The 49,739-nt window shown below is 64.4% G+C and carries 53 protein-coding genes and 1 pseudogene; 21 read left to right on the top strand and 33 right to left on the bottom strand.

Annotated elements, in window-relative coordinates; translation table 11 throughout:
• Positions 1–174 precede the first annotated feature (174 nt).
• On the bottom strand, positions 175–2,034 hold the full coding sequence (locus AOQ71_RS38060; RefSeq protein WP_057758284.1) for a flavin-containing monooxygenase: 1,860 nt from the start codon (positions 2,032–2,034) through the stop codon (positions 175–177).
• A gap of 225 nt (positions 2,035–2,259) precedes the next feature.
• On the opposite strand from AOQ71_RS38060, the gene AOQ71_RS38065 reads away from it, so the two are divergent.
• On the top strand, positions 2,260–3,369 hold the full coding sequence (locus tag AOQ71_RS38065) for a glycoside hydrolase family 172 protein (RefSeq protein WP_057758287.1): 1,110 nt from the start codon (positions 2,260–2,262) through the stop codon (positions 3,367–3,369).
• A 29-nt stretch (positions 3,370–3,398) separates the two neighbouring features.
• On the opposite strand, the gene AOQ71_RS38070 is transcribed toward AOQ71_RS38065, so the two are convergent.
• From AOQ71_RS38070 to AOQ71_RS38085, 4 genes are all read right to left on the bottom strand, one after another.
• Positions 3,399–4,265, bottom strand: a complete 867-nt coding sequence (locus tag AOQ71_RS38070; protein WP_057758289.1) for an efflux RND transporter periplasmic adaptor subunit — start codon at positions 4,263–4,265, stop codon at positions 3,399–3,401.
• On the bottom strand, positions 4,262–4,468 hold the full coding sequence (locus AOQ71_RS38075) for a DUF1656 domain-containing protein (RefSeq protein ID WP_057758291.1): 207 nt from the start codon (positions 4,466–4,468) through the stop codon (positions 4,262–4,264). Before AOQ71_RS38075 ends, AOQ71_RS38070 begins: the two co-directional genes overlap by 4 nt.
• Positions 4,465–6,516 carry an FUSC family protein gene (locus tag AOQ71_RS38080; RefSeq protein WP_057758293.1) on the bottom strand — a complete coding sequence of 684 codons (2,052 nt, stop codon included), beginning with the start codon at positions 6,514–6,516 and terminating at the stop codon, positions 4,465–4,467. Before AOQ71_RS38080 ends, AOQ71_RS38075 begins: the two co-directional genes overlap by 4 nt.
• A 190-nt stretch (positions 6,517–6,706) precedes the next feature.
• Positions 6,707–7,615 carry an amino acid ABC transporter substrate-binding protein gene (locus AOQ71_RS38085; protein ID WP_057759050.1) on the bottom strand — a complete coding sequence of 303 codons (909 nt, stop codon included), beginning with the start codon at positions 7,613–7,615 and terminating at the stop codon, positions 6,707–6,709.
• A gap of 189 nt (positions 7,616–7,804) precedes the next feature.
• Here AOQ71_RS38085 and AOQ71_RS38090 point away from each other — a divergent pair, with 189 nt between their 5' ends.
• From AOQ71_RS38090 to AOQ71_RS38100, 3 genes are all read left to right on the top strand, one after another.
• Complete coding sequence (locus AOQ71_RS38090; protein ID WP_057758296.1) at positions 7,805–9,046, top strand: amidohydrolase family protein; 1,242 nt, start codon at positions 7,805–7,807, stop codon at positions 9,044–9,046.
• A gap of 36 nt (positions 9,047–9,082) precedes the next feature.
• The gene (locus AOQ71_RS38095) at positions 9,083–10,288 is read left to right on the top strand and encodes an amidohydrolase family protein (RefSeq protein WP_057758298.1); all 1,206 of its coding nucleotides are present in this window, start codon (positions 9,083–9,085) and stop codon (positions 10,286–10,288) included.
• Positions 10,289–10,438: 150 nt separating this feature from the next.
• On the top strand, positions 10,439–10,786 hold the full coding sequence (locus AOQ71_RS38100) for a hypothetical protein (RefSeq protein ID WP_057758300.1): 348 nt from the start codon (positions 10,439–10,441) through the stop codon (positions 10,784–10,786).
• Here AOQ71_RS38100 and AOQ71_RS38105 read toward each other — a convergent pair.
• From AOQ71_RS38105 to AOQ71_RS38130, 6 genes are all read right to left on the bottom strand, one after another.
• Positions 10,776–11,690 carry a DUF1932 domain-containing protein gene (locus AOQ71_RS38105; protein WP_057758302.1) on the bottom strand — a complete coding sequence of 305 codons (915 nt, stop codon included), beginning with the start codon at positions 11,688–11,690 and terminating at the stop codon, positions 10,776–10,778. The genes AOQ71_RS38100 and AOQ71_RS38105 overlap by 11 nt on opposite strands.
• Positions 11,690–12,559 carry a substrate-binding domain-containing protein gene (locus AOQ71_RS38110; RefSeq protein ID WP_057758304.1) on the bottom strand — a complete coding sequence of 290 codons (870 nt, stop codon included), beginning with the start codon at positions 12,557–12,559 and terminating at the stop codon, positions 11,690–11,692. Before AOQ71_RS38110 ends, AOQ71_RS38105 begins: the two co-directional genes overlap by 1 nt.
• Positions 12,560–12,604: 45 nt before the next feature.
• Positions 12,605–13,318, bottom strand: coding sequence for a PIG-L deacetylase family protein (locus AOQ71_RS38115; RefSeq protein ID WP_057758306.1), 714 nt, complete (start codon positions 13,316–13,318; stop codon positions 12,605–12,607).
• A 50-nt stretch (positions 13,319–13,368) separates the two neighbouring features.
• Complete coding sequence (locus AOQ71_RS38120; RefSeq protein WP_057758308.1) at positions 13,369–14,253, bottom strand: amidohydrolase family protein; 885 nt, start codon at positions 14,251–14,253, stop codon at positions 13,369–13,371.
• 29 nt (positions 14,254–14,282) lie between these two features.
• Positions 14,283–14,993, bottom strand: coding sequence for a TetR/AcrR family transcriptional regulator (locus AOQ71_RS38125; protein ID WP_057758310.1), 711 nt, complete (start codon positions 14,991–14,993; stop codon positions 14,283–14,285).
• A 106-nt stretch (positions 14,994–15,099) separates the two neighbouring features.
• The gene (locus tag AOQ71_RS38130; RefSeq protein ID WP_057758313.1) at positions 15,100–16,245 is read right to left on the bottom strand and encodes a mechanosensitive ion channel family protein; all 1,146 of its coding nucleotides are present in this window, start codon (positions 16,243–16,245) and stop codon (positions 15,100–15,102) included.
• 121 nt (positions 16,246–16,366) lie between these two features.
• Between AOQ71_RS38130 and AOQ71_RS38135 the strand changes: the two genes are divergently transcribed.
• Positions 16,367–17,620 (top strand): DUF763 domain-containing protein, encoded by a 1,254-nt coding sequence (locus AOQ71_RS38135; protein ID WP_057759052.1) that lies wholly within the window; start codon positions 16,367–16,369, stop codon positions 17,618–17,620.
• 34 nt (positions 17,621–17,654) lie between these two features.
• On the opposite strand, the gene AOQ71_RS38140 is transcribed toward AOQ71_RS38135, so the two are convergent.
• The 8 genes from AOQ71_RS38140 to AOQ71_RS38175 all read right to left on the bottom strand — a co-directional run bounded on the left by AOQ71_RS38140 (position 17,655) and on the right by AOQ71_RS38175 (position 21,531).
• Positions 17,655–17,897 (bottom strand): hypothetical protein, encoded by a 243-nt coding sequence (locus AOQ71_RS38140; protein WP_057758315.1) that lies wholly within the window; start codon positions 17,895–17,897, stop codon positions 17,655–17,657.
• Between the two features lie 33 nt (positions 17,898–17,930).
• Complete coding sequence (locus tag AOQ71_RS38145) at positions 17,931–18,194, bottom strand: hypothetical protein (protein WP_057758317.1); 264 nt, start codon at positions 18,192–18,194, stop codon at positions 17,931–17,933.
• 15 nt (positions 18,195–18,209) lie between these two features.
• Positions 18,210–18,437 carry a hypothetical protein gene (locus tag AOQ71_RS38150; RefSeq protein WP_057758318.1) on the bottom strand — a complete coding sequence of 76 codons (228 nt, stop codon included), beginning with the start codon at positions 18,435–18,437 and terminating at the stop codon, positions 18,210–18,212.
• On the bottom strand, positions 18,434–18,637 hold the full coding sequence (locus tag AOQ71_RS38155; protein WP_057758321.1) for a hypothetical protein: 204 nt from the start codon (positions 18,635–18,637) through the stop codon (positions 18,434–18,436). The genes AOQ71_RS38150 and AOQ71_RS38155 overlap by 4 nt, the downstream gene beginning before the upstream one ends.
• Positions 18,638–18,649: 12 nt before the next feature.
• Positions 18,650–18,835, bottom strand: coding sequence for a hypothetical protein (locus AOQ71_RS38160; RefSeq protein WP_057759054.1), 186 nt, complete (start codon positions 18,833–18,835; stop codon positions 18,650–18,652).
• Positions 18,836–18,982: 147 nt separating this feature from the next.
• Positions 18,983–20,254, bottom strand: coding sequence for a cytochrome P450 (locus tag AOQ71_RS38165; protein ID WP_057758323.1), 1,272 nt, complete (start codon positions 20,252–20,254; stop codon positions 18,983–18,985).
• A gap of 70 nt (positions 20,255–20,324) precedes the next feature.
• Positions 20,325–20,651 carry a hypothetical protein gene (locus AOQ71_RS38170; protein WP_057758324.1) on the bottom strand — a complete coding sequence of 109 codons (327 nt, stop codon included), beginning with the start codon at positions 20,649–20,651 and terminating at the stop codon, positions 20,325–20,327.
• 106 nt (positions 20,652–20,757) lie between these two features.
• Complete coding sequence (locus AOQ71_RS38175) at positions 20,758–21,531, bottom strand: ferredoxin--NADP reductase (RefSeq protein WP_057758326.1); 774 nt, start codon at positions 21,529–21,531, stop codon at positions 20,758–20,760.
• Positions 21,532–21,689: 158 nt separating this feature from the next.
• On the opposite strand from AOQ71_RS38175, the gene AOQ71_RS38180 reads away from it, so the two are divergent.
• Positions 21,690–22,886 (top strand): amidohydrolase family protein, encoded by a 1,197-nt coding sequence (locus AOQ71_RS38180; protein ID WP_057758329.1) that lies wholly within the window; start codon positions 21,690–21,692, stop codon positions 22,884–22,886.
• A gap of 113 nt (positions 22,887–22,999) precedes the next feature.
• Here the strand turns inward: AOQ71_RS38180 and AOQ71_RS38185 are convergent, their stop codons facing one another.
• The 8 genes from AOQ71_RS38185 to AOQ71_RS38220 all read right to left on the bottom strand — a co-directional run bounded on the left by AOQ71_RS38185 (position 23,000) and on the right by AOQ71_RS38220 (position 31,233).
• On the bottom strand, positions 23,000–23,455 hold the full coding sequence (locus AOQ71_RS38185) for a MarR family winged helix-turn-helix transcriptional regulator (RefSeq protein ID WP_057758331.1): 456 nt from the start codon (positions 23,453–23,455) through the stop codon (positions 23,000–23,002).
• A gap of 8 nt (positions 23,456–23,463) precedes the next feature.
• Entirely contained in the window at positions 23,464–24,168 is a 705-nt protein-coding gene (locus AOQ71_RS38190) for an ABC transporter ATP-binding protein (RefSeq protein ID WP_057758333.1), read from the bottom strand.
• Positions 24,165–24,956, bottom strand: a complete 792-nt coding sequence (locus AOQ71_RS38195; protein ID WP_057758335.1) for an ABC transporter ATP-binding protein — start codon at positions 24,954–24,956, stop codon at positions 24,165–24,167. The genes AOQ71_RS38190 and AOQ71_RS38195 overlap by 4 nt, the downstream gene beginning before the upstream one ends.
• Positions 24,953–26,842 carry an ABC transporter permease gene (locus tag AOQ71_RS38200; RefSeq protein WP_057758337.1) on the bottom strand — a complete coding sequence of 630 codons (1,890 nt, stop codon included), beginning with the start codon at positions 26,840–26,842 and terminating at the stop codon, positions 24,953–24,955. The genes AOQ71_RS38195 and AOQ71_RS38200 overlap by 4 nt, the downstream gene beginning before the upstream one ends.
• Positions 26,843–27,029: 187 nt before the next feature.
• Positions 27,030–28,232: an ABC transporter substrate-binding protein gene (locus tag AOQ71_RS38205; protein WP_057758340.1), complete on the bottom strand. Its 1,203-nt coding sequence runs from the start codon at positions 28,230–28,232 to the stop codon at positions 27,030–27,032.
• 50 nt (positions 28,233–28,282) lie between these two features.
• Positions 28,283–28,867, bottom strand: coding sequence for an amino acid synthesis family protein (locus tag AOQ71_RS38210; RefSeq protein ID WP_057758342.1), 585 nt, complete (start codon positions 28,865–28,867; stop codon positions 28,283–28,285).
• A gap of 15 nt (positions 28,868–28,882) precedes the next feature.
• The gene (locus tag AOQ71_RS38215; RefSeq protein ID WP_057758344.1) at positions 28,883–29,779 is read right to left on the bottom strand and encodes a UPF0280 family protein; all 897 of its coding nucleotides are present in this window, start codon (positions 29,777–29,779) and stop codon (positions 28,883–28,885) included.
• Positions 29,776–31,233, bottom strand: a complete 1,458-nt coding sequence (locus tag AOQ71_RS38220; protein WP_057758346.1) for a hypothetical protein — start codon at positions 31,231–31,233, stop codon at positions 29,776–29,778. Before AOQ71_RS38220 ends, AOQ71_RS38215 begins: the two co-directional genes overlap by 4 nt.
• A gap of 260 nt (positions 31,234–31,493) precedes the next feature.
• Between AOQ71_RS38220 and AOQ71_RS38225 the strand changes: the two genes are divergently transcribed.
• The 3 genes and pseudogenes from AOQ71_RS38225 to AOQ71_RS49290 all read left to right on the top strand — a co-directional run.
• Positions 31,494–31,976 carry a (2Fe-2S)-binding protein gene (locus tag AOQ71_RS38225; protein WP_057758349.1) on the top strand — a complete coding sequence of 161 codons (483 nt, stop codon included), beginning with the start codon at positions 31,494–31,496 and terminating at the stop codon, positions 31,974–31,976.
• Positions 31,976–34,089 (top strand): xanthine dehydrogenase family protein molybdopterin-binding subunit (locus AOQ71_RS49285; RefSeq protein WP_245317364.1); only part of this gene is annotated, 2,114 nt, incomplete at its 3' end. The genes AOQ71_RS38225 and AOQ71_RS49285, both read left to right, overlap by 1 nt.
• Position 34,090: 1 nt before the next feature.
• Positions 34,091–35,451: pseudogene (locus AOQ71_RS49290) on the top strand (c-type cytochrome); the annotation flags it as partial.
• Positions 35,452–35,501: 50 nt separating this feature from the next.
• Here AOQ71_RS49290 and AOQ71_RS38235 read toward each other — a convergent pair.
• Positions 35,502–36,470, bottom strand: coding sequence for a catechol 2,3-dioxygenase (locus AOQ71_RS38235; protein ID WP_057758353.1), 969 nt, complete (start codon positions 36,468–36,470; stop codon positions 35,502–35,504).
• A gap of 364 nt (positions 36,471–36,834) precedes the next feature.
• Between AOQ71_RS38235 and AOQ71_RS38240 the strand changes: the two genes are divergently transcribed.
• The 4 genes from AOQ71_RS38240 (at position 36,835) to AOQ71_RS38255 (ending at position 40,663) form a co-directional block, all read left to right on the top strand.
• Positions 36,835–38,574: an ATP-binding protein gene (locus tag AOQ71_RS38240; RefSeq protein WP_083514787.1), complete on the top strand. Its 1,740-nt coding sequence runs from the start codon at positions 36,835–36,837 to the stop codon at positions 38,572–38,574.
• 241 nt (positions 38,575–38,815) lie between these two features.
• Positions 38,816–39,406: a peroxidase-related enzyme gene (locus AOQ71_RS38245; RefSeq protein WP_057758357.1), complete on the top strand. Its 591-nt coding sequence runs from the start codon at positions 38,816–38,818 to the stop codon at positions 39,404–39,406.
• A gap of 10 nt (positions 39,407–39,416) precedes the next feature.
• Positions 39,417–39,896 carry an MgtC/SapB family protein gene (locus tag AOQ71_RS38250; RefSeq protein ID WP_057758359.1) on the top strand — a complete coding sequence of 160 codons (480 nt, stop codon included), beginning with the start codon at positions 39,417–39,419 and terminating at the stop codon, positions 39,894–39,896.
• Positions 39,897–40,000: 104 nt separating this feature from the next.
• Positions 40,001–40,663, top strand: coding sequence for a flavin reductase family protein (locus AOQ71_RS38255; protein WP_057759056.1), 663 nt, complete (start codon positions 40,001–40,003; stop codon positions 40,661–40,663).
• Positions 40,664–40,819: 156 nt separating this feature from the next.
• On the opposite strand, the gene AOQ71_RS49295 is transcribed toward AOQ71_RS38255, so the two are convergent.
• From AOQ71_RS49295 to AOQ71_RS38280, 4 genes are all read right to left on the bottom strand, one after another.
• Positions 40,820–40,972: a hypothetical protein gene (locus AOQ71_RS49295; protein WP_245317365.1), complete on the bottom strand. Its 153-nt coding sequence runs from the start codon at positions 40,970–40,972 to the stop codon at positions 40,820–40,822.
• A gap of 175 nt (positions 40,973–41,147) precedes the next feature.
• Positions 41,148–41,381 (bottom strand): DUF6894 family protein, encoded by a 234-nt coding sequence (locus AOQ71_RS38265; RefSeq protein WP_057758362.1) that lies wholly within the window; start codon positions 41,379–41,381, stop codon positions 41,148–41,150.
• 483 nt (positions 41,382–41,864) lie between these two features.
• Positions 41,865–42,068 (bottom strand): hypothetical protein, encoded by a 204-nt coding sequence (locus tag AOQ71_RS38275; protein WP_057758366.1) that lies wholly within the window; start codon positions 42,066–42,068, stop codon positions 41,865–41,867.
• 153 nt (positions 42,069–42,221) lie between these two features.
• Positions 42,222–42,953 carry a Crp/Fnr family transcriptional regulator gene (locus tag AOQ71_RS38280; RefSeq protein ID WP_057758368.1) on the bottom strand — a complete coding sequence of 244 codons (732 nt, stop codon included), beginning with the start codon at positions 42,951–42,953 and terminating at the stop codon, positions 42,222–42,224.
• A 150-nt stretch (positions 42,954–43,103) separates the two neighbouring features.
• Between AOQ71_RS38280 and AOQ71_RS38285 the strand changes: the two genes are divergently transcribed.
• On the top strand, positions 43,104–43,304 hold the full coding sequence (locus AOQ71_RS38285; protein ID WP_063958347.1) for a hypothetical protein: 201 nt from the start codon (positions 43,104–43,106) through the stop codon (positions 43,302–43,304).
• Positions 43,305–43,743: 439 nt separating this feature from the next.
• On the top strand, positions 43,744–43,899 hold the full coding sequence (locus tag AOQ71_RS46525) for a hypothetical protein (RefSeq protein ID WP_167354019.1): 156 nt from the start codon (positions 43,744–43,746) through the stop codon (positions 43,897–43,899).
• A 17-nt stretch (positions 43,900–43,916) separates the two neighbouring features.
• Here AOQ71_RS46525 and AOQ71_RS38290 read toward each other — a convergent pair whose 3' ends face one another.
• On the bottom strand, positions 43,917–44,543 hold the full coding sequence (locus tag AOQ71_RS38290; protein ID WP_057758369.1) for a ParB-like protein: 627 nt from the start codon (positions 44,541–44,543) through the stop codon (positions 43,917–43,919).
• A 291-nt stretch (positions 44,544–44,834) separates the two neighbouring features.
• Here AOQ71_RS38290 and AOQ71_RS38295 point away from each other — a divergent pair, with 291 nt between their 5' ends.
• The 6 genes from AOQ71_RS38295 to AOQ71_RS38320 all read left to right on the top strand — a co-directional run bounded on the left by AOQ71_RS38295 (position 44,835) and on the right by AOQ71_RS38320 (position 49,653).
• Positions 44,835–45,179 (top strand): hypothetical protein, encoded by a 345-nt coding sequence (locus AOQ71_RS38295; RefSeq protein WP_057758371.1) that lies wholly within the window; start codon positions 44,835–44,837, stop codon positions 45,177–45,179.
• A 261-nt stretch (positions 45,180–45,440) separates the two neighbouring features.
• Positions 45,441–45,728, top strand: a complete 288-nt coding sequence (locus AOQ71_RS38300; protein WP_007592476.1) for an acyl carrier protein — start codon at positions 45,441–45,443, stop codon at positions 45,726–45,728.
• 10 nt (positions 45,729–45,738) lie between these two features.
• The gene (locus tag AOQ71_RS38305) at positions 45,739–46,209 is read left to right on the top strand and encodes a 3-hydroxyacyl-ACP dehydratase FabZ family protein (protein ID WP_057758373.1); all 471 of its coding nucleotides are present in this window, start codon (positions 45,739–45,741) and stop codon (positions 46,207–46,209) included.
• Positions 46,206–47,411: a beta-ketoacyl-ACP synthase gene (locus AOQ71_RS38310; RefSeq protein ID WP_057758375.1), complete on the top strand. Its 1,206-nt coding sequence runs from the start codon at positions 46,206–46,208 to the stop codon at positions 47,409–47,411. Before AOQ71_RS38305 ends, AOQ71_RS38310 begins: the two co-directional genes overlap by 4 nt.
• 21 nt (positions 47,412–47,432) lie before the next feature.
• Entirely contained in the window at positions 47,433–48,710 is a 1,278-nt protein-coding gene (locus AOQ71_RS38315) for a beta-ketoacyl-ACP synthase (protein WP_057758377.1), read from the top strand.
• A gap of 10 nt (positions 48,711–48,720) precedes the next feature.
• Positions 48,721–49,653: a lipid A biosynthesis lauroyl acyltransferase gene (locus tag AOQ71_RS38320; RefSeq protein ID WP_057758379.1), complete on the top strand. Its 933-nt coding sequence runs from the start codon at positions 48,721–48,723 to the stop codon at positions 49,651–49,653.
• The last annotated feature ends 86 nt before the right edge of the window (positions 49,654–49,739 follow it).

Genomic DNA, 49,739 nt, shown 5'->3' on the forward strand with positions numbered 1-49,739 from the left:
CAGCCGTATCAGCTCAAGCCCCGACCGGTGCAATCAATGCAAGCAATGCGCTTGACATGAATCAAAGGCTGCCGTCGGTCCCGAGCAGGAAATCCACCATGAGGCCCTGGTGCTGCCGGTACATGTCTGTTCCGGTCGCGGTGACGCAGCCGTAGGGGGCCGGGATCATGCCGTTCATGCGGAGATCGGAGCGCCGTCGCTGTTCGCGTCGGCACCATAGGTGAATTCCAGTCCGTCCAGATTGCCCTCCTTGCGCCAGATGGCGAGCAGCCTGAGAAACGCCATCGGTCCGCGCCAATACTGGCTGTTGCGCGCCGCGATCGGATCGAACACGCCTTCATTGTTGTAGTAGCCCGGCGTGCATTCGGCGAGATAGGTCTGGCGGCCCACCGCGGCCTTGACGACCTCATCGACCCAGGCGTTCTCGGCTGCGAGCGTCGGCTCCAGCGTTCGCGCGCCCCGCTTGCGCGCCTCTGATATGACATAGGCGATGTGCTGCGATTGCTCGTCGATGATGTGCGGGAAGTTGGCGCTCTGGCCGGCCTGCACCGTCACGATCAGGAAGCAGTTCGGGAAGCCGCGGCTGTAGAAGCCGTGCATCGTCTTGACGCCATCGCGCCAGCGCGCGGACAGGCTCATGCCATCGCGGCCGTAGACTTCAAACCCCATGCGGCGCGCATAGTCGGTGCCGACCTCGAAACCGCTGGCATAGATCAGGCAGTCGAGCTCATAGGCCTTGCCGCCGGCGACGACCGCATTCTCCGTGATGGCTTCGACGCCCCTGCCTTTGGTGTCGACGAGATGCACATTGGGACGGTTGAACGTGTCGAGATATTCGTCGTGAAAGCACGGCCGCTTGCAGAACGCCTTGTACCAGGGCTTGAGCGCCGCTGCTGCCGCCTCATCCTTCACGATCGCATCGACGCGGGCGCGGATCTCCTCCATCTTGCGATAGTCGGCCTGCTCGATCACCTTCAGCGCCTCTTCCATCGAGGCGACCTTGTGCTTCTGGCGGCGCGGCGCCAACAGGATCTCGCCGAGCAGGCCGGTCCAGCCGTCCTGCACCAGATCCTGCTCGAACGGCTCGCCTGAAATCACCGCAGTGAAATTGTCCATGCGCTCGCGCTGCCAGCCGGGCTTCAGGCTTTCCACCCAGGCGGCATCCGTCGGGCGGTCGGCGCGCACACCGATCGCGGACGGCGTGCGCTGGAACACGTAGAACTCTTTGGCCGAGCGGCCGAGATGCGGCACGCATTGCACCGATGTGGCGCCGGTGCCGATGATGCCGACGCGCTTGTCGGCAAGACCGGTAAGACCGCCCTCCGCACTGCCGCCGGTGTAAGCATAATCCCACCGGCTGGTATGGAAGCTGTGCCCCCTGAAGCTCTCGATGCCGGGGATACCGGGCAGCTTCGGCCGGCTCAGCGGGCCTCCCGCGAGAATGACGAAGCGCGCGCGAATGCGATCGCCCCGATCGGTCTCGACCAGCCAGCGCCCCTCCTGCTCCTGCCATGTCATGCGCGAGATGACGGTCTGAAACAGCGCACGCGCGTACAGATCGAAATGGCGGCCGATGCGGCGCGAGTGTTCGTAGATCTCCGGCGCGCGCGCATATTTGCGCACCGGCATGTAGCCGGTCTCTTCCAGCAGCGGCAGGTAGATGTAGCTCTCGGTATCGCAGGCAGCGCCCGGATAACGATTCCAGTACCAGGTGCCGCCGAAATCAGCGGCCTTTTCCACAATACGGAAATCGTCGATACCGGCCGCGCGCAGACGCGCGCCACACAACAGGCCGCCGAAGCCACCGCCGACAACAAGCACTTCGGTTTCTTCGCTTAAGGCTTTGCGCGCAAAACCAGCATCGGCCCAGGGATCGTCGAGATAGCGGGCAAAGTCGCCTGTTACCTCGACATATTGCGCCTTGCCCTCGGAGCGCAGACGCAGGTCACGCTCGTCGCGATAACGCGCACGCAAGGCCTGGATGTCGATCGTAGGTACGCCGGCTGTTTCGGTCTTGTGTCTTTCCGCTGACATCGATCTCCTCCACCGCGGGCCGCTGCTTCGCCGGCAGCTCGTGCCACTTAGCCCCGAAAAAGAGACGCATGCAATCGCGTCCATCGGAGATGGCAGGAACGCCCTCTTGCTCTCGTCGTCCGCAACAACGGTGCGTCCGCTCTTTCGCTACGCCGTCATCTTCATCTTTTGGTAGATTCGGCAGCGATATATCCCTGATATCGCTAACTCCTGATCGAGGACATCATGGCGTTTTCCGGATTGGGCCTGCATCTCGGCAATTTGTCGCGCCTGTCGGACGCGCAGACGCGGTCGATCAGCCCCGAGAATTTCACCGGTGAAAAGGGCAAGGGCGGCATGTCCGTCGATGGTCCGGCAGCGCGTCAGGCCCGCGACCTCGGCCGAGGCTGGAAGGTGTCTCCCTATGTCGTGATCGAGCCCGGCGCGACGTTCACGCTCGCGGACATCGAGGGCCAGGGCGCGATCCAGCAGATCTGGATGACGCTGGCGCGCGGACGGCTTCGCCATTCCATTCTGCGCGTGTACTGGGACGACCAGGCGCAGCCGAGCGTGGAATGCCCGGCCGGCGATTTCTTTGCCTGTGGCTGGGAGGAATTTGCGCAGGTCTCGTCGCTCGCGGTCTGCGTCAATCCGGGACGCGCCTTCAACTGTTATTGGGAGATGCCGTTCCGCAAGCGCGCGCGCTTCACCCTGGAAAACCGTAGCGAAGAGGCACTGACCGTCTACTACCAGATCAACTACACCCTGACCGAGGTGCCGGAAGACTGCGCCTATTTCCATGCGCAGTTCCGCCGCACCAATCCGCTGCCCTACAAGGAGGTCTACACCATCCTCGACGGCATCAATGGCCGCGGCCATTACGTCGGCACCTACATGGCCTGGGGCGTCAACAACAACGGGTGGTGGGGCGAAGGCGAGATCAAGTTCTTCATCGACGGCGACGGCGAATTCCCGACCATCTGCGGTACCGGCACCGAGGACTATTTCTGCGGCGCCTATAATTTCGATCCCCATGTCGCGCATGCCGGCCAAGGGCAATCCCGCTATGTGGAGTTCACCACGCCCTATGCCGGCCTGCCGCAGGTGATCCGGCCCGACGGCGTCTACAAATCGCAGCAACGGTTCGGCCTGTACCGCTGGCACATCCCCGATCCGATCCGCTTCCAGAGCGACCTGCGCGTGACCATCCAGGCGCTCGGCTGGCTGCCCGGCGTCAGGGAATCGAAATATCTCCCACTACAGGACGACATCGCCTCGGTCGCGTTCTGGTATCAGGCGCTGCCGACGGCAGTATTCCCGGAGTTGCCCGGGCCGGACTATCTGGAAATCGGTTAGGGCTATCAAGAAATGCGTACAACGCGCATTCAATTCAACACCTCCACCGTCGCCGAGCGCCCCGCGACCAGCGAGATTGCCTCGGGAACGGAATCCAGCGCGATGCGCACGGGCACACGCTGGGCGAGACGCACCCAGCTGAACGTCGGATTGACGTTGGCAAGCAGATTCGCACCTTCAGCGCGGTCGCGGTCCTCGATGCCGGCGGCAATGCTCTCGACATGGCCCGTGAGGGTCGCCTTCTCGCCCATCAGACGGACCTGAACCTTGTCGCCGACGCGGATGCGCGCAAGCTTGGTCTCTTCGAAGTAGCCCTCGACATGCAGCGTGTCGGTGTCGACCAGCGCCATCACGCCCCTGCCCGCGGAGACATAAGCGCCGGGCCGCAAATCCATGTTGGTGATCACGCCGTTCACGGACGCCCGGACCTCGCTGCGATCGAAATTGAGCTGGGCGACCGCGCGGTCGGCGACCGCGGCATCGAAGGCGGCCTTGGCCTGAAGCTGGGTCGCGAGTACCTGCTCCTGCTTCTGCTGCGACACCGCGTCCGTTGTCAGCGCGGTATAGCGCTTCAGATCGGCATTGGCCTGGTCGAGCGTGGCCTGATGACCGGCGACAGCCGCATCGGCCTGCCGCAGCGCCAGCGCAAAGCGCTCACGATCGATCCTGAACAGCACGTCGCCGCGATGGACCTTCTGGTTGTCCTTGACCAGCACTTCGGTGACGAAGCCGGAGACATCGGGCGCGACCTGGACCACGTCGGCCCGCACGCGGCCGTCGCGGGTCCAGGGCGATTCCATGTAGTAGCCCCAAAGCTCGCGGCCGACACCGATCGCGGCGATAACAGCGATGATGGTCACCGCAAGCCGGCCGAGCCAGGCAAAATTTCCTTTCATGAGAGATACTCCGAGAGATAGACGATGCCGCCGAGCAGGCAGACGAAGACTGCGAAATCGAACAGCGCGCGGTGCCAGACCAGGCGGTAGAGGTCGAAGCGCTGCATGATCCGGCGCAGGAGCGCGCTCAGCACATAAGCGACGATGATCCAGAGCAAGAGCGCCGGCACCAGCACACCGTAGATGTCGATCACATATCTCATGCCGCCACACTTGCATCTGCGCGCGGCCGATAGGCCGGCGCGTCCGGGAACAGGCCGCGCCTGATACCGACGAGGCCGATCAGCGCGTCTTCCCGCGCGCTGTCATTGGGATCCTTCACCGCCTGGCCCAGCGCCCGGTCGACGCTGGCCAGAAGCTCGCGCGGCATGCCCCCGCCCGCATAGTTGCGGCAGGCGATGGCGAGCTGGTCGAGCATGTCGTCGATGACCGCGATGGTCGACGCCGCGAGCCCGTAGCGCGCCCGGCGCAGATCGATGATGTTGATGCCGATGCGGAGCTGCACGAGGCTATCGGCGTCGCGCCGGTCGCTCTCGGACAGGAAGGCGATGCGCTGCACCAACAACCCGAGACGGTGCAGCATGAGCCCGGCGAACTCCGCGCGATCGCGTTTGCCGCGCCGTTCGGCAGCGATCGCGATCGTGATCCAGCTCGACAGCACCAGGCGGTTGGCGATCCACTCGGCGCCCACCCCCCGCGCGATCCGCGTCACGACCTCCGCCATGATGACGCCGACGAAGAACGCGACAGCGGAATTGGCAAAGGATGCAAAGTCGGCCGCGTAGGTCGATTGCAGCGCGAGCAGTGTCGCGGTGTTGGCGGCGAGCGCCATGCCGGTGCCCGCCGTGGCGGGCCGGCTGATCAGCAAGCCATAGAGCAGGAAAGTCGGCGCCAGCGCAACGATCAGGACCTCGATATGGGAGATCGCGGGAATGATCGCGAACAGATAGATCGCGACCACGACGATGCCGACCAGCGACCACAGGCCGAAACTGCGGATGAATCGCGCGGGCTCATCCTGCGCGGCGAAGAACGAGCAGGCCACGGCCGCCATCATCGGCGCCGAGGCGCCGTCCGGCCAGCCCGTGCCGATCCAGAACGCGCAGGAGATCAGGATCGCCACGGTCGCGCCCGCTGCCGACCACAGTGCCAGGCCGCGATCGCGGTGACGCACCGGCGCAGCGCCAGCCTCGGATCGAAACGCCAGATCGAGCGTGGAGACGTTGCGGTTCTCGGCAATGGCCTCGGTCAGCGCACGGCAGTCGCGCGAGAGGTCGACCAGATCGCGCAACCGCGCCAGCAGGCTGGTGGTGATGATCCGTTCCCAGGACGCGCTGTCGTTCAGCCCCGCCTGCTGCTCCGCTATAGCGCCGCGGACACGGTCGGCCGGCTGCCGCGCGCTGACGTCACTTCCAATCCATTGCGCAAGCTCGTCCAGCAGGCGCTTCAGCTCCGGCTGGCGCTGCAGGGACTCCTCGCCCAATGCAGCCAGACGGTCCTCGATCGAGGCGATCACGGGCAGCAAGGTCAACATCCGCAGCCGGATTTCGCCGAGGCCGGTCACGGCATTGCGGTCGGTCAGGCGATCATAGGCAAGATGAGTGGAGAGCGTGTCGATCTCGACGATATCGGTCGCGAGCTTGAGGCGCTTGTCTCGGCGCGTTTCGTCGCTCGCCTCCCGCAGCAGAACGATCTGGCTGAGGTGGCGTGCATCGGAAAGCCAGGTGTCGACGCGATGAGCCACGGCCGGCGCGACGCTGCGGGGGAACACGATGGTCGAGACCAGGCTGGCGCAGATGATCCCGAGCGAGATCTCCTCGAGGCGCGCCACCGCGGTGTCGAAGATCGCGTCGGGCGCGGAGACCGAGGGAAAGCCGATCAGCGCGACCGTGTATCCGGCCAGCATGAACAGATAGCTGCGCGGCGTGCCGTCGAGCAGCGACAGATAGAGGCAGAACCCGACCCAGAGCGCGATCGCGAGGCATAGCAGTTCCGGCGCATTGATCAGATTTGGCACCAGCGCCACCGTCATGGTGGCGCCGACCAGGGTGCCGATCACGCGGAAGAGCGCCTTCGAGCTGGTGGCGCCGGCGAGCGGCTGCGAGGTGATGTAGACCGTCGCCATGGCCCAATAGGGCCGCGGCAGGTCCATGGCGAGCGCAATGACAAGCGCCAGCATCGAGGCGGCAAACGTCTTCAACGCGAAAATCAAGTCCGCGTGGCGGACCAGGAACGGCTCACTTTCGCGCATGACTATTTCGCCTCTGGAACCGCCGCTGCCCCGAGCAGGCTGGCCCGCTGCTCGATGCGCTGGTGCGTCGCGAAGGTTATCGCAAGTTCGTCCCCACCGATATCCTTCGGGCCTCGCCCACCCCTGTCGGATGTAGCGTTTTGGCACGGCGGTCTCTCCCCGGCGGCGAGAGATGGAAGCCGCCCCCGCCTCACTTCACCGCATACACGTCCGGATCGGCGCTCGAGCTCGGGTTCTTGAAGGCGGCGCGCAAGGCCGGCGACATCGGAACGTTGTAATTGATGCCGTTCGGCGGGGTCGGCGATTCCAGCCACTTCCTGTAGAGCACCTCGATCTCGGGGCTTGCGTAGAGCTCCGCGGTCGCGCGATCGGCCAACGCCTTGAACGGCGCGTCGTCCCGACGCAGCATGATCCCGTAGGGCTCCGGCTTGGAGAAGGTCTCGTCGCCGATCATGAACTGCGCCGGCTCCTTCGAGCGCGCAATGGCGACCGCGAGCTGGATATCGTCGAGCGCGTAGGCCTGCGCGCGGTCGGTCTCGAGCAGCAGGAAGGCCTCGGCCTGATCCACGGCCGGCATGATCTTGATGCCGAGATTGCGCTCGGTGTTGACCTTGGCGAGTTGGTTCAGATTGACCGAGCCCGCCACAGCCGTGACCGCCTTGCCCTTGAGGTCGTCGATGGTGTTGATGTTCGCGGCCTTCTTGGCGGCAAAGCGCGTCGCGCTGAGGAAGTGCGTGTTGGTGAAGGCGACCTGCTTCTGGCGGTCGGCATTGTTGGTGGTCGCCGAGCAGTGCAGGTCGAGCGTGCCGTTGACCATCAGCGGGATGCGGTTCGAGGAGGTCACCGCGACATAGTCGACGGCAATGTCGGGCATGCCGAGTTGCTTCTTCACGGCGTCCACGATTCTGAGGCAGATATCCATGGCAAAGCCGACCGGCTTCTGGTTGCCGTCGAGATAGCTGAAGGGCACCGAGGCTTCCTGATAGCCCAGCGCAATTTTCCTGGTCTCCTTGACCTTCTGGAGCGTACCGGAGAGATCTTCGGCGGACGCTGCGCCGGCAAGACAAGTGACGGCCAAGAGAACGGCGGGTAGACGCATCGAAAGCTCCTGAAAAGGTCGCGCCGCCATGCCGGGCGCAATCGAGGCGGTGATAGCCCAGTCGCCCGCCAGCCACCAGACCGGCCTGGGTCTACCAGCTATCGCGGCTTTCGATATGGCGGCAGGCCCTTCGTCTCCGCTACATTGGCACGATCCAGGACTCGCCGATCTATCAGCCAGATCTTCTCCATGACCGCCCAGACCGCTTTCGACCTGATCTTCCGCAATGCCTTGCTACGATCATCCCCGACACCCGTCGATATCGGCGTGAAGGGCGGACGCATCGCTGCGATCGAACAAAATCTCGCCTGCGAGGCCGTCGAGGTCGATCTCGGAGGACGGCTGGCGGTGCCCGGATTCGTCGACACCCACGTCCATCTCGACAAGGCCTGCCTGCTCGAACGCTGCGGGCACATCCACGGCACGCTCGGCGATGCCATCCGCGCCGTCTCGGCGATGAAGCGGGATTTCAGCACCGACGACGTCTATGCGCGCGGCGCCAAAGTGCTCGAACGCGCCATCGTGCACGGCACGACGCGGATGCGCACCCATGTCGAGATCGACCCGCGTATCGGCCTGCGCAGCTTCAAGGCGATCAAGGCGCTCAGGCGCGACTACGACTGGGCGATTGATCTTGAGCTTTGCGTGTTCCCGCAGGAAGGGCTGACCAATGATCCCGGCGCCGACGAGCTGCTGGTTCAGGCCCTGCGTGACGGTGCCGATGCAATCGGCGGCTGCCCCTATACCGACACCGACCCGAATGCGCATCTGGCACGCATCTTCGACCTCGCCCAGGAGTTCAATCTCGATGTTGACCTCCATCTCGATTTCGATCTCGATCCCTCCTGGTCGCATCTCGACGAAGTCATCAGGCAGACCGAGCAACGCAATTACGGAGGCCGCGTCGCAATTGGGCACGCCACAAAGCTTTCGGCCCTACCGCCGGAGCGGCTGAAGGCCGCCACCGCGCAATTGGCCAAGGCCGGCGTCGCCGTTACCGTGCTGCCGTCGACCGACCTTTATCTGATGGGACGCGAGGCCACCCACAACGCACCGCGCGGGCTGACGCTGGCGCACAAGCTCGCGGGCGAGGGCATCGTCTGCTCGATCGCGACCAACAATGTGCTCAATCCGTTCACGCCGTTCGGCGATGCCTCGCTGCTGCGAATGGCGAACTTCTACGCCAATGTTGCCCACGCCGCCGTCGGCGATTTCGACACCTGCCTCGATCTCGTCACCGAGCTGCCGGCGCGGCTGATGAATCTCGGGGATTACGGGATCGCGATCGGCAAGCCTGCCGATCTCGTCGTGCTCGATACCAACGACAGCCGCTTCGCCATTGCGGAGCTGCCGGATATCCTGATGGGATTCAAAAGCGGGCGGCAGACGTTTGAGCGGTCGCCGGCCAGGCTGCTTCGCTCACGAAACTGAACCAGGCGCGACACATCGACCCGACGGAGCAACCGGATGGCCTTCGACAAGATCTTCCTGAACGCACGCTTCGATGGCGGGGCGCGGCATCACATCGCGGTCAAGGATGGCCTGATCGCTGCGCTTCTGCCGGCCGACGCGCCCGCTGGCGGGGCCGAGACTATTGATCTCGGCAATGCCCTTGTCGTTGCCGGCTTCGTCGAAGGCCACATCCATCTCGACACCAGCTTCTACGGCGACGCCTGGCGTCCGCACAAGCCGTGCGCCAATGGCTTCAACGTGCACGAACGCGTGGCCTTCCAGGCCGAGAACATGGCCGAGGCGGCGCCGATGGACGTGCGGGCGCGCAACCAGCTCGATCTCTGCATCGGCAACGGCTCCATGCAGATGCGCAGCCACGTCATGGTCGATGGCTCCGTCGGCCTGAAATCGCTCGAGACGATCCTGCGCGTGCGCGAGGAATACAAGAGCTTCATCGACATCCAGCTCGTCGCCTTTCCCCAGAGCGGCATCCTGACGAGCCCGGGCACGCCGCAATTGCTCGATGAGGCCATCGGCCTCGGTGCTAACCTCGTCGGCGGGCTCGATCCCGCCAGCTTTGATCGTGATGTCGAGAAGCACCTGGACGTCGTGTTCGGCGTCGCCGAAAAGCACGGTGTCGACGTCGACATCCATTTGCACGACATGGGCACGCTCGGCGCCTTCGAGATCGAGCAGATCGCGGCGCGCACGCGCGCGCTCGGCATGCAGGGCCATGTTGCCATCAGCCACGCTTACGGGCTCGGCGATATCACCCTGGACCAGCTCAAGAGCGTCGCCGACATCCTCGCCCGCTCCGGCGTCGCGATCATGACCAACGCGCCGGGCGCCCGCGCCTTCCCGCCGATCCTTATCCTGCGCAGCGCCGGCGTCACCGTGTTCAGCGGCAACGACAATATCAGGGATTCCTGGTGGCCCTATGGCGACGGCGACATGCTGCGCCGGGCGACGACGCTCGGCTATCGCTCGGGCTTCAACACCGATGAGGAGCTACGTGTCGCCTTTGACGTCGTTACCGTGTCAGGGGCCAGGGCGCTGCGACTTGAAGGCTACGGCCTGCATGTCGGCGCCCAGGCCGATTTCGTGACGTTGAACGCCGAGCATGTTCCGGAGGCCGTGGTCGCCGTGCCGCAAGGCCGCGCTGTCTACAAGGCAGGTATGCTCGTCGCGCGCGACGGCAGGATGGTCGGGAAACGTCCCTAATCCCCACCGCTTTCCGGCCGGATTCATCGCCAATCGCTTCCAAGACCGAGTCCAGTAGAATCCCGGACCGTAGCTCCACGCGTTGCCAGAAAGGTGGCCCTCACCCTAATTGGGCACGCGCACTGACCATCTGCGTTCTCCGGGGAAGTTATGGATACGTTCGGCGCATTCAGCAGCCTTGATTATCAATCCATCCGGGCCAGGACGCCCGCCGAGACTGCCATCAAGCGATTGAGCGGCATCGGCGAGGTGCTGTCGGGGCTCGACACCGCCACGATCCGCTCGACGGACGATATGGCCCGCGCGCTGCGCACGCTCGATACCGCCGACAAGTGCATTCGCATGATCCTGACCGAATTCAAAAGCGAGCGTACCAGGGATGTCACCCGGGAAGCCGATCGCCTGATTGACTCGATCGAACTCGCCCGCGATGAAATCTCGGGCCTGCACCACGCCGGCGAAGCCGGAGCTGAGCGCTTGCTAGGCGCTAACGCTTGATCTTTGCGAGAATACGATCCGCCTCGGTACGCCAATCGGCGCTGCGAGCGAATTCCTGCTCACCCTTCGGCCCGAACAATCCCCCATCCGCGAGATCTGCGACCCAGGCCTGACGCTCCGCGGTGCCCTCCGCCGACCAGGGCGTCAGGCCGGCCTCACGCACCGTCTCGGCGACCTCACGCACCTCTTCGGCGCGGCGACGGCCGTGCTCGATCACCCGCTGGAAGAAATAGGCGCCCTGCTTCTCCCAGTTGATGCCGGGAAACGTCTCCGCGAGTGAAGCCAGCACCGCATCCTCGACGCCATAAGCGCGTGCGGTCGTAAAACTTTCGATCACCAGGGCCTCCAGGCCCTTGATCATGATGCTGCGGCACATCTTCACGGCCGAGGAAACGCCGAGCTTGTCGCTGGCGACCTTGGCCGCAAAGCCGATCGCGTTCAGCAGCGGCTCCAGCTCCCTCGCACCGGGGCCACCAAGCAGCAGTGGCACCTTGATGCGATACGGCGGCACCGAGGTCATCACGGCGCCCTCGACATAGCGTCCGGCAGCGCCATCGATCAGCGCTGCTGCACGCTGCTTGGCGCCCGGCGAGGCCGAATTGAAATCGAGAAACCATGTGCCCCTGATGATCGCATCAGCGCAGGCTTTTGCCACCGGCACGGCCTGGCTGGCGGTAACGGCCGAGATGATGAAGTCGGATTTTGCGGTCAGTTCGGCATGAGACGTTGCGAGCATCACGCCGAACCTCGCAGCATGTTGCTTCATCGCAGCGCCCTGCCCGCCTCCGAGCTTGACGTCGTAAGCCGCGACCTTGATGTCCTGCTGGCGCAGATCCTCGGCCAGGATCCGGCCGACCTCGCCATAGCCCACCAGCCCGATCTGCCACCGCTTCGGATCCGCCATCAGTTCAGTCCTCGTGTCGTCGCGTCAAAAAGCTCCTCGACCGTATAGCGGCGCGGAATCAGCGCCTGCTGGAATGCGTAGTCGACGATCAGCTCCAATGGTTTTCTGTTCGCTTCAATGCCGAACGGCAACAGATCGGGCGTTGCCGCCGGCCCCATCTGCTCCTTATTCCGCTTGAGCAGATCATAGACAGCAGCGACGATTTCGGGGCGCGTTTTCGCGAGGCTTTCGGTCACGACCACGAGATGATTGACCGGCACGACGCCGCGGCGCGCATACCATTTGGCGGCTTCCGTCGCGGGATCGGGGAAGAGCGACTTCAGCTTGGGATTGTCAGTGGTCTCGCCAAGGACGGCGTCGACCTCGCCATCCAGCAGCATCTGCAGGACCTTCTTGTCTTTCGGCGCCCGCTCGGTGGTGTCGACATATTCGGCGACGTGCGGATCCTCGAACGTCACCCATTTGATCTTGTCGAGATTGACACCGTAATCGTTGGCGAGGATGCCCCGGATCCAGGCCCCGGTCGTCGTGGTGAACGAGCGGATGCCAACGCGCTTGCCTTCGAGATCATCAGGTCCAAGCGTCCCGCGCGCGGGGTTGTACAGCGCATAGGCATGCTGGAAGCGGCCGAGCATGGTCGCCGGCAACAGCACCAGCGGCTTGCCGTGCGCCTTCGCCATCAGATAGGTGACGATCGCCATCTCGCAGACGTCGAACGCCTGCTCGCGCACCATCGGTTTGAACGCCGTGTTGGTCGGCGTGTACTCGATGAAGTCGAGCTCGAACAGGTCGGCGCGAAGCTCGCCGCTCTTCACCGCCTTGACGTGAGGGTGATTGCCGAGCACGGCCCTCAGCTTGAGACGATCCATCGGCGCGCCCCCCCGATCAGACGATGTTGCGAACGAGGACCGGCTTCATGCCAGCTCCTCCGCAACCGTCGGAAACAGGCGCTGATAGGCTTCGCCATAAGTCATGGGCACGCCCGTATTGCGGCTGCCCTGGATGCCGCGGTTGAGCGCGACGCGCTCGTAATAACCCCAGAGATGCTTTTGCGCGGCGAGAATCTGGAACGCCTCGTACTTCTCTTTCCATACCTCGTCGATCTTGAGCAGCAGGTCCGGCTTGTAATTGCACTGCTCGGGCTGGTGCGGCTCGAACAGGAACACCGGTGGCGCGGAATATTTGTACTGCGCGCCAGGCTTGTGGCCCATCGCCTGCGCGACCACGCGCGTCTCCTGGGCGAAATGCGCCGCGTTCGGATGGTCGAAATTGTAGGGGTCTTCCAGCGCGTGCGTCAGCACGAAGCTCGGATTGAGTTCGCGGTAGATGTCGACCATGCGGTCGAAATGCGCCTCGGTCAGCTTGAGCGGATAGTCGCCGCAATCGAAAAATTCGATCTCGGCACCGAGCAGCTTTGCCGCCCGCTCCGCCTCGTCCTTGCGGCCGGCCTTGACCGATTGCAGCGTCGCGCCCTTCTCCTTCCAGGCGAACTGGCTCTCGCCGCGCTCGCCAAAGGACATGCAGACGATCTTCATGCGATAGCCCTTCTTCGCATGCAGCGCGATGGCGCCGCCGGCACGCCAGACGAAATCGCCGGGATGGGCGGTGATCACGAGACCGGTTTTCATGGGAGAACTCCCCTCTTCTCAAGCAGACATTCTGTCGATCGCGAGCGCGGTCATCCGTCGAATCCAAACAGGCGCGCGGGATTATCGACCAGGATCTTTTGCTGGAGCTTCGGCTCCGGCGCGAACAGCAGGATCAGGTCGACAAGATCGCCGTCATTCGGCATCACCTTGACGTTGGGATGCGGCCAGTCGGTGCCCCAGATGACGCGGTCCGGTGCTGTCTCGACGATCTTTCGCGCGAACGGCACGGCATCGGTGAAGGGCGGACCGGCCGAGGACACACGCTCCGAGCCGCAGATCTTCACCCAGCATTTTTCATCGCGCTGCAGCAGCTCGATCAGGATCTTGAACGGGAGCTGGTCGAGCCCTTCGGCGGCCTTGACCCGCCCCATATGGTCGATCGTGTAGCTCAGCGGCAGCCTGGTCAGCATGTCGGCATAATCAGGCAGATCGATCGCATCGAAATGCAGATCGATGTGCCAGCCGAGCGGCGTCACCATCGCGACGATGCGGTCGAAAACGCGCTTGTCGGGCACGCCGCCGAGATGGCGGACGAAATTGAAACGGCAGCCGCGGAAGCCGCCTTCGTGCAGCACGCGCAAGCCCCGCTCGGTGATGCTGTCGTCGATATTGGCGACCGCGCGGTAGGCGCCGTTGCTCTCAGCGATGGCGTCGAGCGCCACCGTGTTGTCGGTGCCGTGCACGCTGGCATTGACGATGACCGCGCGCTGGACGCCGAGCTTGGCGTGCAACACCTTGAAGTCCTCGAGCGGCGCATCCGGAGGCGTGTAGGATCGGTCGGGCGCGTAAGGATATTTCGCGCCGGGGCCGAAGATGTGACAATGCGCGTCGCAGGACAGTTTTGGCAGCCTGAACTTTGGCGTGCGCGTGTTGGGATCGGGCGGTGGAATGGTGGGCGTGTACGTCATCGTCATCACTTGAACCGCCGAGCGAGACGTTTCTTTCAAGTCTTGTTGCTTGCGACAGTCGGCCGCCGCGCCGGCACGGCCTGATCCAGCGCCGGCGCCTGGAACGCGGCCACGGTCGCCTGCACCATCTGCTCGATGGCATTGGCGGCATCGCTGCCGTCGGCCTCGCCGCGCGACAGGCGCGAGACACGTTCCGGCGTCACCAGCGAGTAGTAAAGCGCGCCGAGCAGGAAGTGGCTGCGCCAGACGATGTCGGTGCGCGGAATATGCGGCAGGCTGTCGTGGATCGCGTCGATGAAGGCGTGGCTGGTGTCGTCGAACGTCTGAGCGATGATCTTTCGCGCCACTTCGTTGCCCTCGGCCGACATCACCGCGCGCAGCCGCGTGAAACGAGCGCCGCCACCGGCAAGATCACTGCCCGAGGTGAAGGCCGGCACCACATAGGCCCGAACGATGGCTTCCAGCCGGTCCTGCAGATCGCGCACGCGCCTGGCGGCGGCGAGCAGCTCGGAGCGGCGCAGGTTCATCGGTCCGCAATGGCGCCGGTAGATCTCCAGCAGCAGGCCGTCCTTGGTCTTGAAATGATAGGTGACGCTGCCGGGATTGGCGCCGGCCGCGTGCGCGATGTCGCGCACCGACACGGCGTTGAAGCCGTTGGTGGCGAACAGGTCCTCGGCCGCGGCGAGAATCGCCTCGCGCATGTTCGGCTTGCGGGCCGTTTCCTTGCTGGTGGGCTTGCGTGCCATGCTATTTGTACCATCGTACAAAAGAACAGGTCTCGTCAACAAAAACCAGGAGCAACGCCCGGAAAGCTGAAGGCTGCCGACATCCGCACGCAGCGAGGCTCTCCTCTCAGTTGTGCGCGCCCGCCCGCATCTTCTCCGGCGCGGCCGGACGCCGGAGCAACTCGGCATCATCGCCCCCGCCCTGCGGGATCAAGATGGCGCGCTCGCGCGGCAGTGCCTCCGGCATCTCGTCGCGGATGAAGGCGATCAGCTTCTCCCTGACCTCGCAGCGCAGGTCCCAGGATTGCGGCGCGTTCCGCGCGCTGACCAGCGCGCGCAACTCGATGGTGCGCTGGTCCGCATCGATCACCTGGAGATTGACCACTGCACCGTCCCATAGCTTGGATTCCTTCACGGCTCCCTCCAGCCAGCGCCGGATGCGCGGCACGTCGGCGCGGTAGTCGACATGGAGCGCGATGACGCCGATCAGGGAGGCGGTATCGCGCGTCCAGTTCTGGAACGGCTTTTCGATGAAATAGGACAGCGGCACCACCATGCGGCGCCAGTCCCACAGCCGGATCACGACATAGGTCGCGGCGATGTCCTCGACCCAGCCCCACTCGTTCTCGATGATCACGGCATCCTCGATCCGGATCGGCTGGGTGATGGCGATCTGCAGGCCCGCGATCAGATTGCTGAGCAGCGGCCGCGCCGCCAGACCGACGATGATACCGGCCGCGCCGGCGGAGGCGAACAGGCTGACGCCATATTGCCTGACCGAATCGAACGTCATCAGCGCCGTCGACACCGTGATGATGACGATGATGATGTCGGTCACGCGCTTGAACACGCGCACCTGGGTCACGTGCTTGCGCGCGACGAAGTTTTCGCTGACGTCGCGAAAATTCTGCAAATAGCGCGCCGCGCTCATGTCGACGATGCGGATCGAGATCCAGCCAATCAGCGCGATGAAGGCAACCACGAACAGGCGCGTCAGCGGGTTGCGGAACGCATCGTCCAGCGGCGCGAGCGGCAGCACCAGCGCGACGGCGGCAAGACACAGCGCGAGCTGGGTCGGCCCCGCCGTGCGCTCGATGAACACGCTCAGCAGCGGAAGCCGGGTTCCGAAGGTGCGATTGAGCAGCCAGGCTGCGAGTCGATAGAACGAGAGCGCGATCAGCATCGCCCCGGCGACCAGGCCGAGACCGATAAACCATGACGGTATCCACCCGAACATCCTGTCGATGTCGGTCATGACGGCTTGGCGATTCATTCATGTCCCCGCAATTGCGTTGGCGACCCAACGCTCTTTCGGCGGCTTCGCTCCCACGCCCAGTGCAATGCAGCATCCCTCTGGTGCAACCGTCGCCGAATTGCGCTATGTGTGGGCAATCATGACTCGCCGAACCGGCAGCGCCGATCTTCCCTTGCACACCGGACGAGTTCCGCCGTGGCTGGCGAGCCGCATGGCATCGCTGGGTGCCATCGTCACGCAAGCGATCGTGCTGCATTATGGCCGCGACGCGTTCATGCAGCGGCTATCGCATCCGTTCTGGTTCCAGTCGTTCGGCGCCGTGATGGGAATGGACTGGCACTCCTCAGGCATCACGACGTCGGTGATCGGGGCGCTGAAGCGCGGGCTCGGCCCGCTCCAGGACGAACTCGGCATCTATGTCTGCGGCGGCCGCGGCCGGCATTCGCGCAAGACGCCGGACGAGTTGTCGCAGCTCGGCGACCGCATCGGCTTCGACGGCGCAAAGCTCACGCGCGCCAGCCGCCTCGTGGCCAAGGTCGACAGCGCCGCCGTGCAGGACGGTTTCGATCTCTATCTGCACGGCTTCTTCGTCACCGCCGAGGGCAAATGGACGGTGGTGCAGCAGGGCATGAACGGCGACAAGCGCCAGGCCCGCCGCTATCACTGGCATTCTGAAGCGTTAAAGAGTTTTGTCGACGCGCCCCACAGCGCCATCGACGGGCCGCAGCAGGGCGAGATCGTCAATCTCACCGACCATCGCGCCGACATCTCGCGCAGCGCGCAGCTCGAGCTGCTCAACGAGTTCGGCCCCGATCGCGTCCTCACCGAATTCGAACGGCTTTCGGGCAATACGCCCGAGCCGGCGCAGGCCATGCTGCCGCATCTGATCATGCCCGCGCATCATGACGTCAGGCCGAAAGACGTGTTCGCACGCCGCCTGCATGGCACGCTCGCGGCCGCAGCCGAGCGCGGACCGGTCGATTTCCCTGAACTGTTGCTGACGCCGGGCGTCGGTGCGCGCACCGTGCGATCGCTGGCGATGGTCGCCGAGGTCGTGCATGGCGCACCCTATCGTTTCAAAGATCCTGCGCGCTTCTCGCTCGCCCATGGCGGCAAGGACCGGCATCCCTATCCGGTTCCGATCAAGGTCTATGACGAGACCATCCGCGTGCTGAAGGGCGCGATCCAAGGCGCGAAACTCGGACGCGATGAAGAGATGCAGGCGATCAAGCGCCTCGACGACCAGGCGCGGCGGCTTGAGCGCACCGCGAGCGGGCCATCGGTCGAAGCGTATATCGCCGGTGAACGAGAGGCTTCGCCCGGTCTCGATGGCCGTTCCGTGTTTGGCTGGGAGCACGATCTCGTTGCCGCGACAAAAAAGCGGACCGGCTGATACCGGTCCTCAAGTCAGCGGGAGGACCGCCTTCTCAGGTCTCGTCGGCGTCTGGCTCCTGTTCGAGTCGGTTGGCCGCGTGATCCTGATACTGCTCAGTCTGGATGGACTTGCCGTCCATGCCGCGAATGTCCGAATGCTGCTTCTTGTCGCGGTTGGACAGCACCATGTTGTCGCCGATCTTGTCCTTGGATACGTCCGTCATGGCCCCGGTGCCGTCGCCCTTACCGTGCATGCCGGACCTGAAATGCGTCTTGCTGCCATTTCCAGCTGGCATCGCTCTCTCCTATTGCAGTGATCTTGCGAAAGCTCAGTGCTTCTGTTGCGCCGGCGTCGGTTTCGGCGCCTTGTGGCCGCTCTGGCCGGGATCGTTGTGCTTGTTGTGATCGCTTTCCTGGTTAAGGCCGCCGCGGCTCACCGGAAATTCGCTGTGACGAGCCTCCGGGTTGACACGATGGACGCGCGTGTCTTGCGGGTTATGGCCGATGGCCTGCTCGAGCTCTCGCGCATCCGGAACATCCGGCTTCCGCTCGAAGATGCGCACCTGCTGTTCGTGAGTCTTCTTGCCCTGCATTCCAGGCCTCCAATCTTACCGGCCTCTTCGCGGCGAACCGCTGCGCGCGACATCCTTGTCGATACCGCCACCGATATTGACGTCATTCTCGACGTCTCCTTCGATCGTGTTCTCGCCTAAGACGTCCTCGAGGTCGTCAGGCGAGAGGCCCGCCATGTTCGTTCCCTTCGATCCGCCGATCAGGGGATTGTCGCGCAGGTCCTTCTCTGTCGGCGCGTGGAGCTTAGGTTGCTTGCTGGTCATGGTACGCCTTTGCCTTTTCCGGCCTCGTCGTGCCTGTGATGGACATCGCGCTCTCCACCGCCGCCGGACACCCGGCTGTGGCTGCGCTGCGGATCGTCAGGCGGCGGCTTCTTGACCTCGAGTGGCGCCTTTGCATTCTCATGCGAGGCGCCGGGTCCGCCCTGACGGATGCTGTTGGGTGTCTTGGTGGATGTCGACATGACGCGCCCTCCTCAGCGATCCTGCTGATAGCCTTGGTTGGCCGTGTTCTGCTTGATGTTGCCTTGCTGTCCCTGCTGATCCGGATTCTGTGCACGTTGCTGACCGTGCGACATCTGATCGGCGGACATTTGCTTGCGATCGCCAGTTCCCTTGCGGCTCTGATTGTCCGGCGGAACAGGTGGCATCTTGCTGGCCATGATCTTGTCTCCGGTTAAGACGTAGATCTGCGACATGACCCCGAGGAACTCCCCTCCGCGTCATGTCGCGAGGACAACAGCACCAACGGCACACCGTTCCTGACCGATCACAACACGCAAAGATTTTCCGAAAGCGCGTCGGCGATGTCAGTTCGCCGCGGCGAGGGAACGATCATCTCTCGTTCCGGTGCGTGCGATCGTCCCTGTTCCGCGGGCATCTGACGTGACGGGAAGCTTCGCGATCGCGTGCAAACCCGGCCGCTTGCGCCAGCGCACCTGCGTGGAATCAACAGCCAGATCGAGTTTCGGCCAGCGCACAAACAGTGCCTCGAGCGCGCAGGCCGCCTCGATACGCGCGAGCTGATGGCCCAGGCAGAAATGGATACCCGTGCCGAACGACATGTGCCGGTTGGGCTTGCGTTCGATATCCAGGCGCTCCGGCTGCTCGTGCACCGCCGGATCCATATTCGCGGCGGCGAGCATCGCCATGACGCGGTCGCCCTTCTTCAACGGCACTCCCGCAAGCTCGATGTCTCTACGCACGTAGCGTGGCTTCGAAAACTGCACCGGGGAGACGAAGCGCAAAAACTCCTCCACGGCGAGCGCGGCGCGGCTCCAGTCCTGTTCCATCCAGTCCCGCAGTCCAGGATTTCTGAGCAGCTCGTAGACCGAGCCGCTGATCAGATGCGTGGTGGTCTCCGAGCCCGCCGCCAGCAGCAGGAACACCATCGATACCATTTCGTCCGGCGTGATTTCGCCGCCCTCGCGTTCGACCTGGACCAGTTCGGCAATCAGGCCCTCGCCGCCCCGCTCGCGCGCGATCTGCAACTGTTCCTGGAGGTAAGTCCGCATCTTGCGGAACGCGAACAGCAGGCGAAAGAAGCTGACGACGTTCGTCAGTGAGGACATCGCATTGGCCCAGGCGATGAAGCGCGGACGATCGGCCATCGGCAGGCCGAGCAGCTCTGAGATCACCGACAGGGGCAGAATGCGCGCATAGCGCTCAACCAGATCGGCCGGGATGCCGTTCGCGAACAGCTCATCGGCCAGACCATCCGCAATGGCGCGGATGCGCGGCTCCATCGCAACGATGGCCCGGCGGCGAAAGGCTTCGTCCACAATGCTGCGCAGCCTGGTATGGTCAGGCTCGTCCATCGTCAGCATGTTGTTGGCGATGGTCTTGACCAGCCCCGGCATCCACCAGCGCAGGCCGGCGATTTCGCCGTCTTCCTTGCGCAGCGTGAAGATCGTACTGTCCTTCAGCACTTGCGCCGTCGCATCGTGAGTGGTGGTGATCCAGACGTCACCGACGAGGGGGAAATGCGTGGCGACCACAGGGCCCTGCGCGCGCAGCGCGGCAACGGCCTTCGGCGGATCGCGAAAGAAGGCCTCGCTGGTGAAATCGAGGCGCGGTGCCATGGGATCACCAAATTGGTTCGTGGCGCCTCAACCAGATGGTGAGCGAGACCACCGGCGCAAGGGCCGGAACCTATCCCCGCCCCGGCGAGCGTGGCCCCGCCTTGCGCTGCTGCTGCGTCGTATAGGCATCCCAATGGCTCCAGCTGCCATTGCTGAGGCTTTGCAGATCGGTGCCGAGCGGACGGCGCGTGCGCTTGTCATGCTCGGCGATGACGCGTTCGGACTGCGCAATCTTGCGCTTGAGTTCCCCGATGGTCTTCTGGGTCTCGCCGCTGCGCTTGGAGGACGCAATCTCGCCCATCGTGAAGCGCGCGGTCTCGAGCGCCTTCAACTCGGCGCGGTTTTTCTTCAACTGAACCCGGTGCCAGGCTATGTTGCTGTCGCTGTCCGCAACCATGTGGGAACTCCGCTGATTCGCTCCCACAGTGTATCAAGCGCCGAATCGGCGGGGCAACGCCCGGCCGGAGGCGAAAATGCGGTCTTATTGCGAGAAAACGCTGCGTTTAGCGTTCGGCAAACGCTTTTTCGACCACGAACTGGGCGGGTTCACCATGGTTGCCCTCGACGAAGCCGCGCTCGCCCAGCAGCACGCGGGTGTCGGCGACAAGCGCCGGGCTGCCGCAGATCATGACGCGGTCATGGGCTGCCTCGATGGCCGGCAGGCCGATGTCGGTGAACAGCTTGCCCGAGGTGATGAGGTCGGTGATGCGGCCGCGGTTGCGGAAGGGATCGCGGGTCACGGTCGGGTAATAGATCAGCTGGTTCTGGATGTACTCGCCGAGCAGTTCGTCGTTCGGCAGGTGCTCGGTGATCATCTCGCCATAGGCGAGTTCCCTGACGTGACGGCAGCCGTGCAGCAGCACGACCTTCTCGAACCGCTCATAGGTCTGGGGATCCTTGATTACGCTCAGGAACGGCGCGAGACCTGTGCCAGTGCCGATAAGGTAGAGGTTGCGGCCCGCTTCCAGATTGTCGATGACCAGCGTGCCGGTGGCCTTGCGGCTGACGATGATCTCGTCACCTTGCTTCAGATGCTGGAGGCGCGAGGTCAGCGGACCATCGGGCACCTTGATCGAGAAGAATTCGAGCGTGTCCTCGTAATTGGCGCTGGCGACGCTGTAGGCCCGCAGCAGCGGCTTCTCGCCCACCTTGAGCCCGATCATGGTGAATTCGCCGTTGCGGAAACGGAAGGTCGGGCTGCGGGTGGTCTTGAAGGAGAACAGCGTGTCGGTCCAGTGGTGGACGCTCAAAACGCTTTCCTGATTGAAATTGCTCATCTCACCCTTCCGTTTCGCTTCTCACGCGGTCTCGAGGCGGTCAGCTATGCGTCGTTTGTATACGATCATTCGTATACTAATGAATAATCCCGCTTGATCCCGCGGTCAAGGCTGCCCAAGATCGAAAGCGTTGCAGTTGGGAATGAGGAGCCCTTTCCATGGCGCATGACGCACCCCAGGCCACCGGACCCTCGAAGCTGGTGATCCGCAATATCGGCCTGATCCTATCCGGCGCGCTGGAAAAACCCATTCTGGACGGCGACACCATCGTCGCCGAGAACGGCAAGATATCAGCCGTCGGGCGTTACAAGGACCTCAACACCGAAGGTGCGACCACCGTCGTCGACGCCAACGGCACGACGGTCACCCCAGGCCTGATCGACAGCCACGTCCATCCTGTCGCGGGCGACTGGACGCCGCGGCAGAACCAGATCAACTGGATCGACAGCTCGCTCCATGGCGGCATCACCACCATGATCTCGGCGGGCGAAGTGCACATGCCCGGCCGCCCCCGCGACGTCGTCGGGCTGAAGGCGATGGCGATCTTCGCCCAGCGCGCGTTCTGGACGCTGCGTCCGGGCGGTGTGAAGGTTCACGCCGGTGCGCCGGTGATCGAATGCGAGATGGTCGAGGAAGACTTCAAGGAAATGGCCGCCGCCGGCGTCAAGCTGCTCGGCGAAGTCGGGCTCGGCGGTGTGAAGGACGGCCCGACGGCGCGCAAGATGGTCGGCTGGGCGCGCAAATACGGCATCCAGAGCACCATCCACACCGGCGGCCCCTCGATCCCCGGCTCCGGCCTGATCGACAAGGACGTGGTGTTGGAGGCCGATACCGACGTGGTCGGCCACATCAATGGCGGCCACACCGCGCTGCCCGACGACCAGATCCGCTGCATCTGCGAGGGCTGCAAGCGCGGGCTCGAGATCGTTCACAACGGCAATGAGCGCTCGGCGCTCTACACGCTGCGCATCGCGCGCGAGATGGGCGATCTGCACCGCGTCATCCTCGGCACCGACGGGCCGGCCGGCTCCGGCGTGCAGCCGCTCGGCATCTTGCGCATGGTCTCGATGCTGTCCTCGATCGGCGAGCTGCCGGCCGAGCTCGCGTTTTGCCTTGCCACCGGCAACACCGCGCGGATGCGCGCGCTCGATTGCGGCCTCATCGAAGTCGGCCGCGCCGCCGACTTCGTCATCATGGACAAGGCCCAGCACTCGCCCGGCAAGAATATCCTGGAGAGCGTCCAGCTCGGCGACCTCCCCGGCATCGGCATGACCATCATCGACGGCATCGTGCGGACGCAACGCAGCCGCAACACGCCGCCGGCCGGGCGGGTGCCGGAGGTGGTGGCGAAGTGACGGCTCTTGCCGTCATTCCGGGGCGCGCGTAGCGCGAACCCGGAATCTTGCGCAACAGCCTCTGGATTCCGGGTTCACGCGCGATGCGCGTGCCCCGGAATGACATGGTCAATTCACCTAAGCTTGTTCAGCAACGCCATCAACAGCTCGCGCTCTTTCGCATCGAGCGGTGCCAGCGTTTCGCGCGTGATCGCAATCGCGTTCGGCGCGAGTTTCTCGGCAAGCTGCTGACCGGCGCGCGTCAGGCTCACCAGGAGGCGCCGACCGTCCTCGGGATCCTGGCTGGTCTCGGTGAGGCCGCGGGCCGTGAGGCGGTCGATCACGCCCTTGATGGTCGCGACGTCCATCGCGGTCAGCCGTCCGAGCTGGTTCTGCGAGCACGGCCCGGTCTCGGCAAGCTTCGACAGCGCCGCCCACTGTGTCGGCGTCAGGTTGACGCCGATGTCGCGGGAGAAGATCGCGCTGTGGCGCTGCCAAACCTGGCGCAGGATGAAGCCGACCTGCTCGTCGAGCACATAAGGCGGTTTTGCCGGTTTGACGTTCTTCTTCGCCGTAACGCTTCTCGCCATCCCCGCCCTCACAACGACAAATGCGCGTCACGAATATCCGGACGCGCGTCAAGCTCGGCCATGGTGCCGCCGAAGCAAATGCGGCCGCGCTCGATGATATAGGCGCGATCGGAAATCAGCCGTGCAAAATGCAAATTCTGCTCGGAGACGACGATGCTGACGCCTTCCTTCTTCATGGTCAGGATGGCATCGACCATCTGCTCCACGATCTTCGGCGACAGGCCTTCCGAGGGCTCATCCAGCAACACCAGCGATGGATTACCCATCAGGGTGCGCGCGATGGTCAGCATCTGCTGCTCACCGCCGCTCATGCGGCCGCCCGGACGATTCTTCATTTCGCCCAGATTCGGAAACAGCGCGAACAGCTTTTCGCGATCCCAGTGCGGCGCATTCGGCCGTTTCGGCTGGCGGCCGACTTCGAGATTCTCCTCCACCGTCAAATCGGTGAAGATGCGCCGCTCCTCCGGCACGTAGCCGAGCCCCTCGCGCACGATCTCATGCGTCGGCTTGGCCGAGACGTCCTTGCCCTCGAACATGATGCGGCCGGTGCGCTGCGCGACGAGGCCGACGATCGAGCGGAACGTGGTCGACTTGCCGGCGCCGTTGCGACCGAGCAGTGCCACGACCTCGCCCTCACCGACCTCGAAACCGATGTCGAACAGGATATGCGCGGGGCCGTAATGGCTGTTGAGGTCTTGCACCGCGAGCTTCATGCCGAGGCCCCCTCGCGATGCCCGCCCTCGTACAGCAGACCCTCGCCAAGATATATCGCCTGCACCTGCGGATTGCCGCGCACCTCGGCCGGCGAGCCCTCGGCGATCAGCGTGCCGCGATTGAGCACGATGATGCGGTCGGCATGCTCGAACACCACGTCCATGTCGTGCTCGGTAAAGAGCACGCCGATCGACTTCTCCTTCGCGATCTGTGCCGTGAGCCGCATCAGCTCGACGCGCTCGCGCGGCGCCATGCCGGCCGTCGGCTCGTCCATCAGCAAAAGCTTCGGATCGTTGGCGAGCGCCACCGCAAGCTCGAGGCGCTTGAGGTCGCCATAGGCGAGCTCGCCGCAGGGCCGGTCCGCATAGCCGCTCATGCCGACCAGCTCGAGCAGCCGGCCGGCCTCGTTGCGGTCGACGTCAGGCGCCGAACCCCAGAAATTGAACAGCTGCCTGCCATGCGAGATCAGCGCGACCTGCACGTTCTCGCGGACCGTCATGGTCGCGAAGGTCGCCGTGATCTGGAAGGTGCGCCCCACGCCCATGCGCCAGATCTCGCGCGGCTTCTTGCCCGTGGTCTCCTCGCCAAGCAGGCGCACTTGGCCGCTATCAGGCTTGTTCTGGCCGTTGAGCATGTCGAAGCAGGTGCTCTTGCCCGCGCCGTTCGGGCCGATCAGCGCCAGGATCTCGCCCGATCGCAGCGAGAACGAGACGCCGCGCACGGCATGGATGCCGCCATAGGATTTGGTCAGGCCTTCGACCGCGAGAAGTGGGGGTACGAGGCTCATTCGGCAGACTCGATCGGCTTGGCGAGTAAGGAGGATCCCGGCGGCGATGACTTCCTGCGGCGCTGCGCTAGCACCTCGAGCATGCCGACGATGCCCTTGGGGAAGACGACGACGATCAGCACGATGAAGCCGCCGAGCACGAGCTTGGACAGATCGGTCTGGCTCACCAGCCAGATGTTCAGCGCCTTGTAGACGATGGCGCCGATCACCCCGCCGGACACCGTTTCGACCCCGCCGAGCAGCACCATGACCAGCGCATCGACCGAGAGCGAGATGCCGAGATTATCAGGGAACACGCTGCCCTTCAGATAGGCGAACAGCGCGCCGCCGATGCCGGCGGTGGTGCCCGCGATCACGAACGCCGTCCACTGGATGCGCTTGGCATCGATGCCGACGGCCTCGCTGCGCAGCACCGAGTCACGCGTGGCGCGCAGCGCGTAGCCGAACGGCGAGAACACCGCGATCCTGAGCGCAATGGTGACGAGCGCCGCAACGCCGAGCGCCAGCCAGTAGAAATGCGACGGGCTCGCAGCCCAGCTCGCGGGCCAGACGCCCAATATGCCGTTGTCGCCACCTGTGACGCTGACCCACTGGAACGCGATCGACCACACGATCTGCGCAAAGGCCAGCGTCAGCATCGCAAAGTAGACGCCGGAGAGCTGCACCGCGAAGAAGCCGAACACGGCGGCCCCCATGCAGCCGAGCAGCGGGCCGAGCAGCAGGCAGACAATCATCGGCAGTCCCGCCAGCTTGGCGAGGAACGCGACGCCATAGGCGCCGAGGCCGAAATAGGCGGCGTGGCCGAACGACGCGAGCCCGCCGACCGACATCAGGAAATGCAGGGAGACGGCGAAGATCACGAAGATCGCGATTTCGGAGCCGACGGTCAGCGCGTAGTTGCCGGCGAACAGCGGCAGCAGCGCCGCGACGACGAGCGCCGCCAGCGACGCCAGCCGCTCGTTCGACGTCAGTGGACGCCACGGATTGACCGTGAGGCCCGGCGTCTTGCGCGCGGCCGCCTCCGGCTTGCCGAACAGGCCCCAGGGCCGGACGATCAGCACCACGGCCATCACCAGGAAGACCAGGATGATGGAAATTTTTGGAAAGATCAGGATGCCGAACGCGTTCAACTCGGAGACCAGCACCGCCGCAACGAAGGCGCCGACGATGCTGCCAAGGCCGCCGATCACGACGACCACAAAGACCTCGACGATGATGCGCAGATCCATGGCGTGATGCACGGCATCGCGCGGGATCTGGAGCGCGCCGCCAAGGGCGGCAAGGAAGACGCCGACCGCGAACACCGACGTGAACAGCCATTTCTGATTGACGCCGAGCGCGGCGACCATGTCGCGGTCCTGCGTCGCCGCGCGCACCAGGACGCCCCAACGCGTGCGCTGGAACAGCAGCCAGAGAATGCCGAGCACGACGGGCCCGAGCACGATCAGGAACAGATCGTAGCTCGGGATGTTCTGGCCGAAGAAATCGACCGCGCCCTTGAAGCCCGGCGCGCGGCGGCCGACGAGATCGTCAGGCCCCCAGATCAGCACGACGAGATCCTCGACCATCAGCGTGAGGCCGAAGGTGCCGAGCAGCTGGAACAGCTCGGGGGCGTGATAGATGCGACGGAGCAGCACCATCTCGACGAGGACGCCGATCAGCGCGACCGCCAACGCCGCCGCGACCACCCCGCCCCAGAAGCCGAACGCTCCGGAGAAGCGCTCGGTCAGCGTGAAGGCGATATAGGCGCCGATCATGTAGAAAGCGCCATGCGCGAAATTCACGATCCGCGTCACGCCAAAGATGATCGACAGGCCCGAGGCCACCAGGAACAGCGACGCTGCGCTGGCGAGTCCGGTCAGAAACTGTACGACGTAAAAGGCCATCGGCGGTCCGGGTTGGATTTAGTGCGATCCCGCGACGAGCGCGGGCCTTGTAGGGTGGGTTAGCCCTGCAGATGCGCAGAGCGCATCTGCTCGGCGTAACCCACCACCTTTTGTCGTGTTGCACCGAAGATGGTGGGTTACGCCTCCGGCTAACCCACCCTACGGCAGCGGAGTTCGGAACGGCCTCTCAATCCTTGGGGCGCAGCTTCTCGACTTCGGCATCACCAGGCAGATAGTCCGCGCCCTTCTTGTAAGCAGCGTCCACCATCACGCCCTTGCCGTCCTTCTGCGCGGTCTTGCCGACGAAGGCCCCTAACGTCGACTGGTGGTCGATCTTGCGGAAGGTGATCTCGCCGAACGGCGACGGCATCGAGATGCCTTCGGCGGCCGCGATCATCTTGTCGGTATCGGTCGAGCCGGCCTTGGCCAGGATCGCCGCCGCTGCCTTGATGGTCTGGTAGCCGACGATCGAACCGAGGCGCGGATAATCGTTGTACTTGGCCTGATAGGCCTTCAGGAACGCATCATGCTCGGGCGTCTTGATCGAGTACCAGGGATAGCCGGTGACGATCCAGCCTTCGGGCGTCTCGTCCTTGAGCGGATCGAGATATTCGGGCTCGCCGGTCAGGAAGGACACGACCTCGCGCCCCTTGAACAGGCCGCGGGTGTTGCCTTCACGCACGAGCTTGACGAGGTCAGGACCGAAGGTGACGTTGAGGATGGCTTCCGGATTGGCCTGCGCCACCGCCTGCACAACCGGGCCCGCATCGATCTTGCCCTGCGGCGGCCACTGCTCGTCGACCCATTGGATGTCAGGACGCTTCTCCGACATCAGCTTCTTGAACACTGATACGGCCGACTGGCCGTATTCATAGTTCGGCGCAATCGTCGCCCAGCGTTTTGCCGGCAACTTGCTGGCGGCTTCCACCAGCATGGCGGCCTGCATGTAGTTGGAGGGACGCAGGCGGAAAGTGTACTTGTTGCCCTTCGCCCAGGTCACGGCGTCCGTCAGCGGCTCGGCCGCGAGGAAGAACACCTTCTTCTGGTTGGCGAAGTCGGAGACCGCAAGGCCGATATTCGACAGGAACGTCCCCGTCAGCATAGCAACGCCCTCGCTGGAGACGAGCTCGTTGGCCGCGGTCTGCGCATCGGCCGGCTTGCCGCCGTCGTCCTTGGAGACGACCACAAGCTTCTTGCCGTTGATGCCGCCAGAGGCGTTGATCTCTTCGACCGCGAGCTGCCAGCCCTTGCGGTAGGGTTCGGTGAATGCAGGCAGCAGCGAGTAGCTGTTGATCTCGCCGATCTTGATGTCCTCCGCCAGGGCCGAATGGCCCATGCCGGCAGCCAGAAGCGCAAAGGCCGCGCCGACAATGTAATTTCTTGCTCGCATCCCAACCTCCAGTTTTTAACTCGCCAGAATCTTCTGTTTCAGACCATCTTCTATTTCAAACCGTCTTCACCCTTGATCTCGGCGACCGTCAGCCCGCCCACGCGCGGCAATGGACGGCCGCTGTCGGTGACGGCGACGGCCACCATGATCTCGTTGGCGCGCGGCGCGTCGTTGATCTGCACTTCCATGCCGTCGAAATGGCTGCGCACGAAGGCGGCGTCCTTGTGCCCGAGCGGAATGTCGAGCGTGGTGCCGGGGCCGCTGCGCTTCTTGGACGATGGAATCAGCGCCGCACCCTTGCCCAGAACTTTCCGCACCGGCGCGCCCATCTTGGGATGCAGGATCGCGGCGGCATGTTCGAGCTCGCCGTTCTCGCCGACCGCGGCGGCCTTGCCGTAGCTGTGCGCCTTGGCGCCATCGATGCCGAGCGCCGCCACGGCGCGCTTCGCCAGCAAATCACCAAGCTCCTCGCCGATCGCGATCAGCGGCGAGAGATCTTCGACATATCGTCCGGCAAAGGGATTCTCGATCACGGCGATCGCCGCCGCGCGCCTGGTCGGCGGCGAAACCTGACGGCCCATCTCCATCTGCGTCTCTTCGACGACGGTGACGATCTTGCGGATGATCGCGCTCATGCTTCACGTCCCTGTTCAGGCATCGACCGCGTTCTCCAGCACCAGCGGGCGCGATCGTTGCTCTTCGATGTTCCTGGTTCCGATGACAAGCATATCACCACAAAGCCTGAGCACGGCACCCTCGATCAATCCGCGATCGAACAATTGCCGTGCACATTCCGCGCCAGATTCGAGCGCGGCACCGATCTCTGCTTGCGACAATTCCCCGACGTCGCGGGTGACGAGACGCGCGCCGAGATCGCTGTCGGGCTGAAGCTCGTTGGCGGGTTGCCTGACGATGGCGGGATGGCCGGGCAGATCGACGGCATTGGCGATCACGGTCGCTGCCGCGTCGGCCTGCGAGGCGGTCGCCGCCAGCACCGTCACCGCATCGGCAATGCCGAGCGAAAAGCTGCGGCCATGGCGGCCGCTGGTGGCGATGCCGCGCACCGGATCGTCCGCATCGATCCTTATGGCGCGCATTACGCCATCGCGGTCGGGCCGATCCATCAGGCCGACCGAAAAATGCTCGCCCCGCGCGAGATGCAGGGCGATGTCGCCGCCATTGTTGACATAGACACGGTCGAGCAAGGCGGCGCCCAGCATCGCGCCGAGAATCTCCTCGGCCACGCTGCCGGCCACTGCCGCCATGGGCGTGATGAAACGATCGGCGGCGTAGGGCGCGACAGCTGCATGCATCCGGCGCGCGACGACGCCCTGCAGCGAAGTTCGCGCCTCGGCGGCCTTGCGCAGCTCCGGCAGCTCCGTACAGAGCTCATCGAGCAGCCCGGTGAACCGCCGCGATGCAGCCTCATAGGCCGCGCGCACCTGATGCGCCGGGCCCCTCGCCTCGACGATCAGGTCAATCGGTCCATCCTGCAAATGCAGCCGCCGGCCATCAGACAGCAATGCGATTTGCGGGAGACGTGTCATGCCCGTCGTCCCGGGATCGGATGCTGCCAGGGCAGCTGACGGACATCGTCGCCGCCTTTCACCTCGGACAGCGGCTTGACATAATCCATGTGCCCGCCGAGCGCGGCATAGTCGGACAGTTTCATCGTGAATTCGATCGGCGCGACCAGCGCCGGCGTCGGCACATAACCGAACGCGCCCGCGGGCATCTGCGTCACGTCGACCATGTAGGTGATGCCGCCGCCCGGCCAGACGTAAACCGCCGCGCCACCGCTGGTGACGCGCGTCAACGCGTCCTTCACCGAGCGCGTCAGCCGCACCGGATTGTCGGTGACGCCGGCGCGCAGCGAACCGCCCGCACCGGCCATGAACAGCACCGTGCACAGCGCCGGCTCACAATTTTCCTGGATGCGCTCGACCGTGAATTTCAAATCGGCCGGCATCTCGGTCTCGACCGGCTTCAAGGCCTCGTCGAGCACGTAGTAGGACGAATGCTCGCCTGTCGTGGACACCATCAGCATCGAGAGGCCAGGCTTGGCCTCCTTGGGATCGAACGGCCCGAGGATCGCAAGCGGATCGGAGATATTGGTTCCACCCCACCCGGTGCCGGGATCGGCGACCTGGAAATAGCGGCCGGGCGTCGAGCGCCGGCCCTTCATCTTGATGCCGGTGTCGGCGATGTCGAGCAGCTTTCCCGCCTGATGCTCGGACAGCACGCCGGTGATGTGGTCGTCCACCACGACGACCTCATCCACCTTGCCGTGCCATTGCTTGGCGAACATGCCGATCGTCGCCGAGCCGCAGCCGACGCGCATGCGCTCTTCCCTCACGCCGTTGACGATCGGCGGCTGGCCGGCCTGCACCACAACGCTGGCGCCGCCGTCGATGGTCAGCTCCACCGCCTTGCAATTGGCAAGGTCCATCAGCGTGTCGCAGGTGACGCGGCCCTCTTTCTTGGAGCCGCCAGTCAGATGGTGCACGCCGCCGAGCGACAGCATCTGCGAGCCGTATTCGCTGGTGGTGACGTGGCCGACCGCCTCGCCCTGTGCGCGCACGGTCGCAGTCTCCGGCCCGAGATAGCGGTCGGTGTCGATCTTCACCTTGACGCCGCAATAGGAGAAGATGCCCTCGGTGACGACGGTCACCATGTCGACGCCGTCGACCTCGGAGGAGACGATGAAAGGCGCCGGCTTGTAGTCGGGATAGGTCGTCCCCGCGCCGATCGCGGTCACGAAGGTCGAGGGCTCGTGAACGAGCTTGCCGTCCCAGTCTTCGCTGCGGCTGAACGGCACCAGCTTGCCGCCCTGCGACACGGTACGTTCCAGAATGACGTGCGGATCGACGCGGACGAGCTTGCCGTCGTGATTGGCATAGCGGTCGCAAGCGCCCGCCGCGCCCGGCTTGATGTAGCACATCACCGGACAGGCATCGCAGCGGATCTTGTCGGTGGCCGCGCTCGTCGTTTCCATCACCATGTCACAGCCAGCGAAGCGTGCGGTTATCATTCGTATACGAACGATGTTGCGCGCGGTCCCGATAGCTGTCAAGCGGCGCCGCACGCGAAAAGCCGCGCCTGCCGAATAAAACCTCATTTGCCTCCCGAGCTTGTCCACAAAGCGGGCAGCCACGCTGCACTGCGGCATGACGGCTTGCACGTTTGTGTACAAACGGTATCGTCGCGACTTAGATTTCGAGCGAACTGGAAATTTCGCGACCGCAGGGTTTGGGAACGAGGATGACGCAGCCACCGATCCGCCTCACCGTGAACGGCAGGATCCACGACGTCACGGCGGAGCGCCAGACGCCGCTGCTCTACGTGCTGCGCAACGATCTCGGACTCAACGGGCCGAAATATGGTTGCGGCCTGGGTGAATGCGGCACCTGCACTGTCCTGATCGACGGCGCGGCCGCCCGCTCCTGCGTGATTCCGGTCGGCGGTTGCGCCGGGCGCGACATCGTGACGCTCGAAGGCCTCGGTACAAGCGACAAGCCTGACGTGGTGCAGCAGGCCTTCATCGACGAGCAAGCCGCGCAATGCGGCTACTGCCTCAACGGCATGATCATGACCACCAAGGCGCTGCTCGCGATCAACCCGCAGCCGACCGAGCAGGAAGCGCTCGCGGCGTTGCGCTACAATCTCTGCCGCTGCGGCACGCATGTCGAAATCCTGCGCGCCGTGATGCGCGCCTCGAGCCAGCTCGCCGGGGCCGTTGATTGATGGCCTCTCTTGTTTCGGATGCAGCTGCGCGAGGCTCGCTCATCGTCGTCCGCACGGTGGACGAGGTCACATCGGAAACCTTCATCCGCATCACCGCGGACGGTTCAGTCACGGCCTACAACGGCCATGTCGATCTTGGCACCGGCATCCGGACCGCGCTCGGCCAGATCGTCGCCGAAGAGCTGGACGTCTCCTTTGCGCGAGTCATCGTTGTGCTCGGCGACACGGCGGTCGTGCCGAACCAGGGCGCCACGATCGCCAGCGAAACCATCCAGATCACGGCCGTTCCGCTCCGCAGGGCTGCAGCGCAAGCGCGACAGTTCTTGATCGCGCGCGCGGCCGAGCGGCTGGAACTGCCGGAGACTGAGCTCAAGATCGAAGACGGCCTGGTGCGCGGTCATAATCATAGCGTCAGCTATGGCGAGCTGATTGGTGGCGAAACCATTCGTCTCGAACTGGCCGACGATGTTGCCGTCAAGGCCGCCAGCGACTACGCCATCGTCGGCCAGTCGATGCCGCGCGTCGATCTTCCCGCCAAGGCCACAGGCGAATTGACCTTCGTGCACGACATCCGCCTGCCCGGCATGCTGCATGGCCGCGTGGTGCGCCCACCCTACTCCGGCGTCGATGCGGGCCCGTTCGTCGGCACCAGCCTGATCGCCGTCGATGAAGCTTCCGTGCGCGGCATTCCCGGCATCGTAGCCGTCGTCCGCATCGGCGATTTCGTCGGTGTCGTCGCCGAGCGCGAGGAGAATGCGATTCGCGCCGCCGAGCAGCTCAAGGTGAGCTGGAAGCCGACGCCTGATTTGACCGATCTCGCTGAAGTCGAGACCGCGCTCCGCGCCCAGCCGTCGACCCCCCGCACGCTGATCGACAAGGGCGACGTCGATGCGGCGATCTCGGGCGCGGCCAAGCCGATGCGGCGTACTTATGTGTGGCCGTACCAGATGCACGCCTCCATCGGCCCGTCCTGCGCGGTCGCGGATTTCCAGGACGGCAATATCCGGGTCTGGTCCGGCACGCAAAGTCCGCATGTGCTGCGCAGCGATCTTGCGCTCCTGATCGAGCGTCCCGAAAGCGAGGTCGAGGTCATCCGCCTGGAGGCCGCCGGCTGCTATGGCCGCAACTGCGCCGATGACGTCACCGCGGATGCGCTGCTGCTGTCGCGCGCGGTCGGTCGGCCCGTGCGCGTGCAGCTGACGCGCGAGCAGGAGCACGCCTGGGAGCCCAAGGGCACCGCGCAGCTGATCGACGTCAATGGCGGGCTCGATGCTGATGGCGGCATCACTGCTTACGACCTCGCCACGCGCTATCCCTCGAACGCGGCGCCGACGCTGGCGCTGCTGCTCACGGGGCGCATCTCGCCCGAGCCCGCGGTCCTGCAAATGGGTGACCGCACCGCGATCCCGCCTTACGACTACGACCACATGCGCGTCGTCGCCCATGACATGGCGCCGATCGTGCGCGCGTCCTGGTTTCGCGGCGTCTCGGCGCTGCCGAACACCTTTGCGCATGAATCCTACATCGACGAGGCCGCGACCGAAGCCGGCGTCGACCCGATCGAATATCGCCTGCGTTATCTGAAGGACCAGCGCGCCGTCGATCTCGTCAACGCGGTGGCCGAACGCGCCGGCTGGACGCCACGTGCCGTTCGCGAGGAGAAGGACGGCGAAATCGTGCACGGGCGCGGCTTTGCCTACGCGCTCTACGTCCACAGCAAATTCCCCGGCTATGGCGCCGCGTGGTCGGCCTGGGTTGCGGACGTTGCCGTGAACAAGACCACCGGCGAGGTCAGCGTCACCCGCGTCGTCGCGGGGCAGGATTCGGGCCTGATGATCAATCCGGACGGCGTGCGCCACCAGATCCATGGCAACGTCATCCAGTCCACCAGCCGCGCGCTGATGGAAGAAGTTTCGTTCGAGCGGGGCGCGGTGGCGGCGCGCGAATGGGGCGCCTATCCGATCATCCCCTTCCCCGACGTGCCGAAGATCGACGTCCTGATGCTGCCGCGTCAGGACCAGCCGCCGCTCGGCGTCGGCGAGTCCGCGTCAGTCCCGAGTGCAGCCGCGATCGCAAATGCGATCTTCGATGCCACCGGCGTGCGCTTTCGCGANGAGCCTCCATTCACGCCCGAACGCATCCTGAAGGGCCTGAACGGCGAAACGTCGCCGGTGCCGCAAGCCCTGCCCGCACCCGCAGCGCCGAAATCGTCCCGCATCTGGGAGAATCCCTTCGCAAGACGCGCCGGCGTCTTCGCGACGATCGCGGCCGTCTGCACCGCCGCGATCGGCATCGGCGCCGCGCTGCTGCCCGGGCGCGCCATCGCGCCGATCGCGCGTCCCGACGCATCGGTCTATTCCGCGGCAACGATCGCACGCGGCGCACAGCTTGCCGCGCTCGGCAATTGCGCGGAATGCCATACGAGCCTCGGCGGCGGGCTCAACGCCGGGGGCCGCGCGCTGGAGACGCCGTTCGGGACGATCTATTCGACCAACATCACGCCCGACGTCGAGACCGGCATCGGCGCCTGGTCCTATCCCGCCTTCGAGCGCGCGATGCGCGAGGGGCTGCATCGCGACGGCCGGCAGCTCTATCCCGCCTTTCCCTACACGCATTTTTCGAAAACCAGCGACGCCGACATGCAGGCGCTCTACGCTTACCTGATGGCGCAGCCCGCGGTGCGCGCGACGGCGCCCGCGAACGCGCTCGCCTTTCCGTTCAACGTCCGCCCGCTGCTCGCGGGCTGGAACGCGCTGTTCCACGACACCAGGGAGTTCAAGCCCGATCCCGCCAGGTCCGAGCAATGGAATCGCGGTGCCTATCTGGTCGAGAGCCTCGGTCATTGCAGCGCCTGCCATTCGCCGCGCAATGCTGTTGGCGCCGAGCAACAGCAGGCCTATCTCGCCGGCGGCTTTGCGGAAGGTTGGGAGGCGCCGCCATTGACCTCGCTCTCGCACGCGCCGATCCCGTGGAGCGAGGACGAGCTGTTCACCTATTTGCGCACCGGCCATTCGCGCTATCACGGCGTCGCGGCCGGGCCGATGGCACCGATCGTGAGGGATCTCAAAGCCCTGCCCGATCGGGACATCCGCGCGATGGCGGTCTATCTCGGCTCGTTCAACGATACCCTCGCCGATGCACCCGCACTCGCGACGAAGCTCGAGAGCGCAACCCAAGTCACCGTGACATCATCGAGCGGCGCGCGGCTCTATCAAGGCGCCTGCGCCGTCTGTCACGAGGTCGGTGGCCTGCCTCTGTTCGGCAGCCGGCCTTCGCTCGCGCTCAACAGCAATCTGCACAGCGCGACGGCGGACAATCTGGTGCAGGTGATCCTGCACGGCATCAGCGAACCCGTATCGAGCGATCTCGGCTACATGCCAGCGTTCAAGAACAGCATGAGCGATGCGCAGGTCGAGGAGCTCGTCACCTTCCTGCGCAGTCAGTTCGCGCCGGACAAGCCGGCCTGGACCGGCTTNNGCTTGCGCGAGACGATCGCGCGCGTGAGATCGTCGACGATGCACTAAATCAAGCGTGCGTCTTCATCTCCACCGGAGGCGTGCCATGGGTGTGGAACGACTCGATTGTCTTCAGCCCCCAGGCCTGGCCCTTCTTGCGCTCCTCTTCCGTCCACACGATCGGCTTCCAGTCCGGCGCGAGGATCAGGCGCGCGCCGGCATTGGCGACTTCGACGCGGTTGCCGCCGGGCTCGTAGACATAGAGGAAGAAGGTCTGCTGTATCGCGTGCTTGTGCGGCCCGGTCTCGATATGCACGCCGTTTTCCAGGAAGATATCAGCCGCGCGAAGAATCTCCTCGCGGCTGTCGAGCGCGTAGGTGACATGGTGGAAGCGGCCGGGCGTGCCGGAATGGTCGAGCGAATAGGCGAAATCGTAGCTCTTGTTCGACATGGTCAGCCACATCGCAGCCTCGCGGCCGTCATTGAGCACGATCTGCTCGGTCAGCCGGCAGCCGAGATAGGTCTCGAAGAATTCGCGGTTGGCCTTGATGTCGACGGCGAGGCAGTTGAGATGGTCGAGCCGGCGGACATTGACGCCGCGCGCGGGAAAGCGCTGCGCCTGGTTCTTCAGCGCCGGCTTCAGTTCCGGCGGCGCCTGATACCATTCGGTCTCGTAATAGAGTTCGACGATGTGTCCGTCGGGGTCGCGGCAACGGAACGTCGGTCCCTGCCCCATGTCGCCGTCGATCCAGCCGATGTCGAAGCCGGAGCCTTTCAGCGCAGCGACGCGGCGTTCAAGCGCCTGCTGGCTGCGCGCGCGCAGAGCCATATGCTCCATGCCTGACGTCTTCGAGGCCGTCAGCTTGAGCGAATAGCGCTCGTAATCGTCCCAGCCGCGCAGGTACACCGACTCGCCCTTCCGCCCGCTGATGGTCATGCCCATGACGTCGACGAAAAACTTCAGGCTCTCGTCGGGTTTCGGCGTCAGCAGCTCCATGTGGCCGAGATGAGCGAGATCGAGGATCGGTTCGGGCTGCATGGGTGCTCTCCAAAGCCTCGGTGGGCGCGGTTCATTTGTACTAATGTACAAATGATTAGCTCCCGTCAACAAACCGGTGCGTGCCGGCCGACGAGCAGCCCCGCCTCGCCACTGCGAATGGTCATCCTCTCCAACGGCGGACGGACTGCCCGAATGGTAAAACTTTCCTTAAGTCGAATGAGGCTCAAGGGCCTGGAAAGCCGCCATTTTCGGGCGGTTTTCGGCAGCAAGCATGCACTCGGAACAACTCTAGCCACCGAATTGTAGCGGATTTAACAAAGCCCCCGCGGCGGCCGTTTAACCGTTTGTGCAGCGACACCCCGCATAGTCGCAGAAACAGTCTGACTTTTCAGGTTCATCCATCGTGACATCCTTTGGACGCGTGATTTCGGTACGTGGATCGCTCGCCCGGGTCGGGCTTCTGGCGCAGAGCCAGATGTCGATCTCGGAGGTACGGGCCACCGTCGGCCGCTTCGTCAGCATCCGCTGCGCCAGCTCGGTCATCGTCGCCATGATCACCGAAGTGTCCTGCGAGAATCTCGCGAGCACCGGCGAATACGTCGCGATCGCCTCGGTCGACCTGCTCGGCGAAATCCTCAACGCCGCCGACAAGGCAAAATTCCAGCGCGGCGTCACCAATTATCCGACCATCGGCGATGCCGTCGACCTGATCACCAGCCAGGAGCTGCGCACGATCTACGCGCCGACCGGGTCGGACCAGATCAATGTCGGCTTCCTCCAGCAGGACCGCTCGGTCATCGCCTATGTCGACATCGAGGAAATGCTGTCCAAGCATTTTGCGGTGCTGGGATCGACCGGCGTCGGTAAATCGACCGGCGTGTCGCTGCTGCTCAACGAGATCCTGAAGGCGCGGCCGAACCTGCGCATCTTCCTGCTCGACGTGCACAACGAATATGGCCGCTGCTTCGGCGACCGCGCGCTGGTGCTCAACCCGCGAAACCTGAAGCTGCCGTTCTGGCTGTTCAATTTCGAGGAAATCGTCGACGTGCTGTTCGGCGGCCGCGCCGGCGTGCCGGAGGAGCTCGACGTCCTCGCCGAGGTGATCCCGATCGCCAAGGGCATCTACACGCAATACCAAAACACCGACCGGCTCGGCCTCAAGCGCGTCGATCCCAAGCAGATCGGCTTCACCGTCGACACGCCGGTGCCGTACCGCCTGGTCGATCTGGTTTCGCTGATCGACGAGCGCATGGGCAAGCTGGAAAATCGCTCCTCGCGCATCATCTATCATAAGCTGATCTCGCGCATCGAAGCCGTGAAGAACGATCCGCGCTACGCCTTCATGTTCGACAACGCCAATGTCGGCGGCGACACCATGGCCGAAGTGATCAGCCATCTGTTCCGCCTGCCCGCCAATGGCAAGCCGATGACGGTGATGCAGCTCGCCGGCTTCCCGGCCGAAGTCATCGATTCCGTCGTGTCGGTGCTGTGCCGCATGGCGTTCGACTTCGGCCTGTGGAGCGACGGCGTCTCGCCGATGCTGTTCGTCTGCGAGGAAGCACACCGCTACGCCTCCGCCGACCGCAATATCGGCTTCGGGCCGACCCGCAAGGCAGTCTCGCGCATCGCCAAGGAGGGCCGCAAATACGGCGTCTATCTCGGCCTGATCACGCAGCGCCCTGCAGAGCTCGACGCCACCATCATCTCCCAGTGCAACACGCTGTTCACGATGCGTCTTGCCAACGACCGCGACCAGGCACTGCTGCGCGCCGCCGTGTCGGACGCGGCCGCGAACCTGTTGTCCTTCGTGCCCTCGCTCGGCACCCGCGAGGTGCTGGCGTTCGGCGAAGGCGTCGCCCTGCCGACGCGCTTGCGCTTCAAGGAAGTGCCGCCGCATCAATTGCCGCGCGGCGAGGCCACCATTTCGAGCGTGCCGTCGATCTCTGCCGGTCACGACATGCATTTCGTCGGCGCCGTGCTCGAGCGCTGGCGCGGTGCGACCTCGCAACGCGACGTGCCGAACGACCCGGTGTTCGCCGCGCCGCCCGCCAGGACGCTCGCGCCGGCCGAAACGCCGATGCTGCAGCCCTCGCTGGGCCTCGACCCCGACCGCTTCTCGCTGCTGAAGAAGCCGCTGCGGTAACGCCTCGCTCTATCCGCATCGTCATTGCGAGCGCAGCGAAGCAATCCAGAGTCTTTCCGCAGAGGGTCTGGATTGCTTCGCGGAGCCTGTCATCGGGCCGCGCTTCGCTCGGACCCGGTGGCTCGCAATGACGGTGCAAGAGGCGCCAGCGCCGCTTCTTCGATCGGCATGCTGCTGGCACATTGAGGCCCCGGTCAGCATCGACTATGGTTTCCCGCCCCCAAGCCGGAAATCCATGCCAATGACAAAATCCGCAGCGCAACGCTTCCTAGCACCCGCCATCGACAAGCTGCCCGACGACATCCGCACCCGCCTCCTCGCCGTGCAGGAAAAGAGTGGTTTCGTGCCCAACGTCTTCCTGACGCTGGCCTACCGTCCCGACGAGTTCCGCGCTTTCTTCGCCTATCACGACGCGCTGATGGAAAAGGATGGCGGGCTCACCAAGGCCGAGCGCGAGATGATCGTGGTGGCGACCTCGGCCGCCAACCAGTGCCAATATTGCGTGATCGCCCATGGTGCGATCCTGCGCATCCGCGCCAAGAACCCGCTGATTGCCGACCAGATCGCGATCAACTACCGCAAGGCCGATATCACGCCGCGCGAGAAAGCCATGCTCGATTTCGCGATGAAGATCTCCGCCGACGCACAGCGGATCGCCGAGGAGGATTTCGCAAGCCTTGCCCCACACGGCTTCAGTGACGACGACATCTGGGACATCGCGGCGATCTCGGCCTTCTTCGCGCTGTCAAACCGTCTGGCAAATTTCACCGGCATGCGGCCGAACGACGAATTCTACCTGATGGGACGCCTGCCCAAAACCGAAAAGAAATGACCGAAAAGCAATGACCGAGCTCGACTGGAGCGAAATCCTGCTGCGCCTGGGCGTCGCCACACTTGCCGGCAGCGCGATCGGGCTCAACCGCGATTTGCAGGGCAAGCCGCTCGGGCTGAAGACGCTCGGCATCGTCGGCCTCTCCACCGCGACGGTGGTGCTGCTCGCGCTGCAGCTCTCCGAGCCCGGCAAGGTCGTCGATGCCACCAGCCGGGTCATCCAGGGCGTCCTCACCGGCATCGGCTTTCTCGGCGCCGGCGTCATCGTCCATGAAAGCGAGCGGCTTCGCGTTCGCGGGCTGACCAGCGCCGCCTGCACCTTCCTGGCCGCCTGCCTCGGCGTGGTCTGCGGCGCCGGACAGTGGAAGACCGTCGCGATCGCGCTGGCGCTGACCTTCGTGTTGCTCACGATCGGCCGCCGGATCGAGCGCCACCTGCACCGCATGCTCGGCGGCAAGGACGAGCCGCACGAGGACAACAGGCAGGCGTAGCAGCCCTTGCTCAAATCTTCCGCTCGCATATTGCTCCGACGCGCTGATAATTGCCGCGAATCGCTGAGCCCGCCTCCGGCGACCGTTCGAACCTGAGAGACATGATGGATACCAGCGCTCACGACCCCGGCGACGTCACGTTCGACTTCCGCGAACTGTCCGCGCGCGACAAATACAAGCTCTTGATCGGCACCGTCGTGCCGCGGCCGATCGCGCTGGTGACGACGGTCGACCCCGACGGGAAGATCAACGCCGCGCCGTTCAGCTTCGTCAACTGCCTGTCGGCCGATCCGCCGATTCTTGCGCTCGGAGTCGAGAACCATCCGGACATGCGGTTCAAGGACACCGGTCTCAACATCCGCCTGACCGAGGTCTTCACCGTCAACATCGTCTCGCACGCCATTGCCGAAGCGATGCATGTCTGCGCCGTGCCGTTCGCGCCGGAGCAGGATGAACTTCAGGCCGCGGGCCTGACTGCGATGCCGGGCAAGACCGTGGCGTCACCCTGGATCAAGGAGGCGCCGGCCGCCTTCGAATGCCGCCGACATGTCACGCTCGAACTCGGCAAGTCGCGTCAGATCATCCTGGGCGAGATTCTATTCGCGCATTACCACGCGGAGGTCGTGGATGCCGAGCGCCTCCACATCGATCCGGCGAAACTCGATGCCATCGCCAGGCTCGGTGGCAGCACCTGCTCCACCATTCGCGACCGTTTCGACATGGAAACGCCGACGCTCGACGACTATTGGAGCCAGCGGCAGTCGTAGGCGATCGTCGATCACGGGGTCCTTGTTGCGCGAGTTCTAAGCTACCCGCGAGTTCCTGCAGCCTCGAGAAAGAGCGGCCCTCGCTCAAGGGGTTCGAGCGAAGGCCAAAGTAAAGGAGAGGAACGGGTCGCCAATCGTGGTGCGATTCCGTTGTTCCTAGGTCGGAGGCCGAAGTCCCGGCGACGAGACCCAATCGTCCAGATGCGCCGTGGTGTCCGCGTTGCGCGCCTGCTTGAGAAGCTGGTCCCGCTCGACGCCCGCTGGCAGCGCCTCGGCGCGCTCACGCATCGCGAGGGCAAGCCTCGCCAAGGTCTCTCGGAGTGTCTCGGCTTGTTGGACGCGACGCCAGTGCTTCATGTCGCACCCCCGTCCAATCAGGGATCCCGGGGTCCGATCATGGATCCCTGGTTAACGCTACGACCGAACAACGCGGCGTTCTTCAACATAGGTTATGGCTGCACTGCGATTTAGACGGCCGCGACCGTCAGCCGAGGCTTGCGCGGATCGATATCTGCAAGACGCGCGCACCGTCCTCGGTCTGCACCTCCAGACGCCAATCATCGTCGGGCTGCAGATCACCATCGAGGTCGCGCAAGCAGTCGCCGGCGTACCGTGTCGCGACTTCCCAGGCCGCGCGTCGATCCGGAAGTTCCTGGCCAAGCTCGTCGCGGTCGTTCAACCGATCGCCGCTACAGATGTTGAAGTAGAATTTGGGCATCGCCAAACCCCGTCCCGGGATTCCTGACGAGTAAAGTAACCCATGTTAATTTCGTTCCTATTTCGCCCTGCTGGTTTTGCGCCGAAGGGGCGAAGCCAGTAAGCACCTGACCGACGCCGGCGGGACGACATTCCTGTTTTTCATCGGCATTAGCTAGGTTAACGACTGGCGCCGTCCGCATCGTCATCCTCACTTTCGGAGATTTGGGGGTGCGTGATGTCATTGTTTCAACGGCTCTGCTTCGTCGCCGCCGCAACTGGAATGATCGTCCTCGTCGCCGCCAGCGTCACGCTGCTGTTGTCCTGACCGGTTTGCTGGGCCGCGGATCAATGGTCACGACGAGCTGGGTTGCCGGCGCATGCGCAAGCTCCAACCATCTGATCGCTTCATCGATCCAATGGTCGTGGTTGAGAGGATCGGCCGCCGCCTGTTCGCGGCAGGCGGCCGCTTGGATCAGACAGGCCTCCCTGCGATCCACGGGATTCACTTCGGCATGGGCTGGCCCGATGTGGCCAACCATCCGTTGATGCTTCGTGCAATCTCCGCCTGACGCGCTTTCTGCAACATGATGTTGCGAGCTTCACCGAGCGGAAGCCTTCCCGCCGCCTTGCGCGCCGCGACCGCCGCCTGCTCCAATCGATCGTCGAAGGGTACGGTCTGCTTACGGCGGTTGCGCTTCTGTGTCATGGAAACCTCCGGTCCGGTTTCCACGCGGCGCCTCGACGGCGCCGATGTCGCTAACCTGGGTTACAGCGCATCGACCTATAAATTTGCACTTCGGAGGAACAATCATGCCCTCTTCGCGTCTCGCGCGAAGACACCGAGCGCGGCATCCGGACCTCAAAGGGTTGGCGATTGATGCAGGTAACGGGGTTCGAAATCCGCTAGTTCCTGAAACTTCCGCTCGTCAAGCACGGTGACGCGGCCGCGATTGAGCTCGACGATCCCCTCCTGGCGCAGCTGTCTGATCACCCGGTTGGCGTGCACTGCGGTGATGCCCAGCGCCTCGCCGATCTGCTCCTGCGTCAGAGGCATTTCAAAGCTGTCGCTGTCCAGCCGCCCGATCATCCTGAGGCGCTCGCGCAGCTCGATCATGACATGGGCGAGCCGTGCCGGTGCGGGACGTTGGCCGACATTGACGATCCATTCGCGAAACATGGCGGAGTCGATCAGCGTGTCGCGCCAGAACATCTCGGCCACGCGCGGGCTGCGCCGATGCAATTTTTGCAGCGCCTCATGACTGATGAAACCGAGCGTCGCCGGCGTCAGAGTTGATAGATCATGGTCCATCACGTGCAGAAACAGGCTCATGAGATCAGGGATCTCGCCGGGGATATGCAGCGAAAGGATCTGCCGCTTGCCATTCGCGAGGGTCTTGGAGCGCGCGCAAAATCCGTCCACGATCAGGCAGCAGTCGGTCGCACGCTCGCCATCGCGCACCACCGCCGTCTCGGCCGGAAACTGCCGCACCGAGATCGGAAGGGCTTCGACCTCCCTGATATCCTCCTCCGCAATTGCGGAAGAAACGCGCAGTCGCTCGATGAGCGCCGCGCGGATCGCGTCGCTGGGCACTTTCTCCGGCTCCCGTCGTGGAGAAGGAACTCAAGGCGCCGCAGCGCCCGCCGGGACAAAACCCGCGATCGCCTCGCACGGTTCCAACAAAAGTTAAGGACGCGGCTTGGTGGCGCGTGGTTGGCTTGGCGCTCGAAAGGGCAATTCATCATGAAGAAGCGCAATCGTACGCGACCGGCCCAGTCCCTTCAGGAACGCCTGACCAGGTTCACGCAGAACGCCCGCGCCGCGGCCAACAATCTTCCGGTCGGCGCCGAGCGTCACGCACTGCTGCAAAAGGCACGCGACGGCGAGGCCGCCGCGGCGATGGAGCGTTTGCTCTCCTCCCCCAACCCACAAGGTCCGAAATAGGCGGGCCGGGCGGCCGGATCGCTAGTGCTTTACCATCAGCGGGAGCGCAGGTGCGAAGCGCTCCTCGAACGTCAAAGTCCTGGCCTGGTGGACCGCGGCGAACGACGCCGAGATTCCTGCTGAAGCAACCACGGCCAAGCCAATTGCGAAAACCAGACGGCGCATGTGAGCCTCCCTTGTGAGCTCGACTACCATGATTAAGTGGAGCGGCTCTGTTTCAGGACGGTTTCGTCAGCGCGGAAAATGATTGCGTTCAAGCGGCTGTGATGAGGTCGGCCTCGTCGGGCCGCATGCCATCACCAGCTCATGAGTATCGCCGTTGTCTTGCAGCGAGCGCGAGCAGTGACGGGAATTTCCCGCCCGCGAGCGCGATCGGATATCGCAAGGACACAGCGACAGGCACACCCTGCTTGCGTGCCGCGCCTTCGAGGAAACTCACATGAAGATCGTGATTCAAAAGCTCAATGGTCTGTGGCACCTCATCGTCGGGTCGTATCGAATCCGTACCCCCTTTCTGGAGACCCAGGACCGCGCGCTGGTCGTGACATACGCCAGGCGCGCCTACCCTGGCGCTAAGATCTTCCAGCGCGACTGATGGAAGCGTTGCGCGCCTCAATCGTCCGATGCCGGCCCGCACCAGCCGGGCAGGTAGATTGCATCCTTGCTCTTGGCCGCAGCCAGCGCCTTCTCGAGCGCCTTGTCGAAATTGGCGTCCACCGCCTTGCGCGACAACTTGCGGCGCAGGAAGTCGGCCCAGAGAAATTCGGAGAAGGGCGTGGTGTCCTTGGCGAAGCCGCCCATGCGGCGGAGTTCGCCAGCGAGGCTGCGGAACGGATCGTCCTTGAGATCGGCGACCGATTTCGGCAGATCGCGGAATGACCGGCGCTCGCCCTTGGAGTCGTAAGGGTAGACCCAGCGCTTGTTGTCCATCACGCCCCAGAACGCTTCTTTCTCGACCATGCGAAGGTCGCCGACGACAGTGACCAGCACCTGCTTGATGCCCTCGTCGTGGAGCGCGCGGCCGAGATGGTGATGGTCGATGACGTAGTAGCGTCCGTCAGGGCCGGCGACGACGGGGATCATGTGGGTGCCAAGCAGGTCGGACTGCTTGTTCTTGCCGTGCTCGCGCCAGCGCTTGCGCTTCTCCTTGACCTCGCGCATGCCGACCGTCATCTGCGTCGGCCGAAGCGACAGGATCGGTACCGGGTGCACTCTCGGCTCGCGCGCGTTGGTCGTCATGATCGAGGGCCTCTCATCTGGTTCCAAGCTGTCGTCCGGGTTCCCGATTATGCCATGGGCCTTGCGGCGGCAACATGCGTTCGGGAGACACCAAGCGCGATCCGGACCCGCAGTGTTGCAGCGCAACCCAGAGGTTCCTGATGCCGGGATGACAACCGGGGCCGGTGATGACGCTTCTGTCCAGGAAGATCATGCCAACGCGCAATGCACGTGCGCGTCGAGAAGATTTTCTGCACCCACGAAGTCGCCTGTGCTATCTAGAAATCGCTGCTTCGGAGTGATCCCCGCCCCATGAAATCCCAGCGGCCCATAACCTCGGACGACGAGCACCAGGTGCTCCAGTTCAGGCCGCGCACGACGCCCGCTCCGGTGATCCGTCGGGGCAGCGGCGTCGTCCAGAAGCTGCATGCAGAGGCGCCCGAGCCGCTCGACCTGTCGCGCTACCAGCAGCCCCGCGCCGAGCCCGACGATTACCGGCATCGCATGCTCGCCAACATCGCCGCGCTCGCCTTTACCATCGCCCTGACTGCGATCGGGATCTGGCTCGCGGTCAGCATCGCCGATCTGCGCCGCACACAGGATTGCGTGCTGATGGGCCGCCGGGACTGCGTCAGGATCACGACACCGCACATCTAGGCCCGGCCGGCGACGTCGTCGCGGCCGGGACAAGCCCGGCCATGACGGTGCGACCATAGAACGCCAGTACAGGGATGGGGCAGCATCCCCAGCCCTGTCCGCCACCCCGTCCGGCTCCATTGAACTCGGGGCGGCGCTCCGATATACGGGCTCTCGACCCGTCCAGAGGGGGGTTTGAGGGCGTCATCAGGGGCGCGATGCCCACCCACCGTGCCGCTCTGGGAACCTGACAAATATCAGCAATATATCAAAGGCTTAGTGATGTCCTCCACATTCGATCAGGTCGCTACGATCATCGCTGAAACCTGCGACATCCCGCGCGACACGATCACGCCGGATAGCCATGCCATCGATGACCTCGGCATCGACAGCCTCGATTTCCTGGACATCGCGTTCGCGATCGACAAGCAGTTCGGCATCAAGCTGCCGCTGGAAAAGTGGACCCAGGAAGTCAACGACGGCAAGGCGACCACCGAGCAGTATTTCGTGCTGAAGAACCTGTGCGCGCGCATCGACGAGCTGGTTGCCGCCAAGGGCGCGAGCGCCTGATCGGGCGGTCATGCAACTCGAATACTTCCACATGATCGATCGCATCGTCGACCTCAAGGTCGACGAGAAGACGATCGTCGTCGAGGCCCAGGTCCCCAAGGAGAGCACCGTCTTCGAGGGGCACTTCCCGGGCTATCCCCTGATGCCCGGCGTGCTGCTGATCGAATCGATGGCACAGGCCTCGGGCTTTCTCCTGCTTGGTGTGCTCAAGTTCGAGCGCATGCCGATTCTTGCTGCCGTGAAGGAAGCCAAAGTCCGCGGCTCGGTGTTTCCGGGCGACCTCATGACGCTCGAGGCGAGCGTCGCCCATGAGGGCTCGGGCTACGCGATGACCGAGGCGAAGCTCCGGGTTGGCGGCAAGCTCCGCGCGAACTCGAGCCTCACTTTTACGCTGATCCCCTTCCCCAATCCGGATATGCGCGGATACATGGACGCGGTCGCAACCCGCGTCGGCTTTCCGCAACAGGCCGTTTCGCCATGACTGACACCGTTTCGAAGCCGGGCCAGACCGAAGTCTGGATCACCGGTATTGGTCTTGCCACCTCGCTTGGCGAAGGGCTCGACGCCAACTGGGCCGCGCTCCAGGAAAAGCGCATCAATGTCGACGAGACCGGCTTTGCGCCCTTCATCGTGCACCCGCTGCTGCCCGTCTCCTTCGACAGCCAGATCCCGAAGAAGGGTGACCAGCGCCAGATGGAAGCCTGGCAGCGCATCGGCGTCTATGCCGCGGGCCTCGCGCTCGACTCGGCCGGCATCAAGGGCAACAAGGATATCCTGTCGAAGATCGACATGGTGGTGGCTGCCGGCGGCGGCGAGCGCGACCTCAACGTCGACACCGGCGTACTGAACGCCGAAGCCAGGGGCGCCAATGCCCCCGGCTTCCTCAACGAGCGACTGATGAGCGATCTCCGGCCGACGTTGTTTCTGGCCCAGCTCTCCAATCTGCTCGCCGGCAACATCGCCATCGTCAACGGTCTTGGCGGCACCTCCCGCACCTTCATGGGCGAAGAGGTTGCGGGCGCCGATGCGCTGCGCATCGCGCTGTCGCGCATCGCCTCGGGCGAGAGCGACATTGCGCTGGTCGGCGGCTCGCACAATGGCGAGCGCAAGGACCTGTTGGTCCTCTATGAATTCGGCGACTTCAACCTGAAGGACAAGTTCGCTCCGGTCTGGGCGCGCAAGGACCATCCCGGCTTCGCGCTCGGCTCGGCCGGCGCCTTCCTTGTGCTGGAATCGAAAGCGCACGCGGAAGCGCGCGGCGCCAAGCCTTACGCAAAACTGTCGAGCGTGGTGACCGATCTGGCCCGCCGCAAGCAGTCCGGCGACATGGAAGCGACGCTGGAGAAGCTCTGGGACAAGCTGCCGAAGCGCGCGGGCAAGGGCGCGATCATCTCGGGCGCATCAGGCGCAGAGCCGGCGACCTCGGAGGAGCGCGACTTCCTGAAGAAGCACACCGACTTCCCGGTACGCGCGACCGGTACGATGTTCGGGCACACCATGGAAACGCAGTTCCCGCTCGGGATTGCGCTCGCCGCGCTCTCGATCTCGCGTGGCGCGCTGTTCCCGCCGAACGATTCGACCGGGACCGAGATTGAAATGCAGGGGGCGCCCACCCAGATTGTCGTGGTGGGAGCCGGACACTGGCGCGGCGAAGGCATGGCGCTGGTCGAGGCGGTTGACTAGCTTCATCGGGGGACGATCGACATGACTGCACCACGCGACAAACTCGGGCGTCCCGTCGTCGTCGTCACCGGCATGGGCATCATGACCTCGCTCGGTGCCGGCAAGGCCGAGAATTGGTCGAAGCTCGTTGCAGGCGAATCCGGCATCCGCACCATCACGCGCTTTCCCGTCGACGGCCTGAAGACCACGATGGCCGGCACGGTCGATTTCGTCAGCGTCGATCCGTTCTCCTCGACCGGCCTGTCCGAGCGGATGGCCGAGCTCGTCACGGAGGAAGCCCTCGAGCAGGCCGGCATCGGCGCCAAGGGCGATTTCCCGGGTCCGCTCTTCCTCGCGGTTGCGCCGGTCGAGGTGGAGTGGCCGCAGCGCCGCGAGCTCGGCCGCACCGTGGGCGCGCCCGACTTCACTTACGACGATCTCTTGCGCATCTCCGGCGGCGGCAAGTTCAGCGCCTATCATCATCGCTTCATGTTCGGCTCGGTCGCAGCCCACCTCGCCGAGACCTTCGGCACCAAGGGCTCGCCGATCTCGCTGTCGACGGCCTGCGCATCCGGCGCGACCTCGATCCAGCTCGGCGTCGAGGCGATCCGCCGCGGCGAGACCGATGCGGCGCTGTGCGTCGCCACCGACGGCACCGTGAATCCGGAAGCGCTGGTGCGCTTCTCGCTGCTGTCGGCGCTGTCGACCCAGAACGATCCGCCGCAGGCCGCCTCCCGCCCCTTCTCCAAGAACCGCGACGGTTTTGTCATGGCCGAAGGCGCCGGCGCGCTTGTGCTGGAGAGCTACGAAGCAGCTCTCGCGCGTGGAGCAAAGATTCTCGGCGTGATCGCCGGCTGCGGCGAGCTCACCGATTCCTTCCATCGCACCCGCTCCTCGCCCGACGGCAAGCCGATCATCGGCTGCATGAACAAGACCCTGGCAGATGCCGGCATGACGCCCGACCAGATCGACCACATCAACGCGCACGGCACCGCGACGCCCGAGAACGACAAGATGGAGTTCAACACGACCTCGGCCGTGTTCGGCGATCTCGCCCAGAAGATTCCGGTCACCTCCAACAAGTCGATGGTCGGCCACACCATCTCGGCGGCCGGCGCGGTCGAGGCGATCTTCTCGCTGCTGACGCTCGAGCATCAGCGCATTCCGCCGACCATCAATTACGAGACGCCCGATCCCACCATCCTGTTCAACGTGGTCGGCAACAAGGCGCGCGATGCCCGCGTCACCGCCGTGATGTCGAACTCGTTCGGCTTCGGCGGCCAGAACGCCTCGCTGATCCTGACCCGCGAACCGGCCTGACCAACGCAGCATGGCGCTGATTCCCATCAGCACGAAGATTCGCGCGCGCAATGCAGCCAAATCGATCGCCGGAGGCCTGATCGGCGCCGCCACCGTCGGCATGCTGCGCACCACGCGCTATTTCGACCCGGTCAAGACCTCCGACTTTTTCGCGCGCGTCACCAAGCTGATCGGGCCGCGCCTGCGCGAGCATCGCATCGGCCGCGCCAATCTCACCGCGGCGTTTCCCGAGAAGTCGCCCGAGGAGATCGAGCAGATCCTGATGGGCGTGTGGGACAATCTCGGCCGCGTCGGTGCCGAGTTCGCCCATATCGACCATGTCTGGAATTACGATCGCGCACATCCGGAACGCAGCCGGATCGAGTTGTCGCCGCGCACCGTCGAGATCTACGACCGGATCAGGGACGACGGCAAGCCGGCGCTGATTTTCGCCGCGCACCTGGCCAATTGGGAATTGCCCGCGCTCGCCGCGCCCGCGCACGGGCTCGATGCGGCGATCCTCTACCGCCGGCCCAACATCGCCTCCGCCGACCGCATCATCCAGGAGATGCGCCAGGTCAACATGGGCACGCTGATTCCGGCGGGCCGCGACGCGCCCTTGCGGCTCGGACAGGCGCTCAAGGACGGCAAGCACGTCGCCATGCTGATCGACCAATATCTGGCCGGCGGCGTCGAGGTCACCTTTTTCGGCCGCAAGACCCGCGCCAACCCGACACTGGCGCGCCTGCTCCGCCAGGTCGAGTGCCCGATCCACGGCGTGCGCATCATCCGCCTGCCAAACTTCCGCTTCCGCGCCGAGCTGACCGAAGAGATTCCCCCGGTGCGCGACGCCGACGGCAAGATCGACATCCAGGGCACGATGCAGGCGATCACGAGCGTGGTCGAAGGCTGGGTGCGCGAATATCCCGAGCAGTGGCTGTGGCTGCACCGGCGGTGGCGGTAGGCGCTCTGTCATTGCGAGCGCAGCGAAGCAATCCAGAATCCCTCCGCGGAAAGACTCTGGATTGCTTCGCTGCGCTCGCAATGACG

Source organism: Bradyrhizobium manausense, assembly GCF_001440035.1.
GTDB classification, from domain to species: Bacteria; Pseudomonadota; Alphaproteobacteria; order Rhizobiales; family Xanthobacteraceae; genus Bradyrhizobium; species Bradyrhizobium manausense.

Excerpts from the sequence above, each read along its gene's own strand:
- AOQ71_RS38060 (WP_057758284.1), bottom strand. The coding sequence starts at position 2,034 with ATGTCAGCGGAAAGACACAAGACCGAAACAGCCGGCGTACCTACGATC.
- AOQ71_RS38065 (WP_057758287.1), top strand. The coding sequence starts at position 2,260 with ATGGCGTTTTCCGGATTGGGCCTGCATCTCGGCAATTTGTCGCGCCTG.
- AOQ71_RS38070 (WP_057758289.1), bottom strand. The coding sequence starts at position 4,265 with ATGAAAGGAAATTTTGCCTGGCTCGGCCGGCTTGCGGTGACCATCATC.
- AOQ71_RS38075 (WP_057758291.1), bottom strand. The coding sequence starts at position 4,468 with ATGAGATATGTGATCGACATCTACGGTGTGCTGGTGCCGGCGCTCTTG.
- AOQ71_RS38080 (WP_057758293.1), bottom strand. The coding sequence starts at position 6,516 with ATGCGCGAAAGTGAGCCGTTCCTGGTCCGCCACGCGGACTTGATTTTC.
- AOQ71_RS38085 (WP_057759050.1), bottom strand. The coding sequence starts at position 7,615 with ATGCGTCTACCCGCCGTTCTCTTGGCCGTCACTTGTCTTGCCGGCGCA.
- AOQ71_RS38090 (WP_057758296.1), top strand. The coding sequence starts at position 7,805 with ATGACCGCCCAGACCGCTTTCGACCTGATCTTCCGCAATGCCTTGCTA.
- AOQ71_RS38095 (WP_057758298.1), top strand. The coding sequence starts at position 9,083 with ATGGCCTTCGACAAGATCTTCCTGAACGCACGCTTCGATGGCGGGGCG.
- AOQ71_RS38100 (WP_057758300.1), top strand. The coding sequence starts at position 10,439 with ATGGATACGTTCGGCGCATTCAGCAGCCTTGATTATCAATCCATCCGG.
- AOQ71_RS38105 (WP_057758302.1), bottom strand. The coding sequence starts at position 11,690 with ATGGCGGATCCGAAGCGGTGGCAGATCGGGCTGGTGGGCTATGGCGAG.
- AOQ71_RS38110 (WP_057758304.1), bottom strand. The coding sequence starts at position 12,559 with ATGGATCGTCTCAAGCTGAGGGCCGTGCTCGGCAATCACCCTCACGTC.
- AOQ71_RS38115 (WP_057758306.1), bottom strand. The coding sequence starts at position 13,318 with ATGAAAACCGGTCTCGTGATCACCGCCCATCCCGGCGATTTCGTCTGG.
- AOQ71_RS38120 (WP_057758308.1), bottom strand. The coding sequence starts at position 14,253 with ATGACGATGACGTACACGCCCACCATTCCACCGCCCGATCCCAACACG.
- AOQ71_RS38125 (WP_057758310.1), bottom strand. The coding sequence starts at position 14,993 with ATGGCACGCAAGCCCACCAGCAAGGAAACGGCCCGCAAGCCGAACATG.
- AOQ71_RS38130 (WP_057758313.1), bottom strand. The coding sequence starts at position 16,245 with ATGAATCGCCAAGCCGTCATGACCGACATCGACAGGATGTTCGGGTGG.
- AOQ71_RS38135 (WP_057759052.1), top strand. The coding sequence starts at position 16,367 with ATGACTCGCCGAACCGGCAGCGCCGATCTTCCCTTGCACACCGGACGA.
- AOQ71_RS38140 (WP_057758315.1), bottom strand. The coding sequence starts at position 17,897 with ATGCCAGCTGGAAATGGCAGCAAGACGCATTTCAGGTCCGGCATGCAC.
- AOQ71_RS38145 (WP_057758317.1), bottom strand. The coding sequence starts at position 18,194 with ATGCAGGGCAAGAAGACTCACGAACAGCAGGTGCGCATCTTCGAGCGG.
- AOQ71_RS38150 (WP_057758318.1), bottom strand. The coding sequence starts at position 18,437 with ATGACCAGCAAGCAACCTAAGCTCCACGCGCCGACAGAGAAGGACCTG.
- AOQ71_RS38155 (WP_057758321.1), bottom strand. The coding sequence starts at position 18,637 with ATGTCGACATCCACCAAGACACCCAACAGCATCCGTCAGGGCGGACCC.
- AOQ71_RS38160 (WP_057759054.1), bottom strand. The coding sequence starts at position 18,835 with ATGGCCAGCAAGATGCCACCTGTTCCGCCGGACAATCAGAGCCGCAAG.
- AOQ71_RS38165 (WP_057758323.1), bottom strand. The coding sequence starts at position 20,254 with ATGGCACCGCGCCTCGATTTCACCAGCGAGGCCTTCTTTCGCGATCCG.
- AOQ71_RS38170 (WP_057758324.1), bottom strand. The coding sequence starts at position 20,651 with ATGGTTGCGGACAGCGACAGCAACATAGCCTGGCACCGGGTTCAGTTG.
- AOQ71_RS38175 (WP_057758326.1), bottom strand. The coding sequence starts at position 21,531 with ATGAGCAATTTCAATCAGGAAAGCGTTTTGAGCGTCCACCACTGGACC.
- AOQ71_RS38180 (WP_057758329.1), top strand. The coding sequence starts at position 21,690 with ATGGCGCATGACGCACCCCAGGCCACCGGACCCTCGAAGCTGGTGATC.
- AOQ71_RS38185 (WP_057758331.1), bottom strand. The coding sequence starts at position 23,455 with ATGGCGAGAAGCGTTACGGCGAAGAAGAACGTCAAACCGGCAAAACCG.
- AOQ71_RS38190 (WP_057758333.1), bottom strand. The coding sequence starts at position 24,168 with ATGAAGCTCGCGGTGCAAGACCTCAACAGCCATTACGGCCCCGCGCAT.
- AOQ71_RS38195 (WP_057758335.1), bottom strand. The coding sequence starts at position 24,956 with ATGAGCCTCGTACCCCCACTTCTCGCGGTCGAAGGCCTGACCAAATCC.
- AOQ71_RS38200 (WP_057758337.1), bottom strand. The coding sequence starts at position 26,842 with ATGGCCTTTTACGTCGTACAGTTTCTGACCGGACTCGCCAGCGCAGCG.
- AOQ71_RS38205 (WP_057758340.1), bottom strand. The coding sequence starts at position 28,232 with ATGCGAGCAAGAAATTACATTGTCGGCGCGGCCTTTGCGCTTCTGGCT.
- AOQ71_RS38210 (WP_057758342.1), bottom strand. The coding sequence starts at position 28,867 with ATGAGCGCGATCATCCGCAAGATCGTCACCGTCGTCGAAGAGACGCAG.
- AOQ71_RS38215 (WP_057758344.1), bottom strand. The coding sequence starts at position 29,779 with ATGACACGTCTCCCGCAAATCGCATTGCTGTCTGATGGCCGGCGGCTG.
- AOQ71_RS38220 (WP_057758346.1), bottom strand. The coding sequence starts at position 31,233 with ATGGTGATGGAAACGACGAGCGCGGCCACCGACAAGATCCGCTGCGAT.
- AOQ71_RS38225 (WP_057758349.1), top strand. The coding sequence starts at position 31,494 with ATGACGCAGCCACCGATCCGCCTCACCGTGAACGGCAGGATCCACGAC.
- AOQ71_RS38235 (WP_057758353.1), bottom strand. The coding sequence starts at position 36,470 with ATGCAGCCCGAACCGATCCTCGATCTCGCTCATCTCGGCCACATGGAG.
- AOQ71_RS38245 (WP_057758357.1), top strand. The coding sequence starts at position 38,816 with ATGACAAAATCCGCAGCGCAACGCTTCCTAGCACCCGCCATCGACAAG.
- AOQ71_RS38250 (WP_057758359.1), top strand. The coding sequence starts at position 39,417 with ATGACCGAGCTCGACTGGAGCGAAATCCTGCTGCGCCTGGGCGTCGCC.
- AOQ71_RS38255 (WP_057759056.1), top strand. The coding sequence starts at position 40,001 with ATGGATACCAGCGCTCACGACCCCGGCGACGTCACGTTCGACTTCCGC.
- AOQ71_RS38265 (WP_057758362.1), bottom strand. The coding sequence starts at position 41,381 with ATGCCCAAATTCTACTTCAACATCTGTAGCGGCGATCGGTTGAACGAC.
- AOQ71_RS38275 (WP_057758366.1), bottom strand. The coding sequence starts at position 42,068 with ATGACACAGAAGCGCAACCGCCGTAAGCAGACCGTACCCTTCGACGAT.
- AOQ71_RS38285 (WP_063958347.1), top strand. The coding sequence starts at position 43,104 with ATGAAGAAGCGCAATCGTACGCGACCGGCCCAGTCCCTTCAGGAACGC.
- AOQ71_RS46525 (WP_167354019.1), top strand. The coding sequence starts at position 43,744 with ATGAAGATCGTGATTCAAAAGCTCAATGGTCTGTGGCACCTCATCGTC.
- AOQ71_RS38290 (WP_057758369.1), bottom strand. The coding sequence starts at position 44,543 with ATGACGACCAACGCGCGCGAGCCGAGAGTGCACCCGGTACCGATCCTG.
- AOQ71_RS38295 (WP_057758371.1), top strand. The coding sequence starts at position 44,835 with ATGAAATCCCAGCGGCCCATAACCTCGGACGACGAGCACCAGGTGCTC.
- AOQ71_RS38300 (WP_007592476.1), top strand. The coding sequence starts at position 45,441 with ATGTCCTCCACATTCGATCAGGTCGCTACGATCATCGCTGAAACCTGC.
- AOQ71_RS38305 (WP_057758373.1), top strand. The coding sequence starts at position 45,739 with ATGCAACTCGAATACTTCCACATGATCGATCGCATCGTCGACCTCAAG.
- AOQ71_RS38310 (WP_057758375.1), top strand. The coding sequence starts at position 46,206 with ATGACTGACACCGTTTCGAAGCCGGGCCAGACCGAAGTCTGGATCACC.
- AOQ71_RS38315 (WP_057758377.1), top strand. The coding sequence starts at position 47,433 with ATGACTGCACCACGCGACAAACTCGGGCGTCCCGTCGTCGTCGTCACC.
- AOQ71_RS38320 (WP_057758379.1), top strand. The coding sequence starts at position 48,721 with ATGGCGCTGATTCCCATCAGCACGAAGATTCGCGCGCGCAATGCAGCC.